We start from the raw sequence: 57,671 nt of genomic DNA, 5'->3' as shown, positions 1-57,671 counted from the left end.
GGGACGATGTGAAATCAGCACAACAAGCTGCTATAGTCGCGTTAAGAAATAATGGTAACAAGGCTGCTATTATTCAACGCCTCTCTGCTACCATTTCTAGATCTCAGGCACCTTCTGCCGCTCGATTGTTTCCTGTTTTTGCCGGAGAAGGTGGAGAAGAGTCTTTAAAGACGGTAAAAGGGTATGTGGGAACGGGAAATCCACTTAAAAATGATGCGGTACAAGCGTTAGCGAGTTGGTCTAATACTTCTTCATTAGATGAATTAACGACGTTGCTTCGCACAGAAAAAGACGCTGCCCTGTTTAAAACTGTTTTTTCTGGTTTTATAAAGCAGTTGAACGCAAGTGGGATTAAGAATGAACAAAAGACGTTGTTGTTAAGAGATGCATTTGAATATGCACAGACCAAAGAGCAACGTAGTTCGGCGCTTTCGGCTATGAAAGCGACGGGTACTTATCCTGCGCTTGTTTTTGCAAGTAAGTACTTGAATGATGCAGAGCTTAAGGGGGTGGCTACTGATGTCGTGATGAATATTATAATGGATAATAAAGCTTTTGTAGGAACGGATGTCCGTAACTGGTTGCAGATGGCTGAAGGCAATCTGTCTGGAAGCGAAAGTTCTTATTTGAAAGAAGCTATTGTGCGACATTTAACGGAAATGCCTGCCAGAGAAGGTTATATTGCTTTGTTTAATGGGAAAGATCTCACCGGTTGGAAAGGGTTGGTAGAAAATCCCATTAAGCGCGCTAAAATGACTCCCAAGGAACTCGAGCAGAAGCAAATAGAAGCGGATAAAAAAATGCGAGAAAGCTGGTCTGCGATCAATGGAGATCTGGTATTTGCGGGTCATGGCGATAATATTGCGACGGTAAAGCAGTATGGAGACTTTGAGTTGCTATTGGACTGGAAGTTGGATAAAAACGGCAAGGAGCCGGATGCTGGTGTTTATTTAAGAGGAACTCCGCAGGTACAGATCTGGGATATTTCGAGGACGAATGTAGGTGCTGAAGTCGGATCTGGAGGTTTGTACAATAATAAATCTAATTCGAAGCCGCTAAAAGTTGCAGACAATCCGCTGGGTGAGTGGAATAACTTTAAAATCCGCATGGTCGGTGAGAATGTATGGGTGTGGCTCAATGGTGAGTTGGTTGTGGATAATGTGCCTTTGGAGAATTACTGGGATAGAAATCAGTCCATATTTCCAACAGAACAAATTGAATTACAGGCTCACGGATCCCGGGTTTGGTATAGAGATGTGTATTTGAAAGAATTGCCGCGGAAAGTTGTTTATACGCTAAGTGACCAAGAGAAATCAGAAGGATTTGAAATGCTTTTTGATGGTACAAATTTGGATAAGTGGACATCGTCTCCTGCGTATGAAATCAATGAAGAAGGTGTCCTGCGCTCGAACCCTACAGCAAAATTTGGTAAAAATATTTATACCAAAGAGCAGTATGGGGATTTTGTGTACCGATTTGAGTTTAAATTGACTCCAGGAGCTAACAATGGTGTTGGGATACGTGCTCCTTTGGAGGGAGATGCAGCTTATCTGGGCTATGAAATTCAGATCCTAGATGATAATGCAGAGGTCTACAGTAAATTGAAGCCTTATCAATATCATGGATCTGTATACGGTATCATTGCTGCCAAAAGAGGTTCTTTGAAGCCAATGGGCGAATGGAATCAGGAGGAAATCCGTATACAGGGTGATAAAATTAAAGTAACTGTAAACGGTCAGGTGATTGTGGATGGTGATATTAAGGCGGCAGCAAAAAGCGGTGCCGCAGATGGAAAGAATCATCCAGGGTTAAAAACCAATACGGGCCATATTGGATTTTTAGGACATGGTACAGAAGTGTTCTTAAGAAATATCCGGGTCAAAAAACTATAAAAACTTATGTGATTGTTTGAAGTCGCCTCGAGGTAGATTCGGGGCGACTTTTTTTGTTTTTACTCGATCTCACATTATGGTATGTTTTTTGTAAACTTTTAGTTTGAAAGCCTTATTAACGCACTAACTATATGTGAAAAAGGCCATCTGTAAATTTGCAGATGGCCTTCTTGGATTCTAAAATAAGGTGTATTGCTATTATTCGACGACGAAAAGTTCTGCAATAGAAGCGTGTTCATTTACATTTTTAATAGCTTTGGCAAATAGTTCTGCCGTAGATAGGACTTTTATCTTTGAACAGACTTTTGATCTTTCGGGATCCAACTGTATGGTGTCGGTAACAATCATCTCTGTTAATACCGAGTTTTCAATAGTTTCGTATGCCTTGCCTGATAATACCGCGTGTGTACATACCGCTCTAACGGAGTTTGCTCCATTTTCCATAATTAAGGCGGCTGCCTTTGAAAGCGTTCCTGCAGTGTCGCATATGTCATCCATCAGTACAACATCTTGCCCTGTAACATCACCGATGATTGACATCGATTCAATTTCATTGGCACGTTTGCGTCGCTTGTCGCAGATGATTACTTCTGCATTAAAAAACTTAGCGAAAGTACGTGCGCGGTAAGAGCCACCCATGTCTGGCGAAGCGATTGTTAGATTGGGTAGGTTCAGCGACTTGATGTAAGGGACAAAAATCACAGATCCATCTAGGTGGTCTACTGGAATGTCAAAAAAACCTTGTATCTGAGCGGCGTGAAGATCCATTGTCATAATGCGGTGGGCTCCGGCTGCTGTGATAAGATTGGCAATCATCTTAGCGCCTATAGCTACACGGGGTTTGTCCTTACGGTCTTGACGTGCATAACCGAAGTAAGGGACCACGGCTGTGATGTAGTGTGCAGAAGCGCGCTTTGCTGCATCAATCATCAATAATAATTCAAAAAGATTGTCTGTGGGTTGGCTGGTGGACTGAATCAAGAATAAGTCGGCTCCGCGCACAGACTCGTTGTAGAAGGGTTGAATCTCTCCGTCACTGAATTTGGCGAGTGTTTTGTCTCCTAGAGGTTTTCCATATGCGGAAGAGATCTTTTCAGCAAGTTCTTGTGTGCCAGAACCGGCAAATAATTTAACCGTATTGAATTGCGAAGGCATGGTTTAAATATATTATGTATTTAAAATGTTTGGGCAAAGTTAGAGAAATGATATTGAAATAAAAAGCTAAAGATAGCGCTTCGATTGCCTTGTAGATAATGTATAAAAAAAAGAGAGTTACAATCTGTAACTCTCTTTTGTTGTCCGACCTGGATTCGAACCAAGACAAACAGTACCAAAAACTGTCGTACTACCCTTATACTATCGGACAATCATTCATTTATCAAGCATTTTGTGTCGTTGTTTCCGTGTTTGATGATGCAAATATACACCTGTTTTTTATAAGTGCAAAACTTATTTTCATTAATTTTGTTTTAGCTTGATTTTCAGAGTTATATTTTTTGTCTTTATTTGAGCTTTTCTAAAAAGCTTCTTTTTTTTTAGAAAGTTTCCGTATTGTTGATTCGTTTTAACTCTTTATGATGTCAATATGCTTACTTCGGGACGTTCAATGGACATCAAAAACTTTTTTCATGGAGTTATTCTTTACTAATGGCATTCGAGAGCTTTCCGGATAACATCGGGATCGGTTCATCTCTGGTGATGATCCGCAACCCGGCAGATCATGAAAGTTTTTAAGGATAATCTTTGTTAAATATTAATTTGTTATTCTTTTGTAACGATGTAATCCTTATTTTCGAAGCGAAGTTTAGGGTTTGACCTCATACGACTTAAAGTTGTTTCTGTTCAATTAAAACCCGAAAGTCTTTTGAAAAGCAATTTATAGTATGATGAATTATAACAAGATTAATAATCTTTTAGGATGGTTTTGTGCCATTGTCGCTACATTGGTGTATGTTATCACCGCTGAGCGTACCACGAGTTGGTGGGATTGTGGTGAGTTTATCGCGTCGGCATATAAGATGCAGATCGTGCACCAGCCTGGGGCGCCTTTGTTTTTGATGGTGCAGAATGTGTTTTCAAACTTAGCTATGGGAGATAAAACACAGATTGCCTATTGGATGAATATTGGTTCGGCTGTTTCTTCAGGTTTGACGATTTTATTCTTGTTTTGGTCTATTACTGCGTTAGGTCGCAAGTTGATCCTTGGTAAAGCAGATATTACAGTTCCTTTGGCGGAGAATGATGTCTTACGTATAATGGGAGCAGGTCTTGTCGGTGCTTTGGCCTATGCTTTTACCGATACATTCTGGTTCTCTGCGGTAGAATCTGAGGTGTATGCGATGTCTTCACTATGTACAGCGATTGTATTCTGGGCTATATTGAAATGGGAAGTCAGAGCGGATGAGGCTGGCGCAGATAGATGGTTGGTCCTTATTGCCTATGTAATGGGGCTTTCTATCGGCGTTCACTTGCTGAATTTATTGGTTATTCCAGCAATTGCATTGGTGGTTTATTTCAGAAGAAGTAAGGAAATTACGACTAAGGGGGTTATAAAATCGCTTTTGATTGGTGTCATTGTGTTGGCTTTGATATTGTGGGGAGTGATACAGTACTTGATTAAATTTGCTGCTTTCACGGATTTGTTCTTTGTAAATACACTAGGAATGGGCTTTGGTACTGGGGTCACTGCCTTTGTACTGCTGATCGCTGGGGGTATGGTGTACGGAATCTGGTATTCTATCAAAAAGGTAAAGCCTATTCTTAATATCGCATTGATCTCATTGGGCTTTGTGATTTTCGGCTACAGTTCTTTTACGATGATATTGATTCGTGCAAAAGCGAATCCTACGTTGAACAACTCTGATCCTGATAATGCATTTAGTTTCTTGAGTTATTTGAACCGTGAGCAATATGGTGATGAGCCCTTATTTAAAGGACGTTTTTTTGATGCAAAGCCTATTGATATATTCGAATCGGGTCAGATATACCGTAAGGATAAGGATAAATATGTAGTCGCGAAAAAGAAGACGGATTATAAATACGATAGAGAAACTCTGTTTCCACGTATTTATAGTGAAAAGAGTGATCATCCAACATTTTATAGACAGTACCTCGGGCTGGGACCTGATGAGCAGCCTACCTTTGCTGATAATTTAAAGTTCTTTTTTGGGTATCAGATCGGACATATGTATGGCCGTTACTTTATGTGGAACTTTGTCGGTAGGCAGAATGATGTGCAAGGGCATGGTTCTGTTTTGGAAGGTAATTGGATTTCTGGAATTAAACCTATCGATAACGTGTTTGTGGGAGGGCAGTATGATTTGCCTGATTCGGAAAAAGAGAATCCGTCGCGCAATACCTATTTCTTTTTGCCGTTGCTGTTGGGCTTGATCGGCGCATATTGGCATTTTGGAAAGAATCAACGGGATGCGGGTGTCGTGATGTTATTGTTTTTCTTTACGGGGTTAGCGATTGTATTATACTTAAACCAAACCCCGTTACAGCCTAGAGAGCGTGATTATGCCTATGCGGGCTCTTTTTATGCGTTTTCAATTTGGATTGGACTTGGAGTTCTTGCGCTTGCAGATTTCTTGAGTAAAAAAGTATCTGCCAAAACTGCTGGAATAGTTGCTTCTGTGGTCGGTCTATTTGCAGCGCCGGTGTTATTAGCGTCTCAAAACTGGGATGATCACGATCGGTCACATAAGTTTTTGGCCAGAGATATGGCGAAGAATTATTTGGAATCTTGTGCTCCTAACGCCATTTTATTCAGTTATGGAGACAATGATACCTATCCACTGTGGTATGTACAGGAGGTTGAGGGATTCAGGACGGACGTGCGGGTTGTTAACCTCAGTCTTTTGTCTTCCGACTGGTATATGCGTCAGATGTTGGAAAAGGTAAATGACGCAGATGCACTCCCTATTAATATTGACCCGGAGAAATTTAAGGACGGCGTACGTGACGTTATTTACTATCAGGATTTTCAGATTCCGGGACATATTGAAGTGAAGAATTTGCTGGATATCATGTTGTCTGATAACGCACAGAATAAGGTGCAATTGCAGAGTGGTGACTGGGTGAATCTGTTGCCAACCAAAAATATGAAACTCACTGTTGATAAAAATGCAGTGCTGGCTAATAAAGTAGTGCCAAAGGGTTGGGAAGATGCGATTGTAGATACGATGCAATGGACTTATTCCATGAACTATGTGAGTCGTGCAGAGTTGTCTTTAATGGCTATACTGGCGAATAATAATTGGAAGCGTCCTATTTACTTTACTTCTACTACGCCTGAGGTCAATTATATCGGTCTGGATAAATATTTGGTTTCCGAAGGGTTCTCGATGCGCTTGATGCCTGTTAGTATGGCGGATAGTGCTTCGGAGGAGGGTTTTGCTCCGGTGACAGATGTCGATGGTCTGTACAGCAACATCATGAATAAATATAAGTGGGGGAATATAGGAAAGTCGTCTTATCTAGACCCCGATTCTTACCGTTATATCAGTTTGTATGTCAGTTCAATCTTTGGTGAGACAGCTCAGAATTTATTGCACGAAGGTAAGAAGGAAGAAGCTCGTAAAGTGGTGTTAAATGCATACGACAATATGCCTAAGAAAACCTATCAGATGAGTGAGCCAATGAGTTATGTGCTGTTGGTAGATGCTATGTATAAGACAGGGGAGTCGGCCAAAGCAAAAGAAGTTGCATTACGACATTTAGCTTTTATAGGAGATAACATGCGCTATTATACTTCGAATAAATTGTTGACGAATTTGGGATCAGAACGAAATGTGCGTTTAGGTTTAATGGGGCTTCAGCGCTATAAAATGATAGCAGACGAGAGTAAAGATGCTGATGTTCAAAAGTCCGTGGATGGACTGCTAAAAGAGTTCGGTTACTTCTTTGGTGAAAAATAATATTTAATCTTATAAAAAACAGGACAGCCACTATATTTTAAGTGGCTGTTCTTGTTTTTATGGTTTTTTACTTTCAAAATGTATTATATAAAATACACCTATTTAGCGAAGCACAAACAATCATCAGTCCGCCAGCTGTCGGATGACAGATAAAAAACAAAATTATACACATATGAACGAAAAAAAAGCCTATTTTTGGCTAAATATTCCCGTAATGAAATATCCATTTATCAAAAGCGGCACAGGCAAGAAGGAAAATAATGTGGATATTCCATATGACCTTTAAAAGACAAGTTATTACAGATGAAACAATCTATTTTATTAGACGGTCCCAAGTTTCAAATAACAATCAAGAGATTGTGTCAGCAATTGATTGAAAATCATGGTGATTTTAGTAATGCAGCTTTAATAGGAATCCAACCTAGGGGTACTTATCTGGCCAATAGAATTGCTAAAGAGTTGAAAGAAATGATAGGAAGGGATGTCGATACTGGAATCTTAGATATCACTTTTTTCAGAGATGATTTTCGGATGAAAGGTGCCACACCACTTTTGGCAAATAGTACGCAGATCGATTTTATTGTTGAAGGTAAAAATATCATTTTTATCGATGATGTTTTATGGACAGGGCGTACTATCCGGTCGGCGATGGATGCTATTCAAGCTTTTGGACGGTCAGAGGTCATTGAGTTATTGGTGCTTGTCGATCGTCGGTTTTCAAGACAAATTCCAATTCAACCCGATTATATTGGAATTCAAGTGGATTCTATTGATTCTCAAAAGGTAATCGTGAGTTGGGAAGAAGTGGATAAAGAGGATAGTATAGTGTTAATTACGGAGAAAAAATAAGAACGAACTAGCATTGTTAGTGCGTTTTTATTTTTAATTATCTTTGATGAGCTCGCGGGCTCGGTTTTTTAATTTTTACTTTGAAAAAATGTCAACAACAGCAGAACAGTTAAGTACACGACATCTACTTGGTATCAAGGGCCTGACTGAAAGTGATATTCAACTTATCTTAGATACAGCAGCTAATTTTAAGGATGTATTGAATAGACCTATAAAAAAAGTACCCTCTTTGCGTGATATCACTATTGCGAATGTTTTTTTTGAAAACTCGACACGAACGCGTTTATCATTTGAGTTAGCGGAGAAGCGCTTGTCTGCAGATACGATCAATTTTGCTGCATCGTCTTCATCTGTCAGTAAGGGAGAGACGTTGATCGATACGGTCAATAATATTTTGGCGATGAAAGTTGACATGATCGTGATGCGGCATCCTTATGCAGGGGCTGGTGTTTTTCTGAGTAGACATGTCGATGCACAGATCGTTAATGCCGGAGATGGGGCTCATGAGCACCCTACGCAAGCTTTATTAGACTCCTTTTCTATAAGGGAGCGTTACGGAGATGTGGCTGGCCGTAAAGTTGCTATCATCGGTGATATTCTACACTCGCGTGTAGCGCTATCTAATATTCTATGTCTTCAAAAGCAAGGGGCTGAGGTGATGGTCTGTGGCCCCACTACTTTGATTCCTAAATATATTACTTCATTGGGGGTGCGTGTAGAGCATGATTTAATGAAGGCACTTAACTGGTGTGATGTAGCTAATATGTTGCGTATTCAGTTAGAGCGACAAGATATAGCTTATTTCCCTTCCTTGCGCGAGTATTCTATGCTGTATGGTTTGAACAAAGAAATACTAGATTCTTTAAATAAAGAAATAACCATTATGCATCCTGGGCCTATTAACAGGGGGGTGGAAATTACATCGGATGTTGCGGATAGTAAACATTCGATTATATTAGACCAGGTCGAAAATGGTGTCGCTGTACGTATGGCAGTGCTTTATCTATTGGCAGGAAAAAGAGGGTAAAGGTTGTTAAACCTTTGTTAAATATTGATAAGCCATCAAAATATTGATGGCTTTATTTTTACCTTTCCTGTTGGATGACGCGTTGTGTGCTATAGGCGAGTAGCGACGTCCCGTGAGAGTTATTAACAGGTGTTAACAACTTTTGGGCAAAACTTGATATTGATGCCTTAATTTAGTATACTGAATAAAAAGTATCAACTTAAAAGCGGATTCTGGCATAATAAGTGGTAGAATCAGACTATTTTGAATTTTATAACACACATAAAGATTTAAGCACCGATATGTACAAAAAGATTTACGGATTAGGGGTCGCATTGAGCTTAATGACTTTGCCTACATTTGGTCAGCAAACGGCTTGGCAGGACATTAATAAGGCTTATAAGACGGGATTGGAATTGTTTGAGAGAGGTAAATATAGCTCTGCGACGAAGCAATTTGATAAAGTCGAGCAGTTGCGTACCAAATCTACCCTTCAATTGGATGAAACCGAAGAGTTGACACTAATAAAAGAAGGCGTACGTTTTTACCAGGCAGTATGTGCTTTAGAATTGGGAGATTCTGACGCAGAGGTACAGTTTTTAAAATATATCAAGGACTACCCTTCCAGTGCAAATTCTAAAGCTGCTTTTTTTCAGATTGGACGTTCGTATTACGCCAAAAGGGATTACATAAAGGCGATTGAGTGGTTTACAAAAATTGATTCCAAAAATTTGGCTGGAGCGGAAAATACGGAATATCGGTTTAAATTGGGATATGCCCGTTTCATGACCAACGACTATAAGTCGGCAAAGCCGTTGTTTGAGAAGCTTAAGGATGAACGTAGCCAGTTTCAAGAAGCATCAATTTATTATTATGCCTATTTGTGCTATTTGGACGCAGAATATAAGACTGCGCTGAATGAGTTCGAGCGTTTGAATGGCTCGAAGACCTTTGCGAATAGCTACCCTTATTATATTACGGCATTGTATTTCCTGGATAAGCGCTATGACGATGTATTGAGCTATGCATTGCCAATCTTGCAGACGACCAAACAGGAGCACGAAACTGAAATGTTCAGGGTAATCGGAGCTACCTACTTTATAAAAGGTGATTTAGCAAAATCTAAAGAGTTTTACGATAAGTTTCAGGCTCAGGATCAAGGGAAGACACAAAATAATCAAGATAGCTATCAAATCGGATATATTGCTTACAAATTGAAGGATTATCCAAAAGCAATTTCGGAGTTGGAGAAGCTGACTGAACCGGATGCATATTACCAAAGTGCTATGGTGACTTTGGGTGATGCTTTCCTAAAAACCGATAATAAGCAGAGTGCTCGTAATGCTTTTTTTAGAGCCTCTAAATTGGATTTTGACCCGCAATTGAAGGAGGAGGGATTGTTTAATTATGCGAAGCTCTCCTATGAACTGGACTTTCATCAAGTGGCCTTGGATGCGATACAGGAGTACCTGGATACCTATAAGCAAACGAAGCGCAAAGAGGAAGCGAATACATTGTTAGCAGAAATTCTTTTGAGTACGAAGAGTTATCGTGCGGCAGTTGACGTTCTGGAGTCTATCGATCGTACCTCCAAAGAGACAAAGAGTGCGTATCAGAAAGTAACATATTACCGTGGTTTGGAGTTTTACAATGAGCGTGCATTTGAAAATGCGATCTCCATGTTTATGCGTTCTGAAGCGAATCGTTATGACGAAGACATCTATGCTTTGTCCAACTACTGGAAATCGGAAGCTATGTACGAAGTGCGTAAATATAAAGAGGCTGTAGCAAGTTTTAATAAGTTTTTGCAGCTTCCTGCTGCACGCAATACGGATGTTTATCATTACGCAAATTATGCATTAGCTTATGCGGCATTCCGGAACGATAATTTTAATACTTCTGCCAATTATTTTGAGCGCTTCTTAGCAGGTGGAGGGAAGGATGGAATTGAGCTAAATACCCGTAATGATGCAATCGCCCGTCTGGCGGATTCTTATTTTGCGACCAAAAATTATGCTAAGGCTATGTCTTATTACGATCGCCTAATAAGTTCGAATGCGCAGAGTCAGGATTATGCGCTGTTCCAGCGCGGGATTATCCAAGGACTTCAAGGTAATAGTGATGCGAAGCTAGCCACATTAAATTCTGTTATTGCGAAGTTCCCCAAATCGAACTATGCGGATGATGTTGCTTTTGAAGTGCCATATACCTATTTCTTAATGGGCCAGTATGATAAGGCTATTTCGGGATTACAGTCTATGGTAGAAAAATACCCGCGTAGTTCGTATGTGCCACGTGCGCTATTGACTATCGGACTGGTGCAATATAATCAGGACAATAATGACGCCGCATTGGCTACTTTCCAGCGTGTTGTGAATCAATATGCTACAACCGACGAAGCAAAACAGGCTATACGTTCGATTGAAAACATCTATTTGGACAAAAATGATGCTACTGGATATATTAAGTATGCTACATCGACAAACATAGGGAATTTATCTACCTCTGAACAGGATGCACATACTTTCGCTGTAGCAAAAAACCTCTTTGATAGACAAAATTGGCAGGGAGCTGTCGAAGCAACAAACGCTTACTTTGACAAATTTCCTAAACCTATCCAAGAGAAGTTTGCTCGTTTTATCCGTGGCGAAAGTTATGCTAATCTAGGAAAGGATAAAGAGGCATTACATGATTTCAATATTATTATGAATGATTGGACTTCTGCTTATACAGAGAAAACTTTGCTCAGTGTTTCTAAGCTGCATCTCCGTAATAAAGCTTATAATGAGGCTGTACAGGTCTTGAAGAAACTGGAATTAACGTCGGAATATAAAGAGAACTACGGTTTTGCCATTAAAAATTTATTGGTGAGCTATTTTAATATAGGTGACTATATCGAGACGTTGAATTATGCAAACTTGTTGAAAGGATATGAGAAGTCTTCGGAAGAGGATATTGCTTTGGCACATCTGTATGCTGCAAAGGCCTATCTAGCGACGACGAAATGGGCAGATGCTACTAAGGAGTTGAATTTGGCGGCCTTGAAGTCGAAGACGGAGACGGGCGCAGAGGCGCGCTATTTAGTGACCGAGCAACAAGTAAAGGCAAAGCAGTATGATAAAGCTATTGAATCAGCTTTTGATATTTCTAACACATTTTCGTCGTATGATTACTGGGTCGCAAAAGGGTTTATCCTGATGGCAGATGCTTACGTTGGAAAGGGTGATAAGTTTCAAGCTAAAGCTACTTTAGAGAGTGTGATTGATAATTACGAGAATAAAGAAGATGGCATCTTGAAAGCTGCCAAAGAACGTTTACAAAAGCTTAAATAAGAAGAAATAGGAAATAAGATGAAACCGAGTCCGATGCGGTCGGACGAGCTCTCATCGGCCATAAAGAAGTATAATTAGATGAAGTTGCATAAAACAGTTTTTAAAAATTACGCAATAGTTGCATTGCTATTGGGGGCCGGATATCAAGGCTATGCTCAGCAAGATCCAACTAAGCCAGTAACGATAGATTCTTTTGATGTCGTACGTGATTATAAGCCTATTCTTGCGGACGCGGTAAAAATACGCCGTAGTCCTGATATGAGTAATAAGCGTAGTTATATGCCCAAATTGAGTTACGGGAGTGTGCCTGATAAAAAGTTGGATATCAATACCGGACTTAAAGAGCTTAATGTACAGCAACTGCCTTTTACGAAGACACAGGATATTACGAGTAATTATGTGAAATTGGGTGTTGGTAATCTAGGTACGATATTAGGAGAGGCGTACATCGCAGTGGAAGATTACCAGGATATGCGCTTTGGTGGATTTGTCAAGCATCTTAACCAAAAGGGCTCGTTGGATGATCAGAAATTCTCCAGACAGGAGGTCGGCGTTTTTGGCCGTCGTGTTTTATCGGCTTTTACCGTAGATGGAGTTTTGGGGTATAATAGATATGGTACCCGTTTTTACGGAATCCCGGTTGACGTAAATGGTTTGACGCTGAACCCTTCGCGGGAAGCGCAACGTTTTAATGATATTTATTTTACGGGCGAGTTGACCAGTAATTTTGATCCAAATAATGAAGAAGCACTTTCTTATTCGGCTAAGGTAGATGCCTATACGTATAAAGATAAATTTGAGGCCATCGAGAATTCTGTAGCATTGTCCGGATATCTGAATAAACGGTTGAGGACTTTTAATATAGGTGCTAATATGGCCGTGGATGTAAACTCGATAGGAGGAAGCTCAAATGTAGCGAAGGATACGAAGTTTAAGAATTCTCTTGCGAATATTAATCCTTACATCAGTCTGAAAGGAACAAACTATACGTTGACACTAGGGGCCAATATTGTTTCTGAATTTGGGGATAGTACACGTTTTAATGTGTTTCCATCTGCAGAAGTCGATTTTTCTCTTGTACCGGGATATATTCACCTTTTTGGAGGTATAAATGGTGGCGTACAAAAGGCTTCATTTAAGACTTTCTCCCAAACAAACCCTTACTTGGGGCCAGACTTAGCTTATCAGAATATGGTTGAGCGTCTGAATTTCTTTGGGGGTATCAAGGGAAATGCCGGTGCAACATTTGGCTACAAAGCGAAAGTTATGTACAAGTCGTTGGAAGGTATGCCGCTTTTTGTGAACAATCAAGAGCGTCCATTCCAATTTGATTTGGTTTATGATGGTAACGGCGATGACAAAGTGAAGTATCTTGGCGTTGAGGGAGAGATTAATGTACGCTTGTCTGAATTGGTCAATTTAGGCGGTAGATTGAATATTGAAAATTATACGATGGCTAATGAAGAGGAAGCTTGGTTTACACCAAAACTTCGTTTGGCAGCTAATGCTCGCTTTAATATCTCTGAAAAGCTGTATATCGATGCAGAGGCTTTATTTCACGGAATGTCTTATGCGAAGACTTATGAATATGATGCTAATGGTTTAGCTGTGTCGCCTTATAAAAAAGAAACTGTTCCTGAGTTTTTTGATTTGAGTGCTGGTGCGGAGTATAAGGCATTGTCCAATTTAGGGATTTTTGTAAAAGCCAATAATATTCTGAACAAAGAGTATCAAAGGTACATGTACTATCCTAAGTTGGGATTTAATGTGATCGGTGGCGTTAATTTTTCATTTTAATAAAAATAGATTATAACTTTGCACCTCACGGTGCTCTAGAAAAAGATGAATTTAGGAAGGCAAATACATACATTACTTAAGCGACAGACGTCCGTCTATGTGAATAGATTGGGGGTGTTTAAGCGTGTGCACACACCGGCTACTTTTGATGCTAAACGGCATGTCTTTTTGCCTCCTATTACTTTTATCGAGTTCGATAGTGTTGCAACCGATGGCTATGATTTCGTAACCTATGTACAACAGGCCAATCAGCTTGACCGTCATGAAGCCGAATTACTGGTTGAACAGTCTGTTGCTACTGTATTAGATAAATTGAATCAGTCGGGTCAGGTTAGCCTTGACAATCTCGGACAATTGATCAGTTACGGCAATTCGTACGTGTTTAAACCACTCGATCTCTCAGGTTTTAATTATACCGCAGTAGAGGACAATTTCTCTGCTGACGATAGCTCCATAGCCAAGGAGGATGTAGCGGTTGAGACACAACCAGCAACAGCAGTAACGGATGATTCGAAAACAAGTGAGCTTTTGAGTGAGGAAATTTCGGATGATGTAGTTAAATCCGAGCCCGGTGTTGCGCTGGAAAATATGCCGGATTCTGTTGAAGCAGAGACGAATATCCTTACAGAATCGGATGCACAAAATGATTTGTTGCCGTCTAATGAACGCAAATCAACAAGTGCTTACGTATATGCTTTAGTCGGAATTATAGCTGTAGTATTGTTAGGAGGCTTGTACTATTACAGTACATATATGCAACAAGGTCCTGTTGTGGAGACTGAGGAGCAAGTTATGGTACCGTTGGACAGCACGTTGACCGACACATTAGTGGCAGATCTATCTGTTGATTCGACTTTGATTACGCAAGATTCTGTGGCTTCATCATCCGATTTACAGCCTGATCAGGAGAAAAGCGAAGAAATCACTTCTCCTCCTGTCAACCATAGATATACTATCGTGATCGGTACACACCGAACACTTGCACAGGCTTATGAAGAAGCTGAAGCATTTAATAAAGATGGACATAAATCCGTTCGCGTGATTACTCCCAACTTGGCTAAGAATTTGAAGCGGGTCGTGTGGGACACTTATGCGAGCAAAGAAGAAAGAGATTCGGCTTTGCTATATGTGAAGAAACATATCAAGACAGACGCTTGGCCGGATGTGATTAAATAGAGAACATAAACCTGTAAACAAATATTTTTTTAACGCTATGTCATTATTACAAGGCAATCTACCCGTAGATACATTAAACCAAGTACAACAACAATCGGTACAACTTGCTACGCAACAAGAAAACCTGAATTTACTTCAGCTGATGATGAAGGGGGGCTGGATTATGATCCCGATTCTTTTATTGTTTTTCTTGGGACTCGTAATTTTTATCGAACGCTATATTACGATTCGAAATGCATCGAAGACAGATGGTAGTCTGATGGCACAGATTAAAAGCAATGTGCTTTCCGGTAAATTGGATTCAGCGATTGCGGTGTGCCGATCCAGCAACTCAGCTTTGGCTCGTATGTTGCAAAAAGGATTAACCCGTGTTGGTCGTCCCATTAAGGATATTGAAGGTGCTATTGAGAATGCTGGTAAACTGGAAGTAGCCCGTTTGGAGAAGAACATAAATATCTTAGGAATTATTGCAGGTATTGCTCCGATGCTTGGTTTCGTTGGAACTATTTTTGGAGTTATTCAGATCTTTCGTGATGTAGAGATTGCAGGGGGCATAGATATCGGTTCTGTTTCTGGCGGTTTGTACGTCAAAATGATTGCATCGGCTTCTGGTCTTACGATTGGTATTTTGGCCTATATCGGTTATCATATTTTAAATATGATGGTCGAACGTCTTATTTTAAAGATGGAAACTGAAGCGGTAGAATTTATCGATTTATTGGACGAACCTGGGGTTTAAATTTTCAAAGATGAATTTAAGGAATAGAAGAAATAGACCTACAGCAGAAGTGCATACAGCGGCACTGAATGACATCATGTTTTTCCTGATGTTGTTCTTTCTATTGGCTTCTGCCGTGGCTAATCCGCAGGTTGTAAAATTATTGCTTCCGAAATCAAGCGCAGGAGAGCAGTCTGTTGCCAAGAAAACGATCACGGTATCTATTACCAGTGATTTAGCTTATCATATCGATAAGCAAATCGTTCCGTATGAAGCTTTGGAACAGACTTTACAGGCACAGATCAATACCGGAGAGGAGGTGACTATTATGTTGTATGCAGATAGTACGGTGCCGATTCAGAATGTAATCGCTGTGATGGATGTTGCAAATAGATTGAAGATAAAACTGGTTTTAGCGACTGAACCTAAAAAGGATTAATAAAGCAATGCATCGATTGTATTAAACATTTGATAATGAATGCAGTCTAAGCTTTTAAAATATTAAGTACTATGTATTATCATCTCAAGGAAGAGAACAATATGCCAAAAGCGCTGGGATATTCGGCACTAGTAATGGCTATATTGGGTGTAATAAGCTTCTTTATCGTATTTGGACAACCTGAAATTCCTGAAATTGGCATGGGGGGGATAATAGTGAACTATGGGACATCTGATGAGGGAATGGGCGATGATTATATGAGTGTAGAGGAGCCATCCATGGATGAGAATGCAAACGATGTAAGACCGGATCGGATCGTCCCTACAGAAACACCTACACCAACACCGACCCAACAGGTAGCGGATAAGGTTGTGGCAACACAAGATATGGAAGATGCGCCTGCTGTAGCAAAAGCAGAAAAGGCGGTGAAAACTCCGGCTGCGGAGACTACTAAAGAAACGAAGAAAAGTACGCCTGCAGTAAATACAAACGCCTTGTATAAAGGAAAGAAAAATAACGGTACAGGTGCTGGGGACGGGACGGGGTCTACTCCTGGAAATCAGGGTTCTGAGTTGGGTGACCCTTTAGCTTCAAATTATGGTGAGGGTGGTTCCGGATTTGGTAATGCGATGATTTCTTTGGCCAATAGAAAATTCACAGTCGCACCAAAAATTGATGATAATGGACAACAAGCCGGGATCGTAGCGGTGGAGTTTAAGGTAGATAAGAATGGAGTGATTACTTATGCACGTGCTGGAGCTAAAGGAACTACTATTTCGGACGGTGCACTTTGGTCAAAATGTGAACGAGCGGTAAGAGGAGCCCGATTAAATCAGATCGCCAATGCACCTGATAGCCAAACTGGTATTATCAAGTTCAATTTCAAATTAAGATAAAAATCATTTATGTACACTTATACAGAGGCAATCGACTATCTATACAGTCGATTGCCTATGTTTACAAGGGATGGGGCTTCGGCCTATAAAAAGGACTTAGATCGTACTATAGCGCTCTGCGATGCATTAGGAAATCCGCAAAATAATTACAAAACTATTCACGTCGGAGGAACCAATGGTAAGGGCTCCTCTTCGCATATGCTGGCTTCTATTCTAGCTACAGCGGGATATAAGACGGGATTGTATACCTCACCTCATTTGGTTGATTTTAGAGAGCGTATTCGTGTCAATGGGCAGTTTATCGATGCACAATTTGTCGTTGATCATGTGAGTAATCAGAAGGGATTGATTGAGGAGGTGCAGCCCTCTTTTTTTGAAGCAACAGTGGCTATGGCTTTTGATTACTTCGCGCGCGAACAAGTGGATGTAGCCATTATTGAAGTCGGATTGGGAGGGCGATTAGATAGCACCAACATTATTCATCCAGATGTAGCCTTGATTACTAATATCGGCATGGATCATATGAATCTCCTGGGCAATAGCCTGGAAGAGATTACTGTTGAGAAGGCCGGAATTATTAAAGCAAATACGCCAGTAGTTATCTCTGAAAGTAACTCTATAACAGCTCCAATTTTTATAAATCGGGCAGCTGAATTGAATGCAGACTTGTTTTTTGCGGATCAATTTATTAAAGCCCGGTGTATTGAAAAGACCTCTACTTATCAAAAAATGGAAATTGTTTCAGCAGATTCTACGGAAGAATTTGAATTGGATCTGACGGGGTCGTATCAATTGAAAAACGTTTTAGGAGTTCTTGGCGTTGTTGAGCAATTACGAAAATTAGGTTATACCATTTCGACAGAGCAAGTACGATTGGGGCTTGCAGGAGTTCAACGTCGAACAGGATTACAAGGGCGTTGGCAAACCATATCTACAGAACCTTTAATCATTTGTGATACCGGACATAATGAAGATGGTATCAAGGAGGTGATAAAAAATCTGGAAGAACTACATTTTGAGCAACTGCATGTTGTTATCGGAGCGATGAAAGATAAGGACTTGGATCACATGTTGCCATACCTTCCCAAGGATGCTCATTATTACTTTTCTAATCCAGATATGCCTCGTGCTATGGTTGCTGAAGAGTTAGCCGAAAAAGCACTTTCCTACGGTTTGAAAGGTAATGTCTGTGGTACAGTGGAAAATGCCTTGAACACAGCGAAAGTCGCCTATCGCCAAGGTGATTTAATTTTTGTAGGTGGTTCTAATTTTGTAGTTGCTGAGGTACTTGCGAGTAATCAGTGACGAGTAACGAGTGATCAGTTATGTACTTGCCACTCGTTACTCCATCATTTTGTCTCCCTATTTCATTTCTTCTTTTAAGAAGCGTCCGGTCTCACTTTTTTTCTGTTTGATCAGATCCTCAGGTAAACCGGCAAACATTAACTGACCACCTTCTTTACCGCCTTCGGGACCCATATCGATAACCCAGTCTGCTGTCTTTATTACGTCGAGGTTATGTTCGATAATCAATACGGTATTTCCTCTATTCACTAATCTATTGATAACACCTAATAATATATTTACATCTTCAAAGTGTAAACCGGTGGTGGGTTCGTCTAGGATATAGAAGGTATTTCCGGTATCCTTTTTGGATAGTTCTGTAGCTAGTTTTACGCGCTGAGCCTCTCCTCCCGATAAAGTTGTCGAAGATTGGCCTAAGGTAATGTAGCCTAGACCTACATCCTCGAGGGTCTTGATTTTACGGTGTATGGATGGTATATGTTCGAAGAAAGCTACCGCATCATGGATACTCATGTCTAACACATCAGATATGGACTTGCCTTTATACCTGACTTCGAGGGTTTCCCGGTTGTAACGTTTGCCATGACAGGTTTCGCAGGGTACTTGCACATCCGGTAAGAAATTCATCTCAATGATTTTCATACCCGCCCCTTGACAGGTTTCACATCTTCCTCCTTTGACATTGAATGAAAATTGACCAGGCTTGTATCCTCTAATCTTAGCTTCAGGTAATTGTACGAATAATGTTCTAATATCGGAGAAGACTCCCGTATATGTAGAAGGATTTGAACGCGGCGTACGTCCGATGGGACTTTGGTCTATTTCAATAACCTTATCAATATGTTCAAGCCCCGCTATACTTTTGTAAGGCATAGGGGTGGCTTTTGCCCGGAAGAAATGCTTATTCAGAATAGGGTATAAGGTACCTGTGATCAAGCTCGATTTTCCGGAACCAGAAACTCCTGTGACAAGTATGAGTTTTCCCAAAGGAAAATCCACTGACACATTTTTTAGATTATTTCCAGTGCTACCTTGTAGTGATAAGGTGTGCCCATTTCCTGAGCGACGTTCTTTTGGTAGTTGAACTTCCTTCTTGCCGTTCAAATAATCTGCCGTCAAAGAGTCTGCTTGGAGTATTTGTTTAGGCTTACCTTGTGCGACGACCTGTCCACCATGGATGCCCGCAGCAGGCCCCATATCAATGACATAGTCCGCATGCAAGATCATATCTTTGTCGTGTTCGACAACAAGGATAGAATTGCCGATATCGCGAAGGTTTTTTAAGGAATTAATGAGGCGCTCATTGTCTCGTTGATGAAGACCTATACTAGGTTCGTCAAGGATGTATAATACATTGACCAATTGGGATCCGATTTGAGTCGCTAGACGGATCCGCTGTGCCTCTCCACCAGAAAGTGTTTTGGAGGATCGATCCAAGGTAAGGTAGTTTAGACCTACATCCAAAAGAAATCCTAGACGTGTACGGATCTCCTTTAGTATTTCGACTGCAATTACCTTTTGTCGCTCGTCTATACGGTCTTCGATATTATCTAACCAAGCCATCAATGAAGATATATCCATTGCAGCAAGTTCACTGATATTTTTATTGTCTATTTTGAAGTGTAGGGACTCTTGCTTTAACCGAGCGCCATGACAGCTAGGGCAGCACACTTTTGTTCTAAAATCTTCCAATGCGGGAGCGTCGTCATTGGTTTTACCGGAGTATTCTTCTAACATCTTAAAAACACCGGAAAAACTGACTTTATATTCTCTTGCTCCGTAGGAACCGTAAGATACGGTCAAAGAAATTGGTTCGTCTGCACCGAAAAGTAAGGTGTCAATCTGTTCTTCTGTGAGTTTTTCGACAGGAGTAGTGAGTGTAAATTCAAATTTTTGAGCGACTGCTTTCAGGACTGCAAAATTCCAAGAGTCTCTAAAAGGTCCTAAAGGTACAATTGCTCCTTTTTGTATACTTAACTTACGATCCGGAATAACTGTTTTTTTATCAATTTCGAATATATAGCCTAAACCATCACATTTTGGACAGGCACCGTATGGCGAATTGAATGAGAACGTATTGGGCTGCGGTTCATCGTATGAAATTCCAGATTCGGCATCCATTAAATAGCGGCTGAAAAACTGCTCTTTTGTATTTTCTTTATTTGCTATCTTAATAATTCCTTTGGCCGATTTCATAGCCTGCAGTACAGATGTATACAGTCTTTTTCGGTCATCATGATCTACAATCAGTCGATCTACAACGATCTCAATGTCGTGGATTTTATAACGGTCGACCTGCATTTTGGGCGCCAGATCCAGTAACTCTCCGTCTACACGCACCTTGGTGTATCCTTGTTTACGTATTTGTTCAAATAGCTCCCGATAATGTCCTTTACGACCTTTGACAATTGGTGCAAGGATAAAAATAGCTTCATTTTTAAAGTCTTCTAAAATACGATCGACAATTTGATCTTCAGACATACGTTGCATACGTTTGCCGCTGACATAAGAAAAAGCTTCACTGGCTCTTGCATATAAAAGACGTAGAAAATCATATATCTCAGTGATGGTTCCGACAGTCGATCTGGGATTTTTACTGGTCGTCTTTTGTTCGATCGATATTACAGGACTTAAGCCCGATATTTTGTCTACATCGGGACGCTCCATACCTCCCAAAAATTGCCGACTATAGGCGGAAAAGGTTTCCATATATCGACGTTGTCCCTCGGCATATATGGTGTCAAAAGCTAAAGATGATTTGCCAGAGCCACTTAATCCTGTAATGACGACTAGTTCGTTTCTTGGGAAGGAAATATCAATGTTTTTGAGGTTATGTACCCGAGCCCCGAATACTTCAACTTCGTTTTGATCTCCTAAATCTACTGCTTTTGTTTTTGACATGGAACGTTAAATTTTTGCAACTTGCAAAGTTACTGAATATTAATCGGACTTTATAGGAAGGGCAATGTTATGGTTTTGTTTTTTGGAATCCTAGGGGTTTTATTTGTAAATTGGACCTGTTAAACCAGGTATGACGAAGAAATTAGATTTAAGTAAGCAGGAAAAGGAAATCATAGACCAAGCATTAATGCATTGGCAAAAACAGGGTTTACTGGAAGAAAATAAGGTTTTAGAACTACAGGAGAGCATAGATGAACGTAGTTTTGAATGGAAAGTCTTGGCGCGATATGCATTTTGGGTAGCGTTGGCTTCTTTGATTTTTTCAGTAGTTTCCTTATTCGCGGATGATATGTTGGTCCGTTTTGTAGAACGGTTTTATGAAACGCCGAATATTGTGTTTTGTTTTTTCTTTGCCGCTCTGGCAGCACTTTTCTATTTTTTAGGATTTCGGAACAAAAAGCTATATCCAGATAAAACGTTTTCCAATGAGACCCTCATGTTGGCTGGTTCTTTTTCTACCGCTGCAAGTATTGGCTTTTTAGGACAGGTTTTAGATCGTAATACGCACTACTTCACCATTCTATTTTTTCTTTCGATTTTGATTTATGCAATTTTGGCCGTAAAGTTAAAATCTAAACTGATTTGGGTGTTTACACTTGTGGCATTGGGGATTTGGTTTGCTACAGAAACAGCACTTCATAGCGAGTGGGGATGGAAGTTTTGGGGAATGAATTTCCCTTTACGTTTTACTATTTTTGGAGGTTTGCTTACTGCCTTTTCGATTTGGATTCAACCGAGATGGAGCACTTTGGCTTATTTTCAATCTACTAGTTTTGTTATTGGTCTTTTGTATACCATGATTGCACTATGGTGTCTTTCAATTTTCGGTAACTATAGTGATTTTGAAGCTTGGACTGCTATACGTCAGTACGAGATTCTATATTGGGGTATACTGGCTATTACGGTGTCTTTGGGGCTTGCCATATATGGCTTGAAAAAGAAGGATACGGTAATACGTGATATAGGATTTGTATTCTTCCTATTGAACCTTTACACGCGTTTCGTTGAGTACCTTTGGGATAATATTAATCGTACAATCTTTTTTCTGCTTTTAGCAATTTCATTTTGGCTTGTTGGACGATGGTCTGAAAAGATATGGAAGAAAAGAAGTGTCTAGAAAGTCTTAAGGCGGTTTCCAAGGTCCCCCTACTTCTGGCCTTCCCACCGACGGGAAATTCTTACCCACAGCAAAATCTAAGGAATTGCAGTCGGTAGCTTCACGTCTTGACCTCCATATGCTATTAGTTCGTTCCTAAAGCTGTTGCTTCACAGGCAATACTTATTTAGCTTGTAAGGTGCTACTAGCGCTAGCCGAGCAACCAAGCCTTAACCTTTTGGCTTCTTTTCTGTCCAGAGAAAAGGAACGGGTCCTGTCTCGGCTATGGAGCGGCATTAATCTTGATGCTGTAGGTAATGTCTACGCCTCCTGCTGCTAACATATCATGCACAGAGCAATATTTTTTCACAGCTAGCTCTGCGGCTTTTTGCGCCTTGACCTCGTCGATATTTCCTTTCAGCAAGAAACTGATGTGAATCTTGGTGAAAATGTTAGGGATTTCGTCTCTTCTTTGACCTTCTACCTCCACCTGAATGTCTTGGATATCCTGTTTTTGTTTCTGTAAAATAGTCGTTAAGTCGAATACGCTACAAGATCCTAACGCCATTAATACGAGTTCTACCGGGCGTACACCTTTCCCTTCTCCGCCTATTGAATCGGGGCCATCAATGTTAACTTTGACTGTTGAGGAGTCACTAGATGCTTCGAAATGTACTGCTTTATTGATTCTTTGTAATGTTGTTTTCATCGTCGTTGGATTTATTGTCTATCAAAATTATAGAAAATGACTATAATAAAAGAATAGTTGAGAAAAAAAGGTATATGGGCATATCGTTTTCTTATCGGATGGATGCAGCGTCCAGTCTGCAAAAAAAGAGCCTTTGTAATCACAATGGCTCTTTTAATAGTTAGGTGATCTTAAGGCATTTTGACTCCACGGTATTTTGTAGCATCTACTTTGTCGAGTTGACTGCCATATTTTGCATTGGTGGCTTCAATAAAGATGTTTGCCATGATTGCATATCCCATCGGGGTAAGGTGAATCCCGTCTAATGAAAATACGTTTCCAGTGATGTATTTATTACTAATAACGACTCCGTTGTAAACATAGCCATTCTTGACTTTGTTCAAGAACGAATGTATATCTGCTAGTGCAAGATTTCGGTTTTTAGCGACTTCTTGAATCTTCTCATTATATTGCGTAATACGTGTTTGTACTTCTACAACCTCTGCCTCGTCCAATACATATTTACTTTCAATGGGATTATTGGGATGAAGACCATAAGGGATTTTTAGTGCATTAGGCTTTCCTAATAAACCCGAAGAAGCAAAAGGCAGTACAAACATATCTTTGTCGGTAGCAGGTCTTGTCCCGGTTTTCGTTTCAATAAAGAGGGCAGTAACAGCCGGACCGCCTTGCGCTTGGGAGGCAGCACTCGCTGCTTGTAATAAGGCCTGTCTGGTCACTGTAGTTAGAAAAGGAACAGCCGATACGTCTGGAATGGTAGCTATTACTCCTTTTTGGTTGTTTTCCGTTAGTTTCGTAATAATTGTTCTTAGGTTTTTGCCAAAAGTAGCTGTGTCGGTAAGTATATTGGTTGCGTCTGTAGCCACTGCTCCGTTTGTGGCATAGCCCAAAGCATCATTGTTACCTAAACTAAAAGAAAAAAAAGTGTGATTTTTCGAGGTAGCATATCCCAAATAATTGGTTAAAGGACTTGCCCCATCGGGTAATAATCTTTCGAAATAGGGGTTACCCTGTACTGTTCCGACCCCCGGTTTATCGATCATATCTAGTCGCATTCCAGGAACACCTAGGTTATTGATCTCCTCCGTATATTTAGTGTATAGAGGTTTTCCGGTCGGCGAAAGTCCGCGTATCGCTAACTTGTCCGTTACGGCTTCGGTTACCGGTTGACCGTTTACTAGATCTTTTAATCGGATATAGCCCGAACCATTGGATTGACTTTCGGTAAAGAAAGGTGATTTGAAATCACCTCCTCCATGAGCCTTCATCTTTTCGGCAATAAGTAAAGGGAATGCTTGTTGCTGTCCCTCTAGATACAATCCGCCATCTGCAAAACCCGCAGTTAGTGAGTTTCCAATAGCTATGTATTTCGAGAAGTCTGCTTTTGCACTTCCTGTATTTTGATCTGGTTTTGCGTTGTCGATCTCCGGTGCACACGATGTGGCTATAGCGCAGGCAGCAAGGCCTATATAAAGTTTAATGTTGTTGTGAAGTGAATATTTCATAATTATTACCATTTATAGGTGAATGAAATTGCTGGCGCATGAATATTGGTCTTGAATGTCCCGTTCAAGCCTGTTACCGTATTTGTCACTGTACGTTCCAAAATTCGTTGGAATGTATATGCTCCTGTCAAGTCGAACTTTTCGGAAAGCATATAAGTAAAACCCAGTGATCCCATGACACGGTTATTGTCGGGAGTCTCTGCATATACATACTGCGGTCGTACCGGCGTGTAGACATAGCCAGCACCTGTACGGAGATCTAATTTATCCGTAGCTTTATAATTTAAGCCGACTTTTCCAGAAAAGGCTTTTTGATAGTTTTTAGGCTGATAAGTGTCTTCTAAGGCTGCTGTATTGTCTTTATAATCAAATGTTAAGGATTTGTAGATGTCGTAGCCTATAAATGTTGCATCGCCGGCAAAGTCCAGTTTTTCAGTCACAGGAAAAGTAATCCCTACATTAAAGGATGCAGGTAATGGCAATTCAGCATCAAAAGTAGTGGTTGGAAAAGAAGATGAGAGAACATCCGGTACGGTGAATTTTGCATCACCATCCTTTAACTTGGTGATTACTTTAGAGCGATAACTTAATGATATAGCAAACTCATCTTCTAAATTGTAATGAACCCCTACATTATAGCCTGTTCCTGTCCCCATACCGGACAGCTCTGCTCGACCGGGCTGGCCATTGGCATCAAAAACAGGAATCGATCTCGATAGGTCAACGAAGCCTAGATTGTATACAAATCCCCCACCGATACTAAATGCATCTGTGATTTTGAAACTCAAAGTCGGTTGTATATATATAGCGCGCATCTGTAGATGGTTTAGTTCAAATCTGCCGGGCCAATCCTGTCCCCAATCAACAGCGCCTCCGAATGGGGTGTAAATACCAAGTCCAGCTTTCCACCAGGTGTTTCTGGGGCCAAATGTTGCAAAAACTGAAAAGGGAGGGGTGATTTGGAATTTGGTGTCATACTGTTGTGTAGCATTGACTTCCTTAAAAGCAGACCTGTACATAATGGTCGTTGCACCCGCAGAAACGGCGTTATGGTTCATTTTGGCCAGAGCTCCTGGATTGTAGAATATACTGGATTCATCGACAAATAATGCCGAGCCAGAACCAGCCATCCCCAAGGCCTTTATTCCTTGGGTGTTCACTTGAGAGCCTTGCGCAAATAAGAGAGTAGGGCTAGCTAATAAAAAGGATAAAAGTAATTTTTTCATAAGCTTATTCGGTTACCAGAGTCTTTAAAATACAATGCTAACATAGCATTTTTTTTGCAGATAAAATAATTTATTGTCTTTTTTAAATAGCTGTATTCCTCTAAAATTGCTATATTGAAGCATTAAAAATTATTATCATGAGTCAAGTTTTGTTTAAAGGTATAACAGTCAACACGACAGGAAGTTTGCCTGCTGTTGGAACTAAAGCGCCGGAATTTTCGTTAACCGCGGCCGATCTCTCTCAGAAGTCATTATCGGATTTTTCAGGTAAGAGAATTGTATTAAATATTTTTCCGAGTATTGACACTGGTACATGTGCTATGTCTGTACGTAAATTCAATGAAAAAGTTTCGTCTTTAGAGAACACAGTTGTATTATGTATTTCTAAAGACTTGCCTTTCGCACAGGGACGATTCTGTGCAGCAGAAGGTATTGAAAATGTTGTTACATTATCAGAATATAAAGACAATAATTTTTCAGAAGTTTACGGTGTTCGTTTTTCAGATGGACCTTTACAAGGCCTATTAAGCCGTGCCGTTGTTGTTATCGATGAGACAGGGAGCGTGCGGTATACCGAGCAAGTTGAGGAGACTACCGATGAACCGAATTATGAAGCTGCTCTAGCATCTTTGTAGCCTGGCATAAATTATTCATATGTAAGCATCTCTTTTGTCTGCTGAGTTTGGACAGAAGAGATGTTTTTGCTTTTATACAGTATATCTATTGTTGACGGCTAAAAAGTTAATGCAAATAATTGTTTTTTTCGACCTGGTATTCGTAATCCAATGCATTTTATCTAAGTTTGGCTAATTTTTCATTATGAAGGAATCCACTATTCAAAAGGTAGCCCTTATTACAGGTGTTACAGGACAAGACGGAGCTTATCTGGCGGAGTTTTTATTAAAAAAAGGGTATTTGGTCCACGGATTGAAAAGAAGAAGTTCTCTTTTTAATACGGATCGTATCGACCATTTATACCAAGATCCGCATTTGGACAACAGAAATTTTGTTTTACATTACGGAGATCTTACAGATTCAACTAATCTCATTCGGATTATTCAGGAGACGCAGCCCGATGAGATCTACAATCTCGCCGCACAGTCACACGTTAAGGTTAGCTTTGACACACCTGAATATACAGCTAATGCGGACGGGATAGGGACATTACGTATACTGGAAGCGGTTCGGCTTTTGGGCTTGATTGAAAAGACCAAAATATACCAAGCTTCGACATCTGAATTATATGGTTTGGTACAAGCAGTACCACAAAGTGAGACAACTCCATTTTATCCAAGAAGCCCCTATGCAGTAGCAAAGATGTACGGTTACTGGATTACAGTCAACTATCGGGAAGCGTATAATATGTACGCTTGTAATGGAATTTTATTCAATCATGAAAGCCCTGTCCGAGGAGAAACATTTGTCACCCGGAAAATATCAAGAGCTGTGGCTAAGATTGCCTTGGGATTGCAAAATAAGTTGTTTTTGGGAAATCTTTCTGCGCAGCGGGATTGGGGGCATGCTAAGGATTATGTAGAGGCTATGTGGCTTATCTTACAGCAGGATGTTGCTGAAGACTTTGTTATAGCGACAGGCGTTACGACTACAGTTAGAGATTTTGTGCAGATGAGTTTTGCAGAACTTGGTATAACGGTGGAGTTTAGTGGTAAGGACGAATCAGAGAAAGGGGTTATCATAGATCGAGATGATAGTCGGTTAAATGAATTGGGAATAGATCCTGAAGGTGTAAAACTGGGACAAACAGTGGTGAAAGTCGATCCGAGATATTATAGGCCAACGGAGGTTGATTTACTCATTGGAGACCCTACAAAAGCACAGACTAAGTTAAACTGGAAGCCTAAATATAACTTGCAAATGCTGGTTTCTGAAATGGTTCAGTCGGATCTCCGATTGATGCGCAAGGAACAATACTTAAAAGAAGGTGGTTTCGAGACACTTAACTATTTTGAATAAGGTGTTTTTTGGAATAGTTTTTGATAAGTATTTTTCAGCTATGGAAAATAGAAGTTTAAACGCGATTTTGGTAATAATGGGAGGTATGAAATGGAAGTAAGAAATACATCTGTCGAAAGTGAGGTTCCGAACAATAAGAAGGATAATTCGAAGATTTATTTTTTTATGATTGCTATTGCTTCGCTTCTGGCAACAAATATTTATTTTTATGTGAAGTTCAAATCTTCGGGAGAGAAGCTTTACACCGTAGCCTTACAGAAAGAAAACCTGCAAATCGAAATTGATAGAATAGAAGCTGAATTAGATAATATAAAGAATCAAAATGTTGAGGGGTTACCCGAGAGTTTAATTCAAGAAGAACAATTTGCTCGTAAGATCATAGATGATTTACGTGCCGAGCTGGAAACTTCCCATATTTCTGATGCACAGATTCAGGCAGCCAAAGATCAGATTCAAAAGTTAAAGAAAAATGTTTCTTCGTTGAAAGATGAGGTTGGAGAATTGAAGCTTCAGAATGATGTACTTCTAAAACAGAACAAAGAGCTGAGTTCGACCGTAAAGGAGAAGATGGACCAAGTCGAAAGCCTGAGGGAACGAAACGACCGCCTAAATGAAAAAGTAAGCGTAGCCTCTTCCATAAAGGTCTCGAATGTGTTGGTTAATGGTGTTGAGAAAACACGAAAAGGTGCTTTGGAAATAGAAACTAAAGCAAAGCGTGTTGATGATCTACAGATAAGATTTAGCATTGCTGATAACCCATTGGCTAAAGAAGGCCGTAAAGAAGTTTTTGTCCGTGTCATTGATCCTCAAGGGAATCTTATTGCTAGGACAGGGGATGTGTTTTACGTAAATGGAGATAAGTTGCAATATACGTTTAAGGAAGTAATCAACTTCACGAATAAGGGCGAGGAATATCAATTTTTATGGCGCGATGCAGACCGCTTCAAAAAGGGGGCTTATACGGTCTTGTTATATGCTGATAATGCTATAATGGGACGTTCTAGTGTTGTTTTAAAATAACGAAATATTCTTTTATTAAATATTTGAAGCGAGATTTAATCTCGCTTTTTTGTTAGGTCGTATTTCGTAGATCCGTTTATACTTCGTGAGAAATCAATGAGCTCGTTTGGTTCGGTTCAAATGGAAACAAGAATTTTTTTCATCTGTATATAATTTGGTTTTATGACGTTATTCTTTAGGGTAAGCATACTAGAGCTCTCCAGATAATATCGGGATTGGTTCGTCGCTGTTGGTGATCTGCCAACGGTGTGGGATCATAAAAGTGCTGCTTTTGAACTTTTAATGGTATGCTTTAACAGCAATAGTTGGTAATACCTTCTTGTTAATCTTCAGTAACAAAGCCTAAGCTTTATATAAAGCAAAAGCGGCCTACATTTTGTTTTAAAGTGTAGGCCGCTTTTTATGAAACTTATTTATAGAGTTTACTACTTGTCGTAATTCGCTTTCTTCGGGAAGACGAGTGATACAATGACACTAATTGCCAAAATGCTCAATATAATGATCAACGAATGTGTTGTCGTAAATCCCCAACCTTTTAACCAGTCGTGAAGTAACATTTTCGCGCCGATAAATATTAAAAGAAATGCTAACCCTACTTTGAGGTAATGGAATTTATGAATGATATTTACCAATAGGAAGAACATAGATCTTAGTCCCAATATAGCAAAAATGTTGGAAAAGAATACGATATAAGGATCTTTGGTTACGGAGAAAATCGCAGGAATAGAGTCTACAGCAAAAATCAGATCTGTAAATTCAATGACTAAAAGGACAAGAAATAGTGGTGTCATGTAGCGTACACCGTTTTCAATATGAAAGAAATGTCCTCCATCCATTTTTGGTGTTACTTTGAAGTATCTAGATGCAAACTTAACCACAGCATGGTTTTGTGGATCGACCTCTTCTTCTTGATTTCTGTTGATATACATCATAAACCCTGTATAGACCAAAAAAGCGCCAAATACATAGAGTATCCACCCGAACTTGGCTATTAACGCAGCGCCAACGAAAATGAATATGCAGCGTAATATAATGGCTCCAAGTATACCCCACACCAATACTTTGTGGTAATAACGTTCTGGGATACCAAACGAAGAAAATAATAACACCATAACAAATATATTGTCTACAGAAAGGGCGTACTCAACAACATAGCCTGTCAAATACTCTAGTGTAAGGTTCTTGTTATAAATATGTATACTTGCTGCGAGATCATTCTCTATGATCTTGATATCATGATAATGCTTGGCGATAACTTCTTTTAAACGTGCTAAATCGTGGACATCGTGCAATTCGTTGCCCCAATAATACAACACCATACCAAAACCTAAGGCAAATAAAATCCATATCACGGACATGATTGCGGCGGCTTTTAAGCTCACAGGTTTGTCACTTTTGCTAAACAGCCCAAGATCTATTGCCAACATGAGGATTATGAATATGATAAATCCTCCAAAAAACATTACTTCATTGCTCATTTTTATTTATTTCTTTCTGTCGTAAATTTTACTAGTTGTTTTAATCCTTCTTTATAAGGGTTATCTGGGAATGCGGCTAAAATGTCGAAGGCCTCCTGTTGAAACTGTAGCATCTTTTGCGTCGCGTAGTCTAAACCTCCGCTAGCGCGTACAAATTGAATTACCTCTTCTACTTTTTCGGAGTCTTCGTTATGATTTTTCACGAGATTGATAATTCTGCGCTTTTCAGCGGTCGAAGTATTTGCTAGCGCATATATCAATGGTAATGTCATCTTCTTTTCTTTGATGTCGTTACCTACAGGTTTGCCGATATCATCCAGTCCGAAATCAAATAGATCATCTTTAATCTGGAATGCTAAACCAATTTTCTCACCAAATAGACGCATTAACTCTACAGTATCTGTATCTGCTTTTGCTGAAGACGCACCGGATGCACAGCATGAAGCGATAAGAGATGCCGTTTTTTTACGGATAATCTCGTAATAAATTTCTTCTTTGATATCAAGTTTCCGAGCTTTTTCGATTTGCAAGAGTTCGCCTTCACTCATTTGTTCGACGGCCTCTGAAACAATCTTCAACAGCGCATGTTCTTCGTAATTTACGGAGAGCAGTAATCCTTTAGAAAGCAGGAAATCACCTACTAAGACTGCGACTTTATTTTTCCATAGTGCATTTATAGAAAAAAAACCTCTACGTTCATTTGCATTGTCTACCACATCATCATGTACCAGCGAAGCGGTATGAAGAAGCTCGACTAAGGATGCTCCTCTGTAGGTTGATTCTGTTATCTCTCCACAAAGTCCCGCAGTAAAAAATACAAACATAGGACGCATTTGCTTTCCTTTCTGTTTGTACAAATACTGGGTTATAATATCTAAAAGTGGAACAGAGCTTTGCATCGACTGCTTAAACTTTGTTTCGAAAATCGAAAGCTCTGTTGCTATGGGGCGTTGTATCTCCTTTAAACTAAGCATGAATGATGGTAAATACCAATTAGCGTCTATTTATACGCAATAAAGATAACAAAAATACATTAGATAGAATCTACGGATTCTTCTAATTTAGCATACCATGCTGCTCCATACTCTCGGATAAGTGGATCCTTTAAGAACTTGTAAACGGGCACTTGTAGTTCTTTTCCAAAACTACAGGCATCTTTACAAATATGCCACCTGTCGTAATGCAATACGTCAAATTGTGGATAGTGTGTTGTACGGATAGGGTACAAGTGACAGGAAATAGGTTTTTTCCATTCCACTTCGCCCAGTTCATACGCCTTTTCAATAGCACATTTTGTTATTCCGTTTTCCCAGGTCACATAAGCACATTCTTTGTTGCCATCTACGCAGGGAGTTGTTAAGTCTCCATCTCCATCGATGACATGTGTGCCTTGTTCTTCTACAGCTTTAATACCTTCTGGAGTCATGTAAGCTTTTATTTTTGGATAGATTTCTTTTAATATCGCTTTTTCTGATTCACGTAAAGGAGCTCCTGCATCGCCTTCTACACAGCAAATACCTTTGCATTTGGAAAGATTGCAAACAAAATCATTACCTATCAAGTCCTCGTGGACCAATACATTATCAACCTCAATCATAATCTTAACTATTTTGAATAACTTGCTTTTTTTCCCAGCTCATATTTTAACCCTTCGGCCTTGGTCAAATCCATTGTAACTGATCCGATCAAGATTTCTACCTGAGCTTTTACAGGAATGCGATTGCCATCGTTGGTTACCCATAGGTATAATTTACTGTCTTTTTTAAAGATACGTCCGGGTTTGATTTCTGGACTCAATTTAATACAGTCTAAAGTGCCTAAACTTGTTTTTATTTGCTCAGTACCTACATAAAAGACTTTTAGTTCGGCGACCTCATCGTTTAGAAAATAGGGGATTTTAAAGGAGTCTCCGCTTTTAAGGGAAGAAAGGTCTAGATTGCGTGAAAAGTAGTAGGCGGATAAAAGATCGAAGATTTGGGATGTTCTTCCTTTAAAAGTGCCTTTTGCACCTTTGACAGTTCCATTTCTATGGTCAAAGGTCGCATATTCCTTTCGTGTATAGCTATTTTCGTGGATATCCTCCGTATAGAGATACGGCTGGTAAGTATTGCCGTCTATATAGGAGTCATATTTGTTTCTTACCGTGTAAAATAGGGAGAATGCAGCGGCAGTCTGCCCAAAGGCATTGAGATGAAATGTATTCTTATTGCTAAATTGCAGTTTTGATTTATTGACTGATAATACCCCATGTGCTGCAGAGATTACACCGTATCTTAGTTTGTAAGATAACTTTTCACCTTCTTTAAAAGTAGGTTCATTAAGGTAGGGGAGTGTTTGTGCTGAGCTCAATGACAACATAACACATAGGATAAGTAATAAGCTGTAGAATTTTCTCATAGATATATGACAGGTGGAAATAGCATAAGGTTTAACTTTTACGTTTGAAGACCGGAACTGTGGAACAGGGTTCTCCATACATGATACTCTTCGCAACCTGTGTAAGTTTGTGGGTGAATAATACGAAGGCACTTTCAGGGATAAATACATCGCCACATCCTTTGACTACAATGCGTTGATCTTGATAGCGTGCGTAGTCTATTGATTGTATAGCCTCCGAAATAACATCGCGTAGAACCTCTTCTTGGGATCCGAAATGTAAGGATTTAGCAAATGGACTTAATTTATTTGATAGAATCATATAGGCCCAAGTAGGAACGATTGCATCTGTAGAACAGGTGATTCCTATGTGTTTGCCTGCGTATTGGCTCCAATCATGTTCCTTTACAAACGCTCTAAAATCCTTTTCTTTCAATATTAAACCATGGAAAAGGTTTTCCTTTATATCATAGACAAAAATACTCTCCTTTGGAGGAGCATACTGCGCTAAATCTATGGTTATCAATCCACTTTGAGCGACTTTATTAACAATATTTTCTTGGATATCCATATACTAGAAATAAAATAGCCGAACATGATCTCATGTTCGGCTATAAAATTAGTTATAATATCTTAATAAAACCTAATGCGATTGTCATCAATCTTCGCATTGTCTTGAAGGGCTTTAAAGATTGAGCCCCAAGAACGTTGCTGCTTGGATGCTAACATTTGTTTTTGTTGATTTTTACGCTCTGTGTCTACCATTTCTTTAGGATTTACAAAGCTATTTACCTGAACAGCATATATACCTTGTGTACCTTCAATTGCTTTTGATGGTTTGTTAGGTTGTAATCCGAATACAGTACCTATTACTGCACTTTCTAAAGAAACACCAGGAATAACAGGGTTGGCCAATACAATGTTTTCTACTGCTATAGCAGATTTGCCAATTTTTTGCGCTACTTGGTCAATAGAACTAACACCATTTAGTGCATTGTTCATTTTTTCCTTTAACATGCGCGCTTTTACAAGGTTTTTAACCCCTAGCTCGATATCACCTTTTATTGCCTCAAGCGACTGGATACCTTTAGGGTTGATCGCATTAACTTTAGCTACAATAAAATTGTTTTCTGTTTCGTATACTTTGTCAGAGACCTCATCTTTCTTTGCATCAAAAATCCAGCGGATTAGTTCTCTTGAAGCTTCAGCTCCATTTAGTGAGTTATCCATTGGTTGCACACGTGCAGCTTTTTGTACATTTAGATTTTGTTGTTTTGCTATCTCTTCGAAGTTAGCTGACTTTGCTGCAGTGAAGAATGCATTGGCTTTAGCATAAACGGCATCGGTTGTTTCTTTTCCTGCAGAAATTACTTTATCTAAAATTGCAGCTTTTACAATTTTAGAGTTTCCAATTTGCTTTTCGATTTTTAAGATGTGAATGCCGAACTGGGATTCAACAACAACTACATCTCCGGATTTACCATTGAATGCTGCTTCTTCGAAAGGTCCGACCATTTGACCTCTGGGGAAAGTTCCCAAATCTCCTCCATTAGCCTTGCTGCCTGGATCTTGACTGAATTCCACGGCCAAAGCCGAGAAACTTTCTCCTTTTGTAATAAGGCCTTTTATTGAATCTGCTTTTGCTTTTGCTTTATCAATTCCTCCTTCAGCGGTTGCATTTAAAAGAATGTGACTCGCTTTTACGGAATCTGGACTAAATTTGGAGTCAATTATTTTAGCAATTTCGTAAGCTCCGTTGGATAAGAAAGGCCCTACTGTAGTACCTTTAGCAGCATTGAATATAACAGAATCTAATGCAGGGCTCACTTGGCCTTTTCTGTAATAAGTCACAGGGTATTTGTTGTCAGAACTTCCTACTACAAATAATGAATCGTTTGTGGAAGCTGCTAGTTCGCCTTTTAAAGTTTGGATTGCAGCTAAAGTATTTGCTGAATCCTTCGCTGTAGCGCTAGCATCAAATAATACGTATTCAACTGCACGAGTTTCTTCTGGGTTTTTAAAAGCATTTTTATGCTTATCGTAATATTCTTTGTAATCAGCGTCTGTTAGCTTGATGTCTGCTTCATTGACCGAAGAATAGTCTAGTAAGACGTACTTGAAGTTGGCCAATTTGTTTTTAGCGGTGTATTCATCTTGTGCTTCCAAAGCTGTAACGTATACGGTGTTACTTACTAAATTTGAATATTTTTCAGTCAACCTTTGTGTACGGATATTTTCGAGGAGCAATTCCCACTGTTGGGCTACTTGAGCATTACCACCTTTAGCCTCATTAATAACTTGAGTTAGGTAATTACGATCAAATTGTCCCGTTTGAGGATTGGTGAAAGTTTGCATAATCTGTGGAGAAGGATTCGGCCCCGTAATGAGATCATTAAATTCTTTCTTACCGACCACTAGTCCTAGTTTTTCAATTTCCTTAGCGATCAATTCTTTAGATACAAATTGATTCCAAACTTGTTGTACAGCAAAATTTTTGATTTGTGGTGTTTCTGCACCACCCATTTGTTGCTGATACATTGCTGAAGTTTGTTCTACTTGAGCATTGAAGTCTTGATAGTCAATTGAATTGCCATTAATGTTACCGACTTCATTTTGCTTTTTAGCCCAAAAAGGCATTCCGGACTGAATGATGTCCCCTAATAAAAATGCAACAATTGCTAAACCGATTACGAATATTACCAATCCAGCACGGTTACGCAAATTACCCATTAATCCCATATTCTCGTATTGTATTTATGTGTTCTTTAGTTATTTAATTGTGTTTTGTTAAAACAAGGCGCAAGATACAACTTTTATAAAAAAAATAGTAAATTTTTATGATGTAAATGAAACTTATTTAAAGCTTTAGAGTATGCGTTTGAATTAATTGCCGAATGTTGGAAGTTGACTTGTACTAGAGGGGATATAGAAACCCGTCATGTTTTGGCCATTAATATTCCTAAACTCTGTATCGGAGGTAAATGATGTGGCCTGTAGATTACCTCTTGCATCTTTGAACTCAAAAGTTATAGGCACGCTATTGTAGTACGTTTTTTGTTTTTCGTCGTAGAAAAGTTCTTCGGTTTTTATAATAGAACCATCGGACATATTTACAACCACATTCTTTTTGAATTCCGTAATACCGTCAAGTATACGTTGTTTGCCATAGTCTGAGCGAATGCGTTGACTTTCTCGCCCCATAGCATCATAAAATATAATCTGTACTCCTTTCTGAAATTCATAGTTGCTATTTTTATTGCCCGTGGTATCATGATACACACGCATTTCAGGACCAGTTAATTGTGCTTTGACGACAGCGGAATCACTGACGATTATTTTTACATCTTTAGAGATATCAACTGCTTCTTCTTTTTGAATATTTTCAATTTTATTTACCTCACGTAGATCATTTTCACAAGCGCTAAGCAAGAAAACCCCTATTGCGCTTAAAGACAATAGGGGAATAAATGATAAAATATTTTTGGAGATGATAGTGATCTTAGTCATAGCTCCTTCTTCTGAACCAAGTGTCATTTAATGTAAAGCCAAGATTTAAGTTGATGTAACGCTCTCGCACCAAGTTGTTTGAAAGAGAGCCCTGTTGACCGAATTCTGCAGAGATATTGATTCTTGAAAAGGTCATCCCGAAATTTGTTTCAGGTAGTGGTAAGCCAATTCCCACCGTAACAGCCATATCGTTAATATTTCTGTCGTTATATTTTACTTGAGTTTGGTTGTACCTAAAGCCAAGTCTATAATCGACAATATTCCAGTATCTTACCGATGTTGGGTCTGGTTTTATCTGGCCCCCTACAGCAAAACCGTAGTTTTTGCCCAGTGAAGGTTCGCCTACACGAGTTTGAAAATCACTCCAATCTGCATATTTGAAATCGGCACCTATCATCCAGTTATAACCTTTGGAAAGGGTGAAACCAACTGCGTGTTTTAATGGAAGGTTTATTTTACGTGCTAATCCTTGTTTAAATGAAACAGTATCTAACGCTATATTTTGAAAATCTGGATCGGATGATGGCTCCGTTCTCGTTGCCAATAACGTTGTTTTACTTTTTACGGTATTATTAAGAGATCCTGAGTAGCCTAAGGTAAGATTCAGTTTCTTGCTGATAGCTTTAGAGTACTGGATACCGTAATCTACGGTTGCTCCTCTTATCAGACGTGTTTCATTATACCGTGCATTAAGCATGTTTGGATCTTGTGGGAAGCTGACCAACTTGATATCGTTCAGTTCTCCGAATAAAAAACCAACGTTAGCACCAATACTCACGCCTTTTATAGGCGATACACCATACCCGAAGAAAGCTTTGTTAATTCCTCCTTCACCGCTGCTGGTTTCTAGAGAAAGCAGGTTGGCATTACTTTTAACTGCTGTTGCATTGTATCCAACATCCGAATAGGGCATCAATCCAAATGCTAAACCGCCGAACCTTTGGGATAATGGGACACCGATAGCAAGATGAGAAAAGGCGAAATCAGAGGTGTTATCCTTCGCGTTTCCTTTGGCGAGCTCCGTTGAATTTCCGTAAAGGCCTGCTTCTAATATTGTTCTAGAGAACGCAGAATAACTTGCTGGATTGGCTATATTTAGAATTGGTAGCCCAGATTGATAGCGTATAGCCGTAGATATTCCTCCCATGGAACGGGTCTGGGGAAGGAGATCTTCTCGCATCTGCCCAAGGCCAAATTTGGAATAGGGAGAATGTGACGTGGTGGTCTGGGCGTCTACCTGAATATTGACCAGGATTAAGCCTGCAGCAATTACGAGCTTTAAAGCCTTTCGGGCACTCAAAACATTGGATAGTTTATGCATATATTTTATCGTCTCCGCACTTCGGATGTCTTTTTCGTGTTATCTTGATAGGCCAATAACGAACTGGCATTTTGAAATTGCCTGTTGAGGCACCTTGTAATGGATTTATTTCGATACAAAACTATTTAAATTTTAATGAATCCTTTAGCTCATTTTGTTAAAAAAGGTTAAACGGCTGTTTTTCAGTTTTTTACATAAACTGAAAGTATAATATAGTCGCTATAATTATGAGGTACAGACTTTCATAAATCCATTTATTCTTAGCAAAAGAAAAATAGTATGCCAAGTAGATTGCCAATGGAGGTGCACATAGTAAAAAATGATTAATATTAATCTTTTCGTTTAAGTAAAATGAACCTACGATCAACAAAAGCATATAGAAAAGAAGTTGAAATGACTTTCTTATATGTACGATGCTTTTAAAGTACTGGTCACGTAGTACGAATAGGAAGAAAATTAAACCGATAATTATTGGAGCCACTACTAAATAGTCGTGATAATCGACGTGTAACGTGCTGGGTAGTGGATTTGTAAACGGGGAGAATATCGCTTTAAATTCGTCGAATCGATCGAATAAGTAATATATCACACCCAATAAAAAATATATAATGGAAAATCCCAAAAGCGGTGTGACCCATTCTCTCCAAATAAACGGTCTGAAGATAATTAAAGCGATCCATAGTAAAAGAAACATAACTATAAACGGAAAGTATATTAGACTTCCCAATCCTACAATCATTCCCAAATCGAACATCAATCCTTTTACATCAGCCTGTTTATAAATGTTGAAAAGTTTACTCATCATCCATATCGTGATAAAATTACAGATCAACGTAGGGGATAGCACCAAAAAGGGTAGGAACAAACTGACCAAAGTCATGAATAGAAGTGCAGTCAGAAAATTTGGTTTTCCAAGAAAATTAAAATGATTAACAACTCTGTTGAGTAAGAAAGCCTGCAGCAGCGTTAATGCCAGAGTCAACAAGACATTGGATACTGGAACTAATCCTAGCCCAATCTCAATCCCAAAAAGATTATTGGCTGCCGGCTCCAGAAAGACCGGATGCAATTCTTCAGGGAGATGCAGAAAGGCCCCTAAACACAAAAATGCACCAATGATTGATACCGATAGGATATTAACTGGAGTGAATTTTCTGTGTTGATTTATTAACATGGATAGATTTGATGATCGGAAATTAGTATCTATTTATTTTCTAATTTCTTTACTTTTTTATCGATTGTAAAAAGGTAAACATAAAGGCCAATAACAATGGTCAAAAGTACCATTACTACAACCCATATCTTCCCTGAACTTCTAAGGGCTGTGGCCATTTCTATTTCGGAAGACTGCGCATAAGAAGACAGTATTGTCGCGAAGGTGAAGATGGAAAATAAGCTGATTTTTTTCATATGTGTATTACTATTCTTTTATCTGTTATCCGCCAGTTTGCGGAATAATAGGTGTTTTTGCTTCTTGAGCATCCGTGTTTTAGTCGATATGATTCGCTTTGCGTTCTAAGAGTCTTAATCTGTAACGCAAGGTACAGATCCATACTCCTGTAAGTATCCAGCCAATAACGGCCGAATAAAATATTGGACGCATGTTGTTATCCATATCCAAATCCCCAAACGTAGAGTTTCCGCCACTTCCAGGATGTAGAGAGTCTGTCATTTTAGGCAATATATACAGCAGTACAATCATTATCGGGAAGGCAAAAATATTATAAACAGCAGAAATTTTAGCTCGCTTTTGCTCTTCGTCCAATGCATTACGAAGGACTAGATATGCAAGATACATTAAAGTGGCAATTGCAGATCCATTAGTTTTTGGGTCGCTAGGCCAAGCTTCGCCCCAAGTGATGTTTGCCCATTGCATACCTGTTAAAAGACCTAAAAAGCAGAAGATTATGCCGGTATTTACGGCCTCAACGGCAATAAGGTCGTGTTTGGGGTTTCCATTGTTGAGATATTTGACACTGTAGACCACAGAAATGCCATATAAAGTAAACATAGCAAACCACATAGGTACGTGAAAATAAACATTTCTTATGGTCTCGTGAAGGAGGAATAATTGAGGTACCGGTCCCATAAATCCGGCAATTACAGATGCACTAACTAAAAAAGCGGCTAGTATTTTCCACCAGTTTTTTCTCATTTTCTACTTGTTATTTTAATCCCTCCAAAGGTAAGGAAATAACAATAAAGAAATAGTAATAGTTATGACATTAATTGCGAGCAGAACACCTATTTCGTTGTAACTTTCGGCTCTATCCATCCCTTGTAAAGCATTTTGAGAAAGCGTAATCAGAACAATTAATAAAGGGATGATTACCGGAAATGCTAAAATCGCCATTATCGTACTATTGTTACCTGTTTTAGCACTGATGCCTGATACCATGGTGAATACTGTAGCAAAGCTTATTGCTCCTAATAGGACGGCTATGTAATAAAAAAGAGGGTCCCCTACGGGATTCTTGAAAATTAGGGAGTAGATAATGTAAGTAATAACAGAGAGAACTGTCATCAACACTACATTGTAGATTACTTTGGATATGATGATTGATTTTGGGCTCGCTATAGCGTAGTAGTACAGTTGTCTATACTGGCTTTCCTGCACGAATGATCGGCTTATTGCATTTATGGAAGCAAACAGTAAGATAATCCAAAATAAGGCATTCCAAATTTGAGTATCTACTGATTTAAATGCTTGATAGCACACAAATACAGTAGATACTACATATAATAAAATGCTGTTTATAGCATATTTGGAACGCCATTCTAAAGTAAGATCTTTATAGACTAATGTTTTTACCTGCTGCAAGAAACTCATGTACTACAAAGATACATATTTTGTGGTCTTCGGTATTTACTTTTCAAAATTAGGCTTTCGAAATGTCTGATTTTAGTTTTTCTGTCAGATTTTCTGTCTTGTCAGCAAGTTTTTGACTCGTATCCGATGCCCTTCCTGCCCAGTCGGAAGCTTTTTCCGATACTTTGTTTAGGACATCTTTACCTGCATCTTTTGCTTTTGACTTCCATTCACGCAAATCTTCTTTAGCTTCCTGAGCCAACCGAGATGCTCGTTTTGCCTCTCTTTTCGATAGATCTTTAAGCGACTTCGTCAAATCTTTAATGCCGTCGTTAGCTTTATTCAACGTTTTCTTGCCGTCTTCTGTCGCTAATAAGTAATACGCAGCTGTTCCGACAGCCAATCCTAATAATGCAAATGCAACTAATCCATTCCTATTTTTCATCTTTATAAAATTTGTTTTTTAATGGTGATGAAGCTATCAGATTTATTTCACGCCACGGGGTGGTTTGAATAATCAGGATGGTTTCATGACTTAATATTTGTTTTATTATCTATTCAATTTATACTCAATAAACAACCATCGTTCCAAAAAGTTTTTTGAAACGACGGATTAACAAATTTTTAACGACCCTTTTCTGCTTTAGAAAAGTAAGAAGTTAGGGGTACTAGGGATTAAGGTGGATTTTTAATTTCTTTACGCTTTCACTTCTCTAACCCTCCAATGTCTTCTGACTGGACTGAAGGGTATATAGATGGTGATATAGACCGGATCCTTTAGACAGAAGCTCGATATGATTGCCGAAATCTGCAACGCTTCCATCATCAATTACGAGTATGGCATCTGCATTCTTGATGGTCGAAAGACGGTGGGCTATAATGATTGATGTTCTGTTCTTCATGAGCTCTTCAAGGGCCTCCTGAACCAATCTTTCAGACTCGGAATCCAAAGATGAGGTTGCTTCATCCAAGATCAAAATAGCTGGGTCTTTTAATAAGGCTCTAGCGATAGCGATACGTTGACGCTGCCCTCCAGAAAGTTTTACACCTCTTTCGCCCACTAACGTGTCATAACCATTAGGAAATCCCATGATGAACTCATGGGCATTAGCCCTTTTTGCCGCTTCAATTATACTTTCAGCGTTGGCATCGAGCTTGCCGTAGTTGATGTTTTCGCGTATGGTTCCTCCAAAAAGTAAGACATCCTGAGGTACTATACCTACTTGGTTGCGGATGTCGGTAATAGCAAAACTGCTGGAAGGTGTTTCGTCATATCGTATTTCTCCGGAGGAGGGTTGGTAGAATTGAAGAATTAGAGAGGCTATTGTTGATTTTCCTGCTCCGCTAGGCCCTACAATAGCTATCTTTTGACCGGGATTTGCCGTAAAAGTGATGTTTTTCAGTGTTTTACATTCAGGCCTGGAAGGGTAAGCAAATTCTACATTATCAAAGGTTAGCTTGCCCATGATATGATGTTTTATGTTTTTATCTTCTTCGGAGACCTCAATGTTCTCTGTTTTTTCATTCAGAATTTCGATGACACGCTCACTTGCCCCCAAAGCGCGTTGTAGTCCTGCATAAAGCTCAGGAGAGCTTCCCATGGATCCAGCAACAAACATAGAGTATAATATATAGGTAGTGAGGTCACCAACGGAGATTTCTCCGGCCGATACCAGTGATGCACCGTACCAAATTACAGCTATTACTGCTCCGAATATACAGAAGATGATGAACGAGGCAAATAGCCCTCTATAGGTTGCTGCTCTGACAGCAAGGTTTACTGCATTGTCAAGCTTTCTATTGTATCGCTGGGATTCGTAATACTCGTTAACGAAGGCTTTAACATTAGATATGCCAAGTAATGTTTCCTGTACGATGCTATTGGAGTCGGCCAGTTGATCTTGGGTTTGTCGGGATAGATTACGGATAAACCTGCCAAAGAAAATAGCCGTAACCACCAAAATAGGCAGTATACTGAGATTCATCAAAGCCAGCTTCGGTGATACAACAATCAAAAGAAACGCACTGACCACGAGACTAATGCTTTGGCGTATTACTTCCGCGAGTGTGGTTGTCATCGTGTCTTGTATTTGCGACAAATCTGAAGACAGCCTGCTGTTTAGCTCGCCCACCCTACGATTGGCAAAGAAGTCAACAGGAAGTGTGATTAGTTTCAGATACGATTCTCGACGGATACTCGCTAATGCCTTTTCTGAAATTTCTACGAATAAGCGAATTCGGAAAAAGGACATAATTGATTGAAATAACAGGATGCTGAGTGCTAACGCGCCGATGAATACAACATCGGACTGTAGCCATGGGTAAGTTTGTTTTCCTTGTGCGGCATCAACCATCGCACCTAATAGCGCCGGGAAAGTTAACATCGTTAGACTGGACAAGATCAAAAAGATCATCCCCAGAATAAATTTACCTTTATAAGGCTTCAGATAAGATAAAATTTGAAGCGCTTTCTTCAGTAATTCTTTGCTTAGTTTGGGCTTAGGTAAATCATCGGAATGCGAGTCGCCACTATTCAGTCTTGGTCTAGCCATTATTTTGTAATCTTAAAAAGCATTTTGTTCCAGCCGACAAATGTAATGATATAATGTAGTAGCCTTATCAAACTTTCGTCACATTTTGTGATTTCCGGCTTTTATAAAAGCGAATTGCTACTCCTATTATTAAGAGGAAGATTAAGCTACCAAAGATGTATTTAATGTCTTTCTGGTCTTTCATTTCTAAATTTGCGATTTGTAATCTTAACCGCTCATTCTCCATTTGTAGTTTGGAGATTGTTTTCATATAAGCCGTGACCTGCTGGTCGTACTCTGTTGCCAAGGACTGAAAACGTTGCGCTTCACTGTCTTTTAGGTCGAGCAATTTGCGGGTTTCTATAAAAATCAAATTATCATTAATGACTACAGATTTTAAGATGTCAATTGATTGTTGCATGTCGCTTTTTGACTTAAATAGTCCAAAAATGCCTGTTTTTTTCTCTAAAGAAGAAGTGTAGTCCCCAAATCGTTTACTTCGTTGGTCCAAGAGGTCATTGACACGTTTGCGCTGCGACTCAAAGGATAGGCTATCGACCGTTGTCTGTGCATGGCTATCGAATGCTATTAAATATAAGGGAATCAGAATGAAAAGGTAGTTAATTATAGACTTCATGTTTTATGTTACTGCGTTTTTATCGTTGTATGACTGTGATTTTGCCCTATTGTTTAAAAAAGAAGATATTATTTTTTAATTGTAGCGTTAATGAAGAACTTTCCGTCTTATGATAATAAACGAAACCAGTTATGAATAAATTGCTTAAACTCCTTTTCTTTATTACGCCGATTGTACTTTTTGCGGCTTGCGACAAAGTCAATGAAAAAGATTTTGTTCACACGCGTGTCCCTATCTTTGAAAAGATGGCCTCTATCCGTGCAGATGAGATCTCTGTGTTGCCCGCAAAATCATTGCACACATCGGGCAAGATCTATATTTATGGAGACTACCTGTTCATTAATGAGCCTTTAGAAGGGATTCATATTTTTAATAACAGTAATCCCGCGAATCCAAAAGCTGTTTCATTTGTCAAAATACCGGGGAATGTGGATATGGCAATAAAAGATAACACGCTATATGCTGATAGTTATGTTGATCTATTGACCTTCGATCTTTCCAACCCGTCAAAGCCGAACTTGATGGATAGAGAAAAGGATGTTTTCCAGTCTTTGTATATCTATGGATTTCAGCTCGGAAGAGACGATGATCGTATTGTGGTCGGTTACAAGGATACCTTGATACGTTACGACCAGGTCAATACGTATAATCCATTTTACTCGGGAAAAGATATGGTTAACCTGAATCTTTCATCTTCTGAAGCCGGGAGTACCTACGGTCAAGGGGGCTCCATGGCACGTTTTACGCTAGCGCAGGAGCATCTGTATGCTGTCGATGCATCTACGCTTCATCTTTTTGATGTTCGTGAGACCGCAAATCCCCGATTTGTGAAAAACATTTCTTTAGGCTGGGGCATAGAGACGATTTTTCCCCATAAAGATAAGCTATTTATAGGGTCGAATACGGGGATGTTTATTTACGATATTGCCAATGCGTCCAATCCGGTTCAGTTGGCGCGATATAACCATGTGCGCGCCTGTGATCCAGTGGTGGTCAATGATACGAATGCCTTTGTTACCCTGCGTACGGGAGCAATCTGTGCGGGGACAGAAAATGTATTGGAGGTTTTGGATATCAAAGACCTAAAGAATCCCATATTGGTCAAATCTTACCAGATGCAAAATCCACACGGCTTGGCTCTTGCCGGAAATGTACTCTATCTCTGTGAAGGTAAGTACGGTTTCAAGAGCTTTAATGCTGCCGATGTGTTTCAGATCGGCAGCAATCGATTGGAACATCTACCGAACTTGAACAGCACAGATGTGATCCCAGGCCCTAAATCGTTGATCGTTATAGGTGAAGATGGCGTATGTCAATATGATTATAGCAACAAATCTAATTTGAAGCTGCTGAGCTGTATTTCCAGAAATATCGAGCGGTAGGTGTATGAAATATTTTTGCATTTTCTTAGGTTTTTTGTGTGGCCTATCTCCTGTTTTGGGACAAGAAAAGATATATGTAAATCACACCGAGATCGGTACGTTGAGTTATGGGTTTTATCCCGGACAAGCAAGTTTTTCCGCCAGTACGTTTCATGGTGTGGAGTTTCATCGCAATTATGCCGTAGGGCTTACCTTGGGTGTCGATAGACTGCGGGTTGAAGATGAGTTTACATTTTGGTCGTTTCCGATCGCTGTACGCGGTCGATATACGTTGAATCCCGAGCGAAAGACCGCTTTCTACGGGAGTGTGGATATAGGCTACGGACTGCAGATATTAAATAAGGATAATCGTACAGAAAATAGCATCGATACGTACGATGGTGGTACGATGTTGAACCCACAGGTAGGAATACGGATCAACTCCGAGGGTAAAAAGAGGTTCTTCTCTTTTAGCGTAGGTTATAAGTATACTGCCTTCGGCGTAAAACGATATTATAATTTTGGAGGCAGTACGGAAAGGCCATCCTTGACACAGGATTTACGGGGGTATCAAGTCAAGCGTGAACAGAACTATAATCTGCACCGCTTATCACTAATGGTCGGAATTGGTTTTTAACCGATAAATTCTACCATAATCGTTTCATCGGGGTAAAGCCCTAGTAGATTGCTGGCATGTCCTTTATTAATGGCGATTTCCAAATAATCCGAGATTCCAAATAAACAGAGTTTTTCTCCTTCGGATACTTCGTTGTAATGCCAGCTCATCTTGTTTATAGTTTCATTTCGTTTGAAATGTAATATAAAGTCTCGTCCTTTTTGGACCTGATTGAACAGGTCTTTGCTTATGTTGGAGATCACATTACCAAAAGAATCAATATACGAAGCGTGTCCCTTTATGAAATTGTTTTCAATGATAGGTAGTAACGTTACTTTTTGCAACGGCGTGTCGATCGGTAAGCCGAGGTCTTCTATTGGATTGCCTTTGGCAATATGGCAGGTGGCCTTAACGAGGATGTCAGCTAAAGGGAAGTGTAGGAAACGAAGGTCTTGCATCATTTCTATTTCGAAAAGCTGTTCGGCTTTTTTATCCCCCAAGATAATACTAAATATACCGTTGTCGGCACCTACGAAGTAGTGGCCGTCAAACTTCATAGCTATATAGCGACACCCTTCTTGGAATACGGTATCTATACCAATAAGATGGACCGTTCCTTTGGGGAAATAATGATAGGCGTTTTGAAGGATAAATGCAGCATGCTGTATATTAAATGACGGTATCTCATGTGTGATGTCTATTAACCGGACATCAGGTAGCAAAGATATGATACTACCTTTTAATGCCGCCTGATAAAAATCGCGGTAACCTAAATCTGTTGTTAATGTTATTACTCCCATACTAACAGCCCGTTATCCTAAATATGGGCTCTAAAACTATCATTTTGTACAAAAAAGCAAAGACAAAGTTAGCAAAACTAGTCCTCATAATGGACTTTCGCATTTAAAATAGTGAATATTTTTCAGATTCATGAGATGTGAAAATATTAGTTTGTATTTTTGAATATAATTTACTTAGATAAGAATGTTTTTTCATTCTACAAATAGAAAATCTTATCTATCTTTATCTACAGAAATTTATACTAAAAACCATATACTTTGAGTGAATTAGTCATCAATTTGGATAACGTAAATTTGGTCTCTTTGTGGGGGGCTCAAAATGAAAACTTTGAATCTATCAAAAGCAGGTTCCCTAAGTTACGCCTGATAGCTAGAGGGACAGAATTAAAGGTGTTAGGTGAAGAAACCGAACAGCTCGTTTTTGACTCTATATTTTCCTCCATTACGGATCATGTACTAAAGTACAATGCTTTGGAGTCTTTAGAACTGGAAGGATTATTAGGACTTCCCCCTCGAGAGAAAGGGAGCGTAGAGAAAGGTAGACCGGAAGAAGGACAGGGCGGGATTAAAGGAGAGCCTATTGTCTACGGGCCAAATGGACTTATCGTTAGGGCGCGAACACCCAATCAGCGTAAGATGGTGGACAGTATCACTAAAAATGACATCTTATTTGCAGTAGGTCCTGCCGGTACGGGAAAGACCTATACTGCCGTAGCTCTTGCTGTTAGAGCATTGCGAAATAAGGAGATTAAACGGATTATCCTGACGCGACCTGCCGTAGAGGCCGGAGAAAATCTAGGCTTCCTCCCAGGGGATCTTAAGGAAAAAGTAGATCCTTATTTAAGACCTTTGTACGACGCATTGGATGATATGATTCCTGTCGAAAAGCTGAAGGGGTATCTGGAAAATAGAACGATTGAGGTTGCTCCTTTGGCATTTATGCGGGGACGTACGCTCGACAATTGTTTTGTGATTTTGGATGAGGCGCAGAATGCGACCGATATGCAGTTGAAGATGTTTCTGACCCGAATGGGACCTACTGCCAAATTTATTGTTACGGGCGACTTGACTCAGATTGATCTTCCTAAAAAGTCTCAGTCGGGTTTAGCTACAGCAATTAAGATATTGGATAATATCAACGGAATAGATATTGTGTATCTTACAGGAAGTGATGTCGTGCGGCATAAACTGGTAAGACGTATCTTAGAGGCTTACGGCGACTTAAATTCAGATAATTAATACTTTATATATTACAAATAGGGGCGATACAATACGATGAGTGCAATAAAAGAAACCCAATTTAATTTTAATAAGCAGACAGGTTTTTACAGGGGTAAGGTACGCGATGTTTATACCATTGATAACAAATACTTAGTAATGGTTGCATCAGACCGTATTTCAGCATTTGATGTGGTCCTCCCTCGAGCCATTCCTTTTAAAGGACAGGTGTTAAATCAGATCGCTGCCAAGTTTTTGAAAGCTACAGCAGACATTATCCCTAATTGGGTGCTCACTGTTCCGGATCCTTCGGTTACGATTGGACAGATGTGTGATCCTTTTAAAGTCGAAATGGTGATTCGTGGCTATTTATCAGGTCATGCTTGGCGTACTTATCGCGATGGCGGACGTGAACTTTGTGGTGAAGTTCTGCCGGAAGGGTTAAAAGAAAATGATAAATTAGCGAAGCCTATCATAACCCCTACCACTAAGGCTGCTGTAGGACATGATATGGATATTTCTAAGGCAGAGATCTTGAGACAAGGGATTGTGAGTGTAGAAGACTATGAGCAATTGGAAGCTTACACACACGCACTTTATCAACGTGGGGTGGAGATAGCAAAAGAGCGAGGCCTTATTTTGGTCGATACGAAGTATGAATTCGGGAAGAAGGATGGAAAGATATACCTTATTGATGAAATTCATACCCCCGACTCTTCGCGTTATTTTTATGCCGAAGGGTATGAAGAGCGTCAGGCTATAGGTGAAGCGCAAAAGCAATTGTCTAAAGAGTTTGTTCGTCAATGGTTGATCGAGAATGGTTTTCAAGGAAAAGAGGGACAACAAGTGCCGGAAATGACGGATGAAATAGTGGGTTCTATTTCAGAACGATACATTGAGCTTTATGAGCATATTACGGGACAGCGTTTTGAATATCCAGAGGAAGGCGATGTGTTGAGCCGTGTAGAGCGTAATGTCAGTAAGGCATTAGCAGCACTATAAATTAAAGTTATAAAGGTCACAAGGGTTATGAGGTTATAACGGTTACGAAGTTATAAAGGTTACGAGGTTATAAAGGTTACGAGGTTATAAAAACGCCTTTATAACTACATAACTTAAATTTAACCTCATAACTTTAAAATAAAATTAAAGATGCGATACACTATTGACAAACACGAGAGGTACGTGGTTATTGAACCACTTGCTTCTGTATTAGATGCAGCTGCAGCGGCTTTTTTGAAGGGAGAGTTTATGCTTCGGAATACTTCGGGTCAGCGTAATATTGTATTAGACCTGTCTCAGGTTGAAGATATCTGCGAGGAGGGAGTCCGTATGGGATTATTGGCCGATCGACTATGCCAGGGCGCGGGCGGAATGTTCATCATTACAGGATTAACACCCGGCGTCCGACATATTTTGAAGGTAGCTCATTTGGATAAATTTTTTACGATAGTCAAATCGATTACGGAAGCCGAAGATCTTATTTTTAGTAATGAGATTCAGCGGGACTTGATAGGGGGTGTCTAGGAGATGAAGTTTGAGGTCTTGATCTTAGGAAACAGCTCTGCAACTCCTATTTATGATCGTCACCCTACGGCGCAGGTTTTAAATTTTAATGAGCAGTTGTTTCTTATCGATTGTGGTGAAGGGACACAGATGCAATTGCACCGTTACAGTATTAAAAGTAATAAAATCTCCCGTATTTTCATCAGTCATCTTCATGGAGATCATTATTTGGGTCTTGTCGGTCTACTGTCATCTATGAATTTAAATGGCCGTAAATCAGAGCTACACTTGCATGGCCCTGCTGCGCTTATGGAAATATTGACTCTTCAGTTTAAACATTCGGATACCACTCTGCGCTATAACCTACAATTTTATCCTACCAATCCAGATATCGAAGAGGTAATTATGAAATCCCCGATGCTTACGGTGCGATCATTTCCCCTTGCCCATAGGGTGCCGACTACAGGTTTTCGATTTGATGAAGGAAAAAGATCTGCTTCTTTAATCCCTGAAAAAATCACGGGATTAAATATCCCCACGGTGTTTTTGCAGCAGTTGAAGAAAGGCATAGATTGTGAAGGCCCCGACGGGATTAAATACCTGGCTTCCGAGCTGACGCGCCCTGCGCCCCCCTCCAGGAGCTATGCTTATTGTTCAGATACACGAGCCTTCGCCGGGTATATGCAGGCAATAACAGGGGTGGATCTTTTGTATCACGAGACGACCTTTGAACAAGATTTGTTGGAACGGGCAATGGAAACGCTACATAGCACCGGCCTTGAAGCAGCCCAGGTGGCAGCGCTGGTGGGTGCAAAATGCTTGTTAATGGGCCATTATTCAGCAAGGTATAAAGATTTAGAACCTTTGCTCAAAGAGGCTAAGACTATGTTTGAACAAAGTGTACTGTCTTTAGAGGGCAATTGGTATAAAGTTTAGTGAATCTGTGATTTTTTAACCATCTTTATACCTCAATTTTAATGGACAAAAAATATGTCTTTCAACTTAGATAACCTACTAAGGGACAATATCAAAAAACTGGTCCCTTATTCCTCCGCGAGAGATGAATTTAAAGGAGAAGCGTCTGTATTGCTAGATGCGAATGAAAATGCTTTTGGTTCACCGTTGGATCATCATTACAACCGCTATCCAGATCCATTGCAGCATCAGGTTAAAGAAAGACTAGCCCAGATTAAAGGAGTACCGGTAGATCATATCTTTTTGGGAAATGGAAGTGACGAAGCCATCGATATTCTATATCGTGCATTCTGTAAGCCTGGAGTAGACAATGTAATTTTGGTGCCCCCCACTTATGGGATGTATGAGGTATCGGCTAATATCAATGATGTACAGATCCGTAAGGTTAACCTCACGGAGGAATATCAGTTGGATTTGAATGGTATTGCCGAAGCCCTTGATATGCATACCAAGATGATTTTTATCTGTTCGCCCAATAATCCGACGGGTAATAGCATCAACCGAAAAGACATGGAGACTATTCTGACGCATTTCAAGGGTTTGGTCGTGATCGATGAGGCATACATTAATTTCTCTAAGCAACGTTCTTTCACGCAGGAGCTTGCCGAGTACCCCAATTTGGTAATTCTTCAGACACTTTCCAAAGCTTGGGGATTGGCCGCTTTACGATTAGGGATGGCTTTTGCCAGCAAAGAGATTATTCAGGTTTTTAACAAAATTAAGCCACCTTATAACATCAATCAGGCTACGCAGGATCTGGTGTTGAAAGCTCTGGAAAATGTGGACATGGTTAATAATTGGATTCAACAGACGGTTGCTGAAAGAGAGTTGCTGGTAGCCGCGTTGTCTACGATAGACCAGGTTGTACGCATTACACCATCTGATGCCAATTTTATCTTGGTCAACTTGATGGAACCTCGTGAATTATATAACTTCTTGGTGAATCAGGGTATTATTGTTCGTGACCGCTCCAAAGTAGAATTATGCGACGGTTGTTTAAGGATGACCATAGGTACAAGCGAAGAGAACAGTAAGTTGATCCGTGCTATTAGACAATTTTACAGCTAATTATTATGGAAAATCCTATAAAAAGAGTTTTATTTATCGATCGAGACGGAACGCTCATCCTGGAGCCGGAAGATGAACAAATTGATTCTTTTGCTAAGCTAAAATTCTATCCAGGAGCATTACAGTATCTTCCCCGTATTGCTCGTGAGTTGGATTTTGAATTGATTTTGGTGTCCAATCAAGATGGGTTAGGTACTGCATCACATCCAGAGGAAAATTTCTGGCCTGTACATAATTTTGTGATTGATACATTTAAAGCAGAAGGCGTCTTCTTCGCTGAAGAGCATATTGACAAGACTTTTCCACACGAAAATGCGGCAACACGTAAGCCTGGTATAGGTATGCTGACTGAGTATTTTGATAAAACAAAATATAACCTGACGGATTCATTTGTGATTGGAGATCGTGTCAACGATGTGAAATTAGCCCAAAATCTTGGTGCTAAGGCGATATGGTTACGCAATAATGATGAACTTGGAAAGGCTGAACAGGTAGCCATTACGGATGATGGTGTTGCCTTGCAGACATCCGATTGGAAAGCTGTTTATGAGTTTTTAAAACTGAGTACCCGTACAGCCGAACATCACCGTAGAACGAATGAAACGGATATTTATATCAAGGTCAATCTGGATGGATCTGGCAATGCTGATATCCATACTGGACTTCCATTTTTTGATCACATGTTGGATCAGATCGCTCGTCATGGCGCGATTGATTTGACAGTGCATGCAAAAGGAGATCTTCATATCGATGAACATCATACGATCGAAGATACGGGGATAGCTCTGGGAGAGGCGTTTTTGAAGGTGCTTGGTGACAAACGTGGTATTGAACGGTATGCGTTTACCTTGCCAATGGATGACTGTTTGGCACAAGTTGCTTTGGATTTTGGCGGTCGAAACTGGATTGTGTGGCAGGCTGAATTTAAGCGCGAGAAAATAGGAGATATGCCTACGGAGATGTTTTTCCACTTTTTCAAATCATTTTCGGACGCTGCAAAAGCTAATTTGAATATTAAAGCAGAAGGCGAAAATGAGCACCACAAAATCGAAGCCATTTTCAAAGCTTTTGCAAAATCGATAAAAAAGGCTGTACGACGTGATGCAGAGAATATGCAGTTGCCAAGTACAAAAGGGGTATTATAACAGTATTAAGTTTTTAGTACTTAGTATTTAGACTGTATAGCTACTAATATCTAACTACTAATATCTAACTACTAATATCTAACTACTAATATCTAACTACTAATATCTAACTACTAAATACTAACAATGATAGGTATAGTTAATTATGGTGCGGGCAATATTTTTTCGTTAACGGCAGCATTAGATCGAATCCAGGTAGGATATGGGATGATCAACAATAAGGAAGATTTTGATCTTTATGATCGTGTGATTATTCCTGGAGTTGGACATGCGGGGACTGCTATGACAAAACTTAGAGAGACTGGTTTGGTGGATACTATTCTTTCCTTAAAAAAGCCGGTGCTGGGTATCTGCGTAGGTATGCAGTTGTTAACCGCTTTTTCGGAGGAAGGAAAAGTAGATCTATTGTCTGTATTCCCGTTAAATACGTTACATTTTGCAAATCGGGTGGCGCTAAAAGTCCCTCATATGGGATGGAATAGCGTTATTCCTGAAATCAATTGTGCTTTGTTTACTGGAATACCAGATAATACTTATTTTTATTTCGTACACTCATACTTTATAGAACATAGTTCGGAATTTACAGCTGCGAGCTGTATATATGGAATAACGTATTCAGCTGCGATTCAAAAGGATAATTTCTATGGGGTACAGTTTCATCCTGAAAAGTCAGGTGTGTACGGTGAGCGTTTATTATTGAATTTTTCTAAAATATAATTAAAAATTAAAGACTACTTTTGCAACCCTGGGCCTGTTATAAGGTAAGAGGAGAGAATAGGCTTTTAAACTTTTAACTTTTTAATTTTTACTTTATTATGTATATCATTCCAGCGATAGATGTTTTAGACAAGAAGGTAGTTCGGCTAAGAGAAGGTTCTTACGAAGATGTTACTACCTATGATATTTCTTTAGAAGATCAGATGAAAAAGTACCATGCTAATGGTACTGAGATGGTACATATTATTGATTTGAATGGTGCTAAAGGCGATTTCTCTAATCAAGAATATCTTTTTGATATTGTACGCCGTACAGATATGAAGGTTCAGTATGGTGGAGGTGTGCGTAGCATTGAAAAGGTAAAGGAGCTGATTGATGCCGGTGTGTATCGTGTTATCGTAGGTACACAGGCTATTACTAATCCGACATTTTTAGAAGACCTTGCACAATTGAATGAAGGACGTGTCAAATATGCAAACCATATCGTGATTGCTATTGATGTCTTGGATGAGGTTATTAAGTATTCAGGGTGGTTGGAGAGTTCGCCAATCAAGCTGATGGAATATATCGATAGATGCCTTGCTTTAGGCTTTTTCCGCTTCTTATGTACCGACATTTCAAAAGATGGCAAATTAGGTGGTGCTGGTCTCGATCTATATAAGAAACTATTGGATCATTCACCCATTATCAAATTAATTGGATCCGGCGGAATATCTTCCATGAAGGATATTGAAAATTTAAATGAATTAGGTCGATTAGAATCTTGTGTCGTAGGTAAAGCGATCTATGAGAATAAAATTTCTATCGACGAAATTAAAGACTGGAACTTAAAAACATTAATTAGATTCTAATATGCTGGCTAAGCGTATTATTCCATGTTTGGATGTTAAGGATGGACGCACCGTCAAGGGGGTCAACTTTGTCGATCTTCGTGATGCCGGTGATCCGGTCGAACTTGCTTGGCAGTATTCTCAGCAGGGCGCGGATGAACTGGTCTTTTTAGATATCGCCGCTACGCATGAAGGGCGTAAGACCACGATTGACTTGGTAAAGGCCGTTGCTAGACAGGTTAATATCCCATTCACAATCGGTGGCGGTATCAATGAGATGCGTGATGCCGAGATTCTTCTCCATAGCGGAGCCGATAAAATATCCATCAACTCGGCTGCGGTTCGCAATCGACAGTTGATTGATGATCTGGCAAAAGCATTTGGAGCACAGTTTGTTGTTGTGGCGGTAGATACCCGATTTATCGATGGAAAGAACTATGTGCATTTGAGTGGGGGCAGAGAAAAGACGGATATCCTTACCGAAGAATGGATAAAAGAAGCTGAAAGCCGCGGAGCAGGGGAGATCTTGCTCACGTCTATGGATCATGACGGGACAAAGAATGGATTTGATAATGGTCTGTTGGGGACTATTAATAAACAGATTAATATTCCTTTGATAGCATCGGGCGGAGCAGGCAATGAGCAGCATTTTGTTGACGTATTTCAAGAAGCCAACGTTGATGCTGCGTTAGCAGCTTCCGTATTTCATTACGGAGAAATACGGATACCAGAATTAAAAGAAAGATTACGAACCGAAGGCATATCGGTACGATAACTACGCAATACTAACAAACAAATGATAGATTTTGAAAAGGGTGACGGCCTCGTTCCTGTAGTCATTCAGGATGTTCAGACACTAGAGGTTCTGATGTTGGGTTATATGAACGGTGAAGCCTGGGAAAAGACACAAAAAGACCAAAAAGTAACCTTTTTCTCGCGGTCAAAGAATAGACTTTGGACCAAGGGCGAAGAAAGTGGTAATTTTTTATGGATGAAGAGTTTTCATATCGATTGTGATCAAGATACCATCCTTATAAAGGTACAACCGGCAGGACCGACCTGCCATACGGGAAGTAGAAGCTGTTTTGGTACCGCTTACGGGAATAATTTTATCGCGGAATTGGAACGTATTATAGCACAACGCTATGAGTTTCCTTCTGAAGAGTCTTACGTAAATCACTTAAGAAGCAAAGGATTAAATAAGATCGCTCAGAAGGTCGGTGAAGAAGCTGTTGAAACAGTAATCGCTGCCTTAGCACAGACAGAAAGAGAATTTATCGATGAGACTTCCGATTTGGTTTTTCACCTACTGGTTTTACTACGGGAAAAAGGATTTGCCTTAGAGACCATAGCCAAGAACCTGGAAGAACGACATAAATAATAAAGTTGTTAAATAGCATTTTTTTAAATGCCCTTAGTCAAAATACGTTGACTGGGGGCATTTTTTGTTAGCGCTTTTCTATTATGCTCTGCTGCTTTTCTATGACGATCCAGCGCCTCACCAACAGAATCTAGCAGGTTGGCAAAGCATGCTATAAGTTGTGAACTTGTCAATTTGTACGTGAAGTTTTTTCACATAAAGTGTATAAATTAATCAATTTGGATGGACAGTATGTCCTGTTTTGTTGTCCTAATTTGTCCTTTACTATTTTCCCGAGATTTATTCTGCTTTTTTTCTGTCCCCCCCACTCTGTCCTCGAGTGATATTTGTTAATGTGTTGTTTTTTAGTGGTTTATTTTGGATTTGTCCACTTGTTATTTGTGTTAGTTTCCTAGGTGTTGTCCACCATAGATGCATTTTGTCCCCATAGGTGTCTACTTAGATTCACTATTATCTTTCTTTTTTATTGCAAACTTCGTTCAGGAAATAAGACCCAAAGTGATGATGGATTAGTGCCGACTATGAAGTTTCTTATTCCCCAAACAAACGAGTTAACTAAGAAATAAACAAGCGAGGTGCTCACACTCTATTGATCACTTCAATTGCCAAACAAATCGGATGTCGCGCAGGCATCGTTAAAATATGAAGGTTATGAAAAGCTATTTAACAAGATGGAGAGGTTTAGCGACTTTCTTGGGATCGAGAGAAAATTCAAAGCCAATACTGTCATTCGAAAACGGTGGATTATTACATCGTGCCTCAAATTTATTAAAGCGTTTTCTTTTTGTTAAGACAGCAATCTTAGCCTTGTTGTTGTCATTTGCATTCTCGACGCAGGTGAAGGGGCAGTGTACTTATAATATTGATCCGAATGCGACAGTTGTTGACTTAGTAGGTATTTCTACTAATGACCTAACTATTGCCTCGAAACTATGGAAGTACAATAATACGATTTATGTAGCGGTCAAATCCAAACTTTCGATTCAATCTATGACAATTGAAGGTATAACCTCTTTTACAAAAGATGAGTGTCCTGTAGGAATGGATTTAACGATAAATACCACGCCTTCTGCTACGGTGCTTAGTCCAGTTCCTGGTCTTTCAGGTGGCGGCAATGGAGCTAGATGGACAGTTGTGCAGTTTGATTATTTAACTTTATTGCAGGAGCTGCAAGATGGGCAGAATACTATTTCAGTTAAGGGTAATGGAGGTGGACATGATGTAAATAACGTACCTTTTGATTTTGTAGTGCCTAAAATTGATGTTCCAGTTTTTAAAAATTGGGTTGGGGGAGGATCTAATTACCCTACAATAAATGTTGCACTTTACGGTACAGAAGCTGGAGGTATTACTCCACGTCTGTTGTCTACTTATTCTTGGCAAAGTATTGGAAGTAGTTGGTCTCACACTTTTTTACAAGTACCTAAATACGGGCCTTCAGGATCGCTCTACACATATTCTGTTGATGAAGATCCTGTTATTGGATATTGTAAGTCGATAAGTGGGTTGACAATAACCAATACAAAAATAGTAGTGGCTAGTGCTGGTTCTGATCAGGTAAAATGTAATGATGGTAATTTTACCCTTGCGGGGAATAATCCAGGAACTAGCTCTGGACTTTGGACGGTTGTTGGTACAGCTCCGTCAGGATTTGCTTTTACCAATGCTACTTTATATAATACAACGGTAACAGGCTTACCTGCAGGATCAAGTATCACGTTGAGATGGACAGTCACTACCGGAACCTGTTCAACTTCAGATGATGTCATACTGACGAACAATGCTGCACCAGCAGCTCCAACAGCGCTTAATGGCGGAACTATAACAGTATGTGCTAGCTCTCCTTTGCAGACACTGAATGCGAATGATGCGGTTCAAACGGTAAGTGGACAAAATATTGTGTGGTACGATGCCGAAGTAGGAGGTAATATTGTGGCGACCCCTACGTTGAATGCCGTTGGTTCCAGAATTCTTTGGGCAGAAGCAACAACTATTGCTACAGGCTGTACATCAACTTCGCGAACTAAAGTCACGTTAACTATTCACAATTGCAGTATTGCTTTGGTAAAAAAGGCAGTTGTAAATAATACGGGCACAAATGGCTGTACCGTTCTTGGTGATCAAATAACGTATACCTTTGAAGTAACGAATCCGGGAACTAGTGATATTTCGAGTATAACGATAACCGATCCATTATTTCAAGCACCTAATCCATCCGTAGCAATTTCTTATGTGAGTGGGGATTCCAATTCTGACTCCAAATTGAACCAAGGAGAAATTTGGATCTATACTGCAGAGTATACCATCACTCAAGCAAATATTAATAGCGGTTCTATTACAAATCAGGCAACTGTACAAGGAGTTACCAGTACGGGTAGCACAGTAATGGATCAATCTGGAACAGCCGTTAATAACAATACACAAACTGTTACTACACTCTGTCAGAGCCCTGACTTTACGATTACTAAAACAGCTGATGTGTCTACCTACGATGCCGTTGGCGATGTGATCACGTATACGATCACGGTTACGAATACGGGTAACGTTACGTTGAACAATGTTTCGGTTGTCGATG

49 protein-coding genes (1 of these 49 running past the window's edge) are annotated in these 57,671 nt (G+C 39.7%); 28 read left to right on the top strand and 21 right to left on the bottom strand.

From position 1 onward, the window contains the following. On the top strand, positions 1–1,892 hold the 3' portion of the coding sequence (locus G7B18_RS08990) for a family 16 glycoside hydrolase (RefSeq protein WP_164109235.1). Its footprint begins 1,504 nt before the window's first position; 1,892 of the gene's 3,396 nt are visible here — the last part of the coding sequence; its start codon lies beyond the left edge, outside the window; it ends in the stop codon at positions 1,890–1,892. 198 nt (positions 1,893–2,090) lie between these two features. Here G7B18_RS08990 and G7B18_RS08985 read toward each other — a convergent pair whose 3' ends face one another. Beyond that, positions 2,091–3,047, bottom strand: a complete 957-nt coding sequence (locus tag G7B18_RS08985) for a ribose-phosphate pyrophosphokinase (protein ID WP_164109233.1) — start codon at positions 3,045–3,047, stop codon at positions 2,091–2,093. Between the two features lie 728 nt (positions 3,048–3,775). Between G7B18_RS08985 and G7B18_RS08980 the strand changes: the two genes are divergently transcribed. The 10 genes from G7B18_RS08980 to G7B18_RS08935 all read left to right on the top strand — a co-directional run bounded on the left by G7B18_RS08980 (position 3,776) and on the right by G7B18_RS08935 (position 18,329). Continuing rightward, positions 3,776–6,811 (top strand): DUF2723 domain-containing protein, encoded by a 3,036-nt coding sequence (locus G7B18_RS08980; RefSeq protein ID WP_240452814.1) that lies wholly within the window; start codon positions 3,776–3,778, stop codon positions 6,809–6,811. A 303-nt stretch (positions 6,812–7,114) separates the two neighbouring features. Continuing rightward, positions 7,115–7,660 carry a bifunctional pyr operon transcriptional regulator/uracil phosphoribosyltransferase PyrR gene (gene pyrR, locus G7B18_RS08975; RefSeq protein WP_164109230.1) on the top strand — a complete coding sequence of 182 codons (546 nt, stop codon included), beginning with the start codon at positions 7,115–7,117 and terminating at the stop codon, positions 7,658–7,660. Between the two features lie 88 nt (positions 7,661–7,748). Then, the gene (locus G7B18_RS08970) at positions 7,749–8,687 is read left to right on the top strand and encodes an aspartate carbamoyltransferase catalytic subunit (RefSeq protein WP_164109228.1); all 939 of its coding nucleotides are present in this window, start codon (positions 7,749–7,751) and stop codon (positions 8,685–8,687) included. Between the two features lie 281 nt (positions 8,688–8,968). Continuing rightward, entirely contained in the window at positions 8,969–11,998 is a 3,030-nt protein-coding gene (locus G7B18_RS08965) for a tetratricopeptide repeat protein (protein WP_164109226.1), read from the top strand. Between the two features lie 78 nt (positions 11,999–12,076). Beyond that, positions 12,077–13,795: a TonB-dependent receptor gene (locus G7B18_RS08960; RefSeq protein ID WP_164109224.1), complete on the top strand. Its 1,719-nt coding sequence runs from the start codon at positions 12,077–12,079 to the stop codon at positions 13,793–13,795. Between the two features lie 45 nt (positions 13,796–13,840). Further along, positions 13,841–14,971 carry a hypothetical protein gene (locus G7B18_RS08955; RefSeq protein WP_164109222.1) on the top strand — a complete coding sequence of 377 codons (1,131 nt, stop codon included), beginning with the start codon at positions 13,841–13,843 and terminating at the stop codon, positions 14,969–14,971. Positions 14,972–15,008: 37 nt separating this feature from the next. Then, on the top strand, positions 15,009–15,710 hold the full coding sequence (locus G7B18_RS08950; RefSeq protein ID WP_164109220.1) for a MotA/TolQ/ExbB proton channel family protein: 702 nt from the start codon (positions 15,009–15,011) through the stop codon (positions 15,708–15,710). Positions 15,711–15,720: 10 nt separating this feature from the next. Then, on the top strand, positions 15,721–16,128 hold the full coding sequence (locus G7B18_RS08945) for an ExbD/TolR family protein (protein WP_164109218.1): 408 nt from the start codon (positions 15,721–15,723) through the stop codon (positions 16,126–16,128). Between the two features lie 71 nt (positions 16,129–16,199). Beyond that, on the top strand, positions 16,200–17,024 hold the full coding sequence (locus G7B18_RS08940; protein ID WP_164109216.1) for an energy transducer TonB: 825 nt from the start codon (positions 16,200–16,202) through the stop codon (positions 17,022–17,024). 9 nt (positions 17,025–17,033) lie between these two features. Beyond that, positions 17,034–18,329: a bifunctional folylpolyglutamate synthase/dihydrofolate synthase gene (locus tag G7B18_RS08935; RefSeq protein WP_164109214.1), complete on the top strand. Its 1,296-nt coding sequence runs from the start codon at positions 17,034–17,036 to the stop codon at positions 18,327–18,329. A gap of 57 nt (positions 18,330–18,386) precedes the next feature. On the opposite strand, the gene uvrA is transcribed toward G7B18_RS08935, so the two are convergent. Further along, the gene (gene uvrA / locus G7B18_RS08930) at positions 18,387–21,230 is read right to left on the bottom strand and encodes an excinuclease ABC subunit UvrA (protein ID WP_164109212.1); all 2,844 of its coding nucleotides are present in this window, start codon (positions 21,228–21,230) and stop codon (positions 18,387–18,389) included. A 130-nt stretch (positions 21,231–21,360) separates the two neighbouring features. On the opposite strand from uvrA, the gene G7B18_RS08925 reads away from it, so the two are divergent. Beyond that, positions 21,361–22,407: a DUF2157 domain-containing protein gene (locus tag G7B18_RS08925; protein ID WP_164109210.1), complete on the top strand. Its 1,047-nt coding sequence runs from the start codon at positions 21,361–21,363 to the stop codon at positions 22,405–22,407. A gap of 262 nt (positions 22,408–22,669) precedes the next feature. Here G7B18_RS08925 and G7B18_RS08920 read toward each other — a convergent pair whose 3' ends face one another. From G7B18_RS08920 to G7B18_RS08910, 3 genes are all read right to left on the bottom strand, one after another. After that, positions 22,670–23,095, bottom strand: coding sequence for an OsmC family protein (locus G7B18_RS08920; protein ID WP_164109208.1), 426 nt, complete (start codon positions 23,093–23,095; stop codon positions 22,670–22,672). A 170-nt stretch (positions 23,096–23,265) separates the two neighbouring features. After that, positions 23,266–24,600 carry an SGNH/GDSL hydrolase family protein gene (locus G7B18_RS08915; protein WP_240452813.1) on the bottom strand — a complete coding sequence of 445 codons (1,335 nt, stop codon included), beginning with the start codon at positions 24,598–24,600 and terminating at the stop codon, positions 23,266–23,268. 5 nt (positions 24,601–24,605) lie between these two features. After that, positions 24,606–25,826 (bottom strand): OmpP1/FadL family transporter, encoded by a 1,221-nt coding sequence (locus tag G7B18_RS08910; RefSeq protein ID WP_164109204.1) that lies wholly within the window; start codon positions 25,824–25,826, stop codon positions 24,606–24,608. A gap of 137 nt (positions 25,827–25,963) precedes the next feature. On the opposite strand from G7B18_RS08910, the gene tpx reads away from it, so the two are divergent. From tpx to G7B18_RS08895, 3 genes are all read left to right on the top strand, one after another. After that, positions 25,964–26,461: a thiol peroxidase gene (gene tpx, locus G7B18_RS08905; RefSeq protein WP_164109203.1), complete on the top strand. Its 498-nt coding sequence runs from the start codon at positions 25,964–25,966 to the stop codon at positions 26,459–26,461. 184 nt (positions 26,462–26,645) lie between these two features. Continuing rightward, a complete protein-coding gene (gene gmd / locus G7B18_RS08900) occupies positions 26,646–27,800 on the top strand; it encodes a GDP-mannose 4,6-dehydratase (protein ID WP_164109200.1) in 1,155 nt (384 codons plus the stop codon). A gap of 90 nt (positions 27,801–27,890) precedes the next feature. Further along, positions 27,891–28,820, top strand: coding sequence for a hypothetical protein (locus tag G7B18_RS08895; protein WP_164109198.1), 930 nt, complete (start codon positions 27,891–27,893; stop codon positions 28,818–28,820). A gap of 425 nt (positions 28,821–29,245) precedes the next feature. Here G7B18_RS08895 and G7B18_RS08890 read toward each other — a convergent pair whose 3' ends face one another. The 15 genes from G7B18_RS08890 to G7B18_RS08820 all read right to left on the bottom strand — a co-directional run bounded on the left by G7B18_RS08890 (position 29,246) and on the right by G7B18_RS08820 (position 43,479). After that, positions 29,246–30,298: a TerC/Alx family metal homeostasis membrane protein gene (locus G7B18_RS08890; protein ID WP_164109195.1), complete on the bottom strand. Its 1,053-nt coding sequence runs from the start codon at positions 30,296–30,298 to the stop codon at positions 29,246–29,248. A gap of 2 nt (positions 30,299–30,300) precedes the next feature. After that, on the bottom strand, positions 30,301–31,272 hold the full coding sequence (locus G7B18_RS08885; protein ID WP_164109188.1) for a polyprenyl synthetase family protein: 972 nt from the start codon (positions 31,270–31,272) through the stop codon (positions 30,301–30,303). 59 nt (positions 31,273–31,331) lie between these two features. Then, positions 31,332–31,895 (bottom strand): DUF3109 family protein, encoded by a 564-nt coding sequence (locus G7B18_RS08880; RefSeq protein WP_164109186.1) that lies wholly within the window; start codon positions 31,893–31,895, stop codon positions 31,332–31,334. 8 nt (positions 31,896–31,903) lie between these two features. Then, positions 31,904–32,695: a DUF3108 domain-containing protein gene (locus G7B18_RS08875; protein WP_164122401.1), complete on the bottom strand. Its 792-nt coding sequence runs from the start codon at positions 32,693–32,695 to the stop codon at positions 31,904–31,906. 31 nt (positions 32,696–32,726) lie between these two features. Continuing rightward, on the bottom strand, positions 32,727–33,245 hold the full coding sequence (locus tag G7B18_RS08870) for a DUF2480 family protein (RefSeq protein WP_164122399.1): 519 nt from the start codon (positions 33,243–33,245) through the stop codon (positions 32,727–32,729). 62 nt (positions 33,246–33,307) lie between these two features. Then, positions 33,308–35,413 (bottom strand): SurA N-terminal domain-containing protein, encoded by a 2,106-nt coding sequence (locus G7B18_RS08865; RefSeq protein ID WP_164109180.1) that lies wholly within the window; start codon positions 35,411–35,413, stop codon positions 33,308–33,310. A gap of 144 nt (positions 35,414–35,557) precedes the next feature. Next, positions 35,558–36,181 carry an LPS export ABC transporter periplasmic protein LptC gene (locus G7B18_RS08860; protein WP_240452812.1) on the bottom strand — a complete coding sequence of 208 codons (624 nt, stop codon included), beginning with the start codon at positions 36,179–36,181 and terminating at the stop codon, positions 35,558–35,560. Next, complete coding sequence (locus tag G7B18_RS08855; RefSeq protein WP_164109178.1) at positions 36,174–37,502, bottom strand: hypothetical protein; 1,329 nt, start codon at positions 37,500–37,502, stop codon at positions 36,174–36,176. The genes G7B18_RS08860 and G7B18_RS08855 overlap by 8 nt, the downstream gene beginning before the upstream one ends. Before the next feature lie 190 nt (positions 37,503–37,692). Beyond that, positions 37,693–38,676, bottom strand: coding sequence for a DUF6427 family protein (locus tag G7B18_RS08850; RefSeq protein ID WP_164109176.1), 984 nt, complete (start codon positions 38,674–38,676; stop codon positions 37,693–37,695). A 29-nt stretch (positions 38,677–38,705) separates the two neighbouring features. Beyond that, positions 38,706–38,912, bottom strand: coding sequence for a CcmD family protein (locus G7B18_RS08845; RefSeq protein ID WP_164109174.1), 207 nt, complete (start codon positions 38,910–38,912; stop codon positions 38,706–38,708). A gap of 79 nt (positions 38,913–38,991) precedes the next feature. Continuing rightward, positions 38,992–39,657: a cytochrome c biogenesis protein gene (ccsA, locus tag G7B18_RS08840; protein ID WP_164122397.1), complete on the bottom strand. Its 666-nt coding sequence runs from the start codon at positions 39,655–39,657 to the stop codon at positions 38,992–38,994. 15 nt (positions 39,658–39,672) lie between these two features. After that, a complete protein-coding gene (locus G7B18_RS08835; protein ID WP_164109162.1) occupies positions 39,673–40,332 on the bottom strand; it encodes a heme exporter protein CcmB in 660 nt (219 codons plus the stop codon). Between the two features lie 49 nt (positions 40,333–40,381). After that, positions 40,382–40,756 carry a YtxH domain-containing protein gene (locus G7B18_RS08830; RefSeq protein ID WP_164109159.1) on the bottom strand — a complete coding sequence of 125 codons (375 nt, stop codon included), beginning with the start codon at positions 40,754–40,756 and terminating at the stop codon, positions 40,382–40,384. 268 nt (positions 40,757–41,024) lie between these two features. Then, positions 41,025–42,863: an ABC transporter ATP-binding protein gene (locus G7B18_RS08825; RefSeq protein WP_164109157.1), complete on the bottom strand. Its 1,839-nt coding sequence runs from the start codon at positions 42,861–42,863 to the stop codon at positions 41,025–41,027. A 67-nt stretch (positions 42,864–42,930) separates the two neighbouring features. Continuing rightward, positions 42,931–43,479: a hypothetical protein gene (locus G7B18_RS08820; RefSeq protein WP_164109155.1), complete on the bottom strand. Its 549-nt coding sequence runs from the start codon at positions 43,477–43,479 to the stop codon at positions 42,931–42,933. Between the two features lie 131 nt (positions 43,480–43,610). Here G7B18_RS08820 and G7B18_RS08815 point away from each other — a divergent pair, with 131 nt between their 5' ends. After that, positions 43,611–44,861: an LVIVD repeat-containing protein gene (locus G7B18_RS08815; protein WP_164122390.1), complete on the top strand. Its 1,251-nt coding sequence runs from the start codon at positions 43,611–43,613 to the stop codon at positions 44,859–44,861. A gap of 4 nt (positions 44,862–44,865) precedes the next feature. Continuing rightward, on the top strand, positions 44,866–45,477 hold the full coding sequence (locus G7B18_RS08810) for a hypothetical protein (protein WP_164122388.1): 612 nt from the start codon (positions 44,866–44,868) through the stop codon (positions 45,475–45,477). On the opposite strand, the gene G7B18_RS08805 is transcribed toward G7B18_RS08810, so the two are convergent. After that, on the bottom strand, positions 45,474–46,256 hold the full coding sequence (locus G7B18_RS08805; protein ID WP_164109149.1) for an S-adenosyl-l-methionine hydroxide adenosyltransferase family protein: 783 nt from the start codon (positions 46,254–46,256) through the stop codon (positions 45,474–45,476). The genes G7B18_RS08810 and G7B18_RS08805 overlap by 4 nt on opposite strands. A gap of 258 nt (positions 46,257–46,514) precedes the next feature. Here G7B18_RS08805 and G7B18_RS08800 point away from each other — a divergent pair, with 258 nt between their 5' ends. The 11 genes from G7B18_RS08800 to G7B18_RS08750 all read left to right on the top strand — a co-directional run. Then, positions 46,515–47,495: a PhoH family protein gene (locus G7B18_RS08800; RefSeq protein WP_164109147.1), complete on the top strand. Its 981-nt coding sequence runs from the start codon at positions 46,515–46,517 to the stop codon at positions 47,493–47,495. Between the two features lie 36 nt (positions 47,496–47,531). Further along, the gene (locus G7B18_RS08795; protein ID WP_164109145.1) at positions 47,532–48,476 is read left to right on the top strand and encodes a phosphoribosylaminoimidazolesuccinocarboxamide synthase; all 945 of its coding nucleotides are present in this window, start codon (positions 47,532–47,534) and stop codon (positions 48,474–48,476) included. Positions 48,477–48,626: 150 nt separating this feature from the next. Then, on the top strand, positions 48,627–49,001 hold the full coding sequence (locus tag G7B18_RS08790) for an STAS domain-containing protein (RefSeq protein WP_164109143.1): 375 nt from the start codon (positions 48,627–48,629) through the stop codon (positions 48,999–49,001). Positions 49,002–49,004: 3 nt separating this feature from the next. Continuing rightward, on the top strand, positions 49,005–49,916 hold the full coding sequence (locus G7B18_RS08785; protein WP_164109141.1) for a ribonuclease Z: 912 nt from the start codon (positions 49,005–49,007) through the stop codon (positions 49,914–49,916). Positions 49,917–49,970: 54 nt separating this feature from the next. After that, positions 49,971–51,023, top strand: coding sequence for a histidinol-phosphate transaminase (gene hisC / locus G7B18_RS08780; protein ID WP_164109139.1), 1,053 nt, complete (start codon positions 49,971–49,973; stop codon positions 51,021–51,023). A 5-nt stretch (positions 51,024–51,028) separates the two neighbouring features. Further along, positions 51,029–52,168 (top strand): bifunctional histidinol-phosphatase/imidazoleglycerol-phosphate dehydratase HisB, encoded by a 1,140-nt coding sequence (hisB, locus tag G7B18_RS08775; RefSeq protein ID WP_164109137.1) that lies wholly within the window; start codon positions 51,029–51,031, stop codon positions 52,166–52,168. Between the two features lie 126 nt (positions 52,169–52,294). Then, positions 52,295–52,885 carry an imidazole glycerol phosphate synthase subunit HisH gene (gene hisH / locus G7B18_RS08770; protein ID WP_164109135.1) on the top strand — a complete coding sequence of 197 codons (591 nt, stop codon included), beginning with the start codon at positions 52,295–52,297 and terminating at the stop codon, positions 52,883–52,885. Between the two features lie 98 nt (positions 52,886–52,983). Then, positions 52,984–53,736, top strand: a complete 753-nt coding sequence (locus G7B18_RS08765; RefSeq protein WP_164109133.1) for a HisA/HisF-related TIM barrel protein — start codon at positions 52,984–52,986, stop codon at positions 53,734–53,736. Position 53,737: 1 nt separating this feature from the next. Further along, complete coding sequence (hisF, locus tag G7B18_RS08760; protein ID WP_164109131.1) at positions 53,738–54,490, top strand: imidazole glycerol phosphate synthase subunit HisF; 753 nt, start codon at positions 53,738–53,740, stop codon at positions 54,488–54,490. A gap of 21 nt (positions 54,491–54,511) precedes the next feature. After that, positions 54,512–55,096, top strand: coding sequence for a bifunctional phosphoribosyl-AMP cyclohydrolase/phosphoribosyl-ATP diphosphatase HisIE (gene hisIE / locus G7B18_RS08755; protein WP_164109129.1), 585 nt, complete (start codon positions 54,512–54,514; stop codon positions 55,094–55,096). A 651-nt stretch (positions 55,097–55,747) separates the two neighbouring features. Then, positions 55,748–57,671 (top strand): Cna B-type domain-containing protein (locus tag G7B18_RS08750; protein WP_164122386.1); only part of this gene is annotated, 1,924 nt, incomplete at its 3' end.

Origin of the sequence: Sphingobacterium sp. xlx-130, assembly GCF_011007405.1 — a bacterium.
Lineage (GTDB): Bacteria > Bacteroidota > Bacteroidia > Sphingobacteriales > Sphingobacteriaceae > Sphingobacterium > Sphingobacterium luzhongxinii.
Note: the sequence above shows the minus strand (reverse complement) of the source record. Positions and strands in the feature narration are given on the sequence as shown.

What these genes read in the sequence shown, in the direction of transcription:
- G7B18_RS08985 (WP_164109233.1), bottom strand. Translation starts at nt 3,047, where the DNA reads ATGCCTTCGCAATTCAATACGGTTAAATTATTTGCCGGTTCTGGCACA.
- G7B18_RS08980 (WP_240452814.1), top strand. Translation starts at nt 3,776, where the DNA reads ATGATGAATTATAACAAGATTAATAATCTTTTAGGATGGTTTTGTGCC.
- pyrR (WP_164109230.1), top strand. Translation starts at nt 7,115, where the DNA reads ATGAAACAATCTATTTTATTAGACGGTCCCAAGTTTCAAATAACAATC.
- G7B18_RS08970 (WP_164109228.1), top strand. Translation starts at nt 7,749, where the DNA reads ATGTCAACAACAGCAGAACAGTTAAGTACACGACATCTACTTGGTATC.
- G7B18_RS08965 (WP_164109226.1), top strand. Translation starts at nt 8,969, where the DNA reads ATGTACAAAAAGATTTACGGATTAGGGGTCGCATTGAGCTTAATGACT.
- G7B18_RS08960 (WP_164109224.1), top strand. Translation starts at nt 12,077, where the DNA reads ATGAAGTTGCATAAAACAGTTTTTAAAAATTACGCAATAGTTGCATTG.
- G7B18_RS08955 (WP_164109222.1), top strand. Translation starts at nt 13,841, where the DNA reads ATGAATTTAGGAAGGCAAATACATACATTACTTAAGCGACAGACGTCC.
- G7B18_RS08950 (WP_164109220.1), top strand. Translation starts at nt 15,009, where the DNA reads ATGTCATTATTACAAGGCAATCTACCCGTAGATACATTAAACCAAGTA.
- G7B18_RS08945 (WP_164109218.1), top strand. Translation starts at nt 15,721, where the DNA reads ATGAATTTAAGGAATAGAAGAAATAGACCTACAGCAGAAGTGCATACA.
- G7B18_RS08940 (WP_164109216.1), top strand. Translation starts at nt 16,200, where the DNA reads ATGTATTATCATCTCAAGGAAGAGAACAATATGCCAAAAGCGCTGGGA.
- G7B18_RS08935 (WP_164109214.1), top strand. Translation starts at nt 17,034, where the DNA reads ATGTACACTTATACAGAGGCAATCGACTATCTATACAGTCGATTGCCT.
- uvrA (WP_164109212.1), bottom strand. Translation starts at nt 21,230, where the DNA reads ATGTCAAAAACAAAAGCAGTAGATTTAGGAGATCAAAACGAAGTTGAA.
- G7B18_RS08925 (WP_164109210.1), top strand. Translation starts at nt 21,361, where the DNA reads ATGACGAAGAAATTAGATTTAAGTAAGCAGGAAAAGGAAATCATAGAC.
- G7B18_RS08920 (WP_164109208.1), bottom strand. Translation starts at nt 23,095, where the DNA reads ATGAAAACAACATTACAAAGAATCAATAAAGCAGTACATTTCGAAGCA.
- G7B18_RS08915 (WP_240452813.1), bottom strand. Translation starts at nt 24,600, where the DNA reads ATGAAATATTCACTTCACAACAACATTAAACTTTATATAGGCCTTGCT.
- G7B18_RS08910 (WP_164109204.1), bottom strand. Translation starts at nt 25,826, where the DNA reads ATGAAAAAATTACTTTTATCCTTTTTATTAGCTAGCCCTACTCTCTTA.
- tpx (WP_164109203.1), top strand. Translation starts at nt 25,964, where the DNA reads ATGAGTCAAGTTTTGTTTAAAGGTATAACAGTCAACACGACAGGAAGT.
- gmd (WP_164109200.1), top strand. Translation starts at nt 26,646, where the DNA reads ATGAAGGAATCCACTATTCAAAAGGTAGCCCTTATTACAGGTGTTACA.
- G7B18_RS08895 (WP_164109198.1), top strand. Translation starts at nt 27,891, where the DNA reads ATGGAAGTAAGAAATACATCTGTCGAAAGTGAGGTTCCGAACAATAAG.
- G7B18_RS08890 (WP_164109195.1), bottom strand. Translation starts at nt 30,298, where the DNA reads ATGAGCAATGAAGTAATGTTTTTTGGAGGATTTATCATATTCATAATC.
- G7B18_RS08885 (WP_164109188.1), bottom strand. Translation starts at nt 31,272, where the DNA reads ATGCTTAGTTTAAAGGAGATACAACGCCCCATAGCAACAGAGCTTTCG.
- G7B18_RS08880 (WP_164109186.1), bottom strand. Translation starts at nt 31,895, where the DNA reads ATGATTGAGGTTGATAATGTATTGGTCCACGAGGACTTGATAGGTAAT.
- G7B18_RS08875 (WP_164122401.1), bottom strand. Translation starts at nt 32,695, where the DNA reads ATGAGAAAATTCTACAGCTTATTACTTATCCTATGTGTTATGTTGTCA.
- G7B18_RS08870 (WP_164122399.1), bottom strand. Translation starts at nt 33,245, where the DNA reads ATGGATATCCAAGAAAATATTGTTAATAAAGTCGCTCAAAGTGGATTG.
- G7B18_RS08865 (WP_164109180.1), bottom strand. Translation starts at nt 35,413, where the DNA reads ATGGGATTAATGGGTAATTTGCGTAACCGTGCTGGATTGGTAATATTC.
- G7B18_RS08860 (WP_240452812.1), bottom strand. Translation starts at nt 36,181, where the DNA reads ATGACTAAGATCACTATCATCTCCAAAAATATTTTATCATTTATTCCC.
- G7B18_RS08855 (WP_164109178.1), bottom strand. Translation starts at nt 37,502, where the DNA reads ATGCATAAACTATCCAATGTTTTGAGTGCCCGAAAGGCTTTAAAGCTC.
- G7B18_RS08850 (WP_164109176.1), bottom strand. Translation starts at nt 38,676, where the DNA reads ATGTTAATAAATCAACACAGAAAATTCACTCCAGTTAATATCCTATCG.
- G7B18_RS08845 (WP_164109174.1), bottom strand. Translation starts at nt 38,912, where the DNA reads ATGAAAAAAATCAGCTTATTTTCCATCTTCACCTTCGCGACAATACTG.
- ccsA (WP_164122397.1), bottom strand. Translation starts at nt 39,657, where the DNA reads ATGAGAAAAAACTGGTGGAAAATACTAGCCGCTTTTTTAGTTAGTGCA.
- G7B18_RS08835 (WP_164109162.1), bottom strand. Translation starts at nt 40,332, where the DNA reads ATGAGTTTCTTGCAGCAGGTAAAAACATTAGTCTATAAAGATCTTACT.
- G7B18_RS08830 (WP_164109159.1), bottom strand. Translation starts at nt 40,756, where the DNA reads ATGAAAAATAGGAATGGATTAGTTGCATTTGCATTATTAGGATTGGCT.
- G7B18_RS08825 (WP_164109157.1), bottom strand. Translation starts at nt 42,863, where the DNA reads ATGGCTAGACCAAGACTGAATAGTGGCGACTCGCATTCCGATGATTTA.
- G7B18_RS08820 (WP_164109155.1), bottom strand. Translation starts at nt 43,479, where the DNA reads ATGAAGTCTATAATTAACTACCTTTTCATTCTGATTCCCTTATATTTA.
- G7B18_RS08815 (WP_164122390.1), top strand. Translation starts at nt 43,611, where the DNA reads ATGAATAAATTGCTTAAACTCCTTTTCTTTATTACGCCGATTGTACTT.
- G7B18_RS08810 (WP_164122388.1), top strand. Translation starts at nt 44,866, where the DNA reads ATGAAATATTTTTGCATTTTCTTAGGTTTTTTGTGTGGCCTATCTCCT.
- G7B18_RS08805 (WP_164109149.1), bottom strand. Translation starts at nt 46,256, where the DNA reads ATGGGAGTAATAACATTAACAACAGATTTAGGTTACCGCGATTTTTAT.
- G7B18_RS08795 (WP_164109145.1), top strand. Translation starts at nt 47,532, where the DNA reads ATGAGTGCAATAAAAGAAACCCAATTTAATTTTAATAAGCAGACAGGT.
- G7B18_RS08790 (WP_164109143.1), top strand. Translation starts at nt 48,627, where the DNA reads ATGCGATACACTATTGACAAACACGAGAGGTACGTGGTTATTGAACCA.
- G7B18_RS08785 (WP_164109141.1), top strand. Translation starts at nt 49,005, where the DNA reads ATGAAGTTTGAGGTCTTGATCTTAGGAAACAGCTCTGCAACTCCTATT.
- hisC (WP_164109139.1), top strand. Translation starts at nt 49,971, where the DNA reads ATGTCTTTCAACTTAGATAACCTACTAAGGGACAATATCAAAAAACTG.
- hisB (WP_164109137.1), top strand. Translation starts at nt 51,029, where the DNA reads ATGGAAAATCCTATAAAAAGAGTTTTATTTATCGATCGAGACGGAACG.
- hisH (WP_164109135.1), top strand. Translation starts at nt 52,295, where the DNA reads ATGATAGGTATAGTTAATTATGGTGCGGGCAATATTTTTTCGTTAACG.
- G7B18_RS08765 (WP_164109133.1), top strand. Translation starts at nt 52,984, where the DNA reads ATGTATATCATTCCAGCGATAGATGTTTTAGACAAGAAGGTAGTTCGG.
- hisF (WP_164109131.1), top strand. Translation starts at nt 53,738, where the DNA reads ATGCTGGCTAAGCGTATTATTCCATGTTTGGATGTTAAGGATGGACGC.
- hisIE (WP_164109129.1), top strand. Translation starts at nt 54,512, where the DNA reads ATGATAGATTTTGAAAAGGGTGACGGCCTCGTTCCTGTAGTCATTCAG.